The following is a 55,614-nucleotide window of genomic DNA, read 5'->3' on the forward strand; positions in this document are numbered from 1 at the left end:
GGCGGGTCAGCAGATAGATCTTTCACTGAGCCACCGTCATCGGGAGCAAGCCCCCTCCCACAAGGGATTTGTGGTGGTAGATAGGGCGTATGAACAAGGCGACCCGAAGGTCGCCTTGTTCAATGCGGCACGGATCAGAACTCGTGATCCGCGTTATCCGGGTTCAGGTCGCTGATGCCCAGCTTGCCGGCGGCGGTTTCGATCGCGCCGGTCTGCTTGACCAGCGCGGCAATCGCGTCACGCACGATCTGGTTGCCTTTGTCATTGCCGGCGGCGATCAGTTGGTCGTAGTGCTCACCGTTGTTGGCGTGATCGACCATGACTTGGATCTTCGCTTCAGTGGCAGCCAGGTCAGCCTTCAGCGCAGCGTCGGCCGCCGGGTCAACCTTGGCCACCAGCGACGACAGGCTGGCGCCGGTCATTTGGGTGCCGTCGGTGCGGGTGTACTCGCCCAGGTAGACGTTGCGGATGCCTTTGGCATCGTAGAAGTGCGAGTTGTGGGTGTTGTCGCTGAAGCAATCCTGCTCGTCTTCCGGCGAGTTGGCTTCCAGGGAGACTTTCATGCGCTCACCGGCCAGCTCACCCAGGGACAGGCTGCCCATGCCGAACAACATTTTACGCAGGCCGTCGGTGGCAGGTTCCGACTCCAGGGTGGCGCGGTAATTGTCTTCGACGTTGGGCTTCCAGTTGCCGACCATTTCTTCCAGGTCGCTGACCAGCAATTGGGTCACGGCGCGCAGGTAGGTGCGACGACGCTCGTTGTGGCCGCCGGTGGCGCCGTCGCCGGTCATGTAGTCCGACGCCGGGCGGTTGCCCGCGCCTGGGCCGGTGCCGTTGAGGTCCTGGCCCCAGAGCAGGAACTCGATCGCGTGATAGCCGGTGGCGACGTTGGCTTCGGAACCCCCCAGTTCATTGAGGCTGGCGAGTTTTTCCGGGGTGATGTCCTTCACGTCGACCTTGTCTTCGCCCACCTGGATCTGGGTGTTGGCGATGATGTTGGCGTTGGCGCCCGGGTTGCCCAGGGCGTGCTCGTAGGATTTGTCGACGTAGTCGATCAGTCCTTCATCGAGAGGCCAGGCGTTCACTTGGCCTTCCCAGTCGTCGATGATGGTGTTGCCGAAACGGAACACTTCGCTCTGCAGGTACGGCACACGGGCGGCAACCCAAGCGGCGCGGGCGGCTTTCAGGGTTTCGTCGTTCGGGTTGGCGAGGAAGGTGTCGATTGCGGTCTGCAGGGTTTTCGCGGTGGATTCGGCGTCGCTGTACACCGCGAACACCATGTCGGCGTAATGCGCGACCACGGCCTTGGCGGCTGCCTCGTCGACCTGGCCAGCCGGAGCCGCCGCAGGTGCGGTGCTGCTGGCGGCTGCGGGTGCTTGAGGCGCGGCCGCCTTGTCTTTACCTTCGCCGCAACCGGCGAGAGAAATGGCAAGGGCCAGCAGACTGGCGGTGGCCAGGGGCATACGAATCATGGCGAACATCCTGCTTCGGTTGGGGTTGGGGCACGCGAGGGCGCGCAAAACTGCGACATAATGCGAAAGATTTGCATTTTGTGTAAAGCGTTATACGCGGGAAATATTTGGTATTGCTTTGCACGGTCAAAGAATCGCCGCGTTATTGCGCTCGGATTGTTTCAAGTACACCGCCAACTCACGGGCCGGCAGGGGTTTGCTGTAGTAGTAACCCTGCCCCTCATGGCAGCCCTCGGCGATGATGTAGGCCTCTTGCTCGGCAGTTTCAACGCCCTCGGCAATCACCTGCATGCCCAGGCTTTTGCCCAACTGGATGATGGCGCGCACGATGGTGGCATCGTCGTCATCATCGAGCAGGTCCTGGACGAAGCTCTTGTCGATCTTCATTTTGTCCAGAGGCAGGCTTTTCAGGTAGCTCAGCGACGAATAGCCGGTACCGAAGTCATCGATGGCGATCAGCGCGCCGGAGCGTCGCAGGCTCAATAAGTGCTGGGCGGCGGTGCTGATGTCTTCCATCAGGCCGGTCTCGGTGACTTCCAGCTCCAGGCTACGGGGTGGCAAGCGGTAGATCTGCATCAGGTTATTGACCACCCGCGGCAACTCGGTGTGGTGCAACTGCACGGTGGACAGGTTGACCGCCATGCGCAGCTCGGTGAAACCCAGGTCGTGCCATTCGCGCAACTGTCGGCATGCCTGGTCGAGTACCCACTCGCCAATCGGAATAATCGTACCGTTCTGTTCCGCCAGGGGGATAAACAGGTCGGGTGGTACCAGGCCGTGTTCCGGATGCTGCCAGCGGATCAGCGCTTCCACGCCGACCACGCGGTGGTCGCGGTAACTGATCTGGGGTTGGTACACCAAGTGGAATTGGTCCCGGCTCAGGGCATCGCGCAGGTCTTTTTCCAGTTCGCGGCGGCGGCGCATTTCGCTGTCGACGCTGGCGATGTAGAACTGATAGCGGTTACGCGAGCGGCTCTTGGCCAGGGTCATCGTTTGTTCGGCTTTTTGCAGCAGCTTCTCAGTGCTGTCGCCGTCTTCCGGGAACAGCGTGATGCCGATGGTAGCGCGCAGGCGGATCTGATCCTGGTCGAGGGCGAATGCCTCCTCCAGGTCATCCAGGATGCTTTGTGCCAGCTCGGCGGCCTCGTAAGGCTGCTCGATATCGGCCTGAACCAGCGCGAACTGGTCGCCCCCCAGGCGGGCCAGGGCGCCGAGGCGGCCGCTGTGGGCACGCAGACGGTCGGCCAGTGCCAGCAGCAATTTGTCGCCGGCCTGGTAGGTAAACTGTTCGTTGACGCTCTTGAAGTCGTCCAGCCCGACGCACAGCACTGCCACACGGCGTTGTCGGCGGCCGGCGTCGATCAGGATCTTGTCCAACTGCTCCTGCAGCTTCTGCCGATTCGGCAGGCCGGTGAGAAAGTCGTACTGGGCCATGCGCAGCAGGCTGGATTCGGCCTCATGGCGCAGGTGGGTATTGCGCTCGATGGATTCGAGCAACTGGTTGGCCGTGTTGATCCACAACCCCAGCTCATTGCGCTCATGGCCCTTGAGTTGGGGGATTTTGTGTTCGCTGGGCCGGTCCGGGTTGATTGATGTCAGATGTTCGATAATCCGCGACAGCGGTTTGGTCAGCAGCCAGTGATACACCAGGTACAGCACCAGGCCCATTGCCAAGGCGCGCAGTACGCCGGACACAAAGATGATCACCGAGCTGACAATAAAACCTTTGCCGTAGGTGGCCGTGTCCAGGGTGATGCTCAGGTCGCCGTAATATTCGCTGTAGGGGCCTTTGCCGACCAATGCGGTGGTGAAGGTGCGTTCCTGGCCCAGAATCAGGTCGGTCAGCCAGCGGGTGGGCGATTGCTGCAAGGCGCGGCTTTTTTCCGCGAGCATGGTTTCGTTGGGATGGCCAATGGAGGCCATGCGCACGGCGTCGTCCTGAAACAGACCCTCGATGACCTGCATACCCATCTCGCGATCCAGGCTGTAGACGGCCTGGGTCGAGGGGTCGCGAAACATGTCGAGAATGCGTTGGGCATCGCCCGCCACGGCCTGGTGTGTCTTGTAGGCATCGAAAACGATCTGCGCCACGCTCAACGCCACGCCCACGATCAATGCCGACAACAGCACAACCCGTAGCAACTTCACCGACAAGCTGTTTTTGAGTTCCAGCTTCAAAGGGTCATTCCTTGTTCCATGCGGGTAGCCTCAATATGCCATGAGTATTGGCAATCTCGGGGTGTCAGTCAAAGGAACATTGGGGCAAAGCAGGTTTGAAGTCGGTCATCAGGTGGTGCAGGGCGGATTTGCATCCGCCTGCAAGGGGCGCAGTCGGTATCAGAAGGTCAACGTACGCTTTGTCGTTTCTTGAAGACTCGAAAAATCCAGGTTTTTGTTTTGAGGCTCCAGCGCGTTGCCCAGCGCCTTGGCCAGTACATCGGCGAAGGGTTGGACAAGCGGGGTGACGGCGCTGGTGATATCTCCAGCGGCTTTGGCGACGTCGCCGATGAGGGGCAGCGCGGCGAGTGCTCCAATGGACATAGTTAATTCTCCGACAGGTATGAGAGGCGAATTCCTCTGCATGCCTGGGTGGCGTTGCCGGTTCGCTCAGTTCCGTCGCCCATGAAAAAGCCCGGCATTCGCCGGGCTTTTTCTACTGCAAGTGTTGCTTAGGCAGTAAAGGTCTTGCCTTCGAACTGCTCAGCCACGAACTTCCAGTTGACCAGGTTCCAGAACGCTTCCACATACTTTGGACGCACGTTGCGGTAGTCAATGTAGTAAGCGTGTTCCCACACGTCGCAGGTCAGCAGCGGGGTGTCGCCGCTGGTCAGCGGGTTGCCGGCGCCGATGGTGCTGGCCAGGGCCAGGGAACCGTCAGCCTTTTTCACCAGCCAGCCCCAACCGGAACCGAAGGTGCCGACGGAAGTCTTGGTGAACTCTTCCTTGAACTTGTCGAACGAACCGAACGCAGCGTTGATGGCTTCAGCCAGGGCGCCGGTCGGTTGGCCGCCGGCGTTTGGCGCCAGGCAGTTCCAGTAGAAGGTGTGGTTCCAGACCTGAGCGGCGTTGTTGAAGATGCCGCCCGAAGAGGATTTGACGATCTCTTCCAGGGTCTTGCCTTCGAACTCGGTGCCAGGCACCAGGTTGTTCAGGTTCACGACATAGGTGTTGTGGTGCTTGTCGTGGTGGTATTCCAAGGTTTCCTTGGAAATGTGCGGCTGCAGGGCATCGTGTGCGTACGGCAGCGGCGGCAATTCGAAAGCCATGATGATTCTCCTAATCAGGTCAGTTGCGGTGAGCGCAAGGCCGATCACGGGCGGCCAAACAAGCGCCGGGGAGTTTGAACTCTTTGCGGCGCAGGGTCCGGATCATAGCACCGGGGGTGTGGCAAAACCACGCAACAACTGTGTGGGATAGAGGTTCCAGAGCGTTTTGGAATATTCGTCAGGCGCTGATCAATTGATAGGCCACGCTGAACATCATCACCGCGACCAAAAGATCCAGCAGGCGCCAGGTTGCCGGGCGTGCCAACCAGGGCGCCAGCCACGCCGCGCCCAGCGCCAGGGTGGCGAACCACAGGAACGAGGCGCTGGCCGCACCGGCCACATAGGCGCCCGGTTCGGTTTGCTGAGCGCCCAGGGAGCCTATCAACAGCACGGTGTCCAGATACACATGGGGGTTGAGCAGCGTCACCGCCAAGGCACTGAGCAAGACAGCGCGCAGTGAACGCGCCTTGAAGGCGTCGCCGTGTTCCAGGCTTTGCTTTGAAAACGCCCGACGTAGCGCCGAGGTGCCATACCACAACAGGAACGCCGCGCCGCCCCAGCGGGCAATCGCCAGCAGCAGCGGGTTCTGGGCCAGCACCGTGGCCAGGCCGAACACCCCGGCGGCCACCAAGATGGCATCGCACACAATGCACAGGGCCGCCACCGGCAGGTGATGCTCACGGCGCAGGCTTTGCGCCAATACAAAGGCGTTCTGCGTGCCGATCGCCATGATCAGGCCAAGCGCCACCAGCAGTCCGTTCACATAACTTTGCCACATAAGGTTTACTCCGCGTCCGATGCCAATTGCCGTAAAACCCGCAGCGCGCGCTCGGCGTCGGCGCGGCCGACAAACAGGTGGTCGTGGTAGTAGCCGGCGATCACGTTGCAACTGATGCCGGCCTTGCCCAGCGCGCCGGCGAAAGCGGCGGTCAGGCCCACGGCTTCCAGGGCCGAATGCACGTTCAAGGTGATCCAGGCCGCGACATACTCGAAAGCCAAGCCGGCTTGTTGCGCTTGTTGGCGCTCGAGGATCAGGGTCAGGCCTTCCTGCTCGCGAAAGCTGCCGATGATCTCGCAGCCTTCGGGAATACGTCGGTCGGGCAGGGTGCAGAACACGTAGTCACCCTCATGCAACTGCGGGCTCATGCTGCGCAGCAGGGTTGCCAGGGCGGTTTCGCCAGCCATGTGAAGGTTCCTTTCGAACGTGAAGAGGTGAAATACGACGAAGCAATGCTGGTCATTTTCATCGGGTAGGCTGTATAAGAAAAACCAATATTGCTGATCGCTCATTAGAGAAACTGATGTTCGACTATAAATTGCTCTCCGCCCTGGCGGCGGTGGTGGAACAGGCGGGCTTTGAGCGCGGTGCGCAGGTGTTGGGGTTGTCGCAGTCGGCGATTTCCCAGCGTATCAAGTTGCTCGAGGCGCGCATCGGCCAACCGGTGCTGGTGCGGGCTACGCCGCCGACGCCTACGGATATCGGCCGGCGGCTGCTCAACCACGTCCAACAAGTGCGGTTGCTGGAGCGTGACCTGCAAAGCCAGGTGCCCGCACTGGACGAGGAAGGTATGCCTGAGCGGCTGCGCATCGCCCTGAATGCCGACAGCCTCGCCACATGGTGGGCGCAGGCGGTCAGCGATTTTTGCGCCGAGCAGCATTTGTTGCTGGACTTGGTGGTGGAGGACCAGACCGTGGGCCTCAAGCGCATGCGGGCCGGCGAAGTGGCGGCCTGTATCTGCGCCAGCGAACGCCCTGTGGCGGGAGCGCGCAGCCTGTTGCTCGGCGCCATGCGTTATCGCGCGCTGGCCAGCCCGGCCTTTATTGCCAGGCACTTTCCCGAGGGCGTGCGGGCCGAACAACTGGCGCGTACGCCGGCTTTGGTGTTCGGTCCGGATGATTTCCTGCAACACCGATACCTGGCATCCCTCGGTGTGGACGGTGGTTTTGAGCACCATTTGTGCCCCTCGTCCGAAGGTTTTATTCGCCTGACAGAGGCCGGCCTGGGCTGGGGCCTGGTGCCCGAATTGCAGGTGCGTGATCAATTGGAGAAAGGCGTATTGGTCGAGTTGTTGCCAGATAAGCCCATCGATGTGCCGCTGTACTGGCATCATTGGCGCAGTGGCGGGCAGTTGTTGGGGCTGTTGACCGACCATCTGGCCCAGGCCTGTGGCCAATGGTTGGTGCCCTATCAGCAGTAACAAGCGTCAAGCTGCAAGCTGCAAGAAAAGCTTGCGGATCGTTTTTAACTTGTAGCTTGAGGCTTGACGCTGGCAGCTGCATCCGTAGGAGGCTTCATGAAAATTCTGGTCACCGGCGCAAGCGGCTTCATCGGCGGGCGTTTTGCGCGTTTCGCCCTGGAGCAGGGCCTGGACGTGCGGGTCAACGGGCGACGTGCCGAGGGGGTCGAGCACCTTGTCAGGCGCGGTGCCGAGTTTATCCAGGGTGATTTGAATGATGCCGACCTGGTGCGCGAGCTGTGCCGCGACGTCGAAGCCGTGGTGCACTGCGCCGGCGCTGTCGGGCTGTGGGGCAAGTACCAGGATTTTCATCAGGGTAATGTGCTGGTCACCGAAAATGTCGTTGAAGCCTGCCTCAAGCAACGGGTCGGGCGCCTGGTGCACTTGTCGTCACCGTCGATCTACTTTGACGGGCGCGATCATCTGGGGTTGACCGAAGAACAGGTGCCCAAGCGTTTCAAGCACCCCTATGCCGCCACCAAATACCTGGCGGAACAGAAAGTCTTCGGCGCCCAGGAGTTCGGCCTGGAAGTGCTGGCTTTGCGCCCTCGATTTGTGACCGGCGCCGGCGATATGAGCATCTTCCCGCGTTTGCTGAAGATGCAGCGCAAGAATCGCCTGGCCATTGTCGGCGACGGGCTGAACAAGGTCGATTTCACCAGTGTGCACAACCTCAACGAAGCCCTCCTCAGCAGCTTGCTGGCCCCAGGTTCGGCGTTGGGCCGGGCCTACAACATCAGCAACGGCACGCCGGTGCCGGTGTGGGATGTGGTGAACTACGTGATGCGCCAGATGGACCTGCCGCAGGTCACCCGTTATCGGTCTTACGGCTTGTCCTACAGCGTGGCGGCGTTGAACGAAGCGTTTTGCGCGATGTGGCCGGGTCGTCCGGAGCCGGCGCTGTCACGCCTGGGCATGCAGGTGATGAACAAAGATTTCACCCTCGACATCAGTCAGGCGAGGCATTATCTGGACTACGAGCCCAAGGTCAGCCTGTGGACCGCGCTCGACGAGTTCTGCTCTTGGTGGAAGGCCCAGGACCCCGGCCTCAAGTAGTTTCACCAGCAGCGACACATCGGGAACCGAACTCGTGGTTCCGGGTCGACCAGTGCGCGGGGAACGCGGTTTATAATCCCGGCGCTCGGCCTTCCAGCTAGCCATCTCATTGATTCAAGGTAGATTCATGCGTAACGATGCCAACGACGAATTCGACAACGTTCCCACCCTGCGGGCCGATCAAGGGGATGACGATGATTTCGTGCCGACTCCCGCCACCTCCGTGCGCTCGCGCAACACCAAGGTGGTCAATGTCAAAAGAGCCAGCACCGGCCCGTTGTGGGCCTTGGTCGGCGCGCTGCTGATCGCCTTTGCCGGCCTGGCCTGGTGGAGCTTCCAGCAGATTTCCCTGATGGGCCAGCAGTTGGTCGCCACCCAGGAGAGTTTCGCGCGCATCAGCGAGGAAGCGGCGGGGCGCCTGCAGGATATTTCCGGCAAGGTCGTGGCCAGTGAGGCCAACGTCAACAACGGCAGCGAAGCGCTGAAGTTGCAGATCAAGCAGCTGGAAACCCAATTGCTGGAGCAGGGCAAGCAACAAGTGGGCGTGGCCGGTCAGGCGAGCGAACTGGACCAGCGCCTGGCGCAAATGACCACCAATGCCACGGAGCTTGCGAATGCCAATGCCAAGCTGCAGGGCCAGGTCCAGGCGTTGACCGATGCCGTCGCCAGCCTCAAGGCGGCGCAGGGTGAGACCAAGGAGCTGGCGAACGACGTGGCGGCCTTGAAGAAACAGGGCAATCCGAGCGCGGCCATCGCCCGCCTCGAGCAGGACCTGCTGGTACTCAAGAGCGCACAGGAAAACCAGCCCGCCAACAGCGACGCACCCACCAATAAAGAGTTCGACGTGTTCCGCATCCAGACCACGCGCAACATCACCACCTTGCAGAGCCAGGTGCAGAACTTGAATCAACGTCTCAATGCGCCAGCGGCCGCTACGCCGCTCGGTCAGTAAAGCTTGTCGGTAAATGTCACCGCTTGGTGACATTTACCATCAGTTTCGTTACTTGCCCCTCTTTCGCCCTTGTTTAGACTCGGTCATCCCATAAAAAAAACAAGGGCCACCCATGACCACCCAACCACTGCCTGCCAGCAGTTGGCTGAATGCACCTGCCCATCACGCCTGGCTTGCCGGCGAAGGACAGCGCCTGTTGGCATTTGCCAAAGCCTCTCGACTGCCTGACGGCTTCGGCAATCTCGATGACAAAGGCCAACTGCCGGCCGATGCCTACGCCGAAACCATGAACACCGCGCGCATGACCCATAGTTTCGCCATGGCCCAGGTCATGGGGCTGCCGGGTTACGCCGACCTGGTCGCCCACGGCGTCGCGGCGCTCAGAGGGCCACTGCGCGACAGTGAGCACGCCGGCTGGTTCGCCACCCCCAATGCCCGCGATGGCAACCACGGTAAAGCGGCTTATTTGCATGCCTTCGTCGCCCTGGCCGCCAGCTCGGCGGTGGTGGCCGGCGCGCCAGGTGCACAGGACCTGTTGAACGACGCCATCCATGTCATCGACCAGTTCTTCTGGAGCGAGGAGGAGGGCGTGATGCTCGAATCCTTTGCCCGGGACTGGACGGGTGTCGAAGCCTATCGCGGTGCCAACAGCAACATGCACGCCACCGAAGCATTCCTGGCCCTGGCCGATGTCACCGGTGATCGACGCTGGTTGGACCGGGCGCTGCGTATCGTCGAGCGGGTTATCCACACCCACGCGGCGGCTAATCGGTTCATGGTGATCGAGCATTTCGACACTCGTTGGCAACCGCTGCCCGGTTACAACGAAGACAACCCGGCCGACGGCTTTCGCCCTTACGGTATCACCCCCGGTCACGGTTTTGAGTGGGCGCGGCTGGTGCTGCACCTGGAGGCTGCGCGTCTGCAAGCCGGGCTGGTCACGCCGGACTGGCTGGTGAGCGATGCTCAAGGCCTGTTCGCCAGCGCCTGCGAGCACGCCTGGGCCGTGGATGGCGCCCCCGGTATCGTCTACACCCTGGATTGGAACCAGCGCCCGGTGGTACGCGAACGCTTGCATTGGACCCACGCCGAAGCCAGTGCCGCTGCCCAGGCACTGCTCAAGCGTACCGCTGATGCGCATTACGAGATGTGGTACCGACGCTTCTGGGAGTTCTGCGAGACCCACTTTATCGACAGGACCCACGGCAGCTGGCACCACGAACTCGACCCGCACAACCAACCCAGCAGCAACATTTGGGGTGGCAAGCCGGACCTGTACCATGCCTGGCAAGCGGTGGTGCTGCCCGCACTCCCTTTGTCACCCAGTATGACCAGTGCTTTAGGTCGGGGCCTGTATGTCACAAGCTGGTGACATTTGTGCGTCCCTTTGTTACCTGCGCCCTGAACATCCCTGTTTAAACTCCGTGCAGCGCAAGCTCTAGACTTGCATGCATAACAACAAGAAAAGGTACTCAGATGAACGCGATTAATCGCCTCGCCGTCGCTATTTCCATTGCCTCGTTGTTTCCCCTCAGTGCATTTGCCGCCGACTCGAAAGGCACGGTTGAAGTTGTGCATTGGTGGACCTCCGGCGGTGAAAAAGCGGCCGTAGATGTCCTGAAGGCCCAAGTTGAGAAAGACGGCTTCACCTGGAAGGACGGCGCTGTTGCAGGTGGCGGTGGCGCCACTGCCATGACCGTGCTGAAAAGCCGTGCGGTCGCCGGCAACCCACCAGGCGTTGCTCAGATCAAAGGTCCGGACATCCAGGAATGGGCATCCACCGGCCTGCTCGACACTGACGTGCTCAAAGACGTCGCCAAAGAAGAAAAGTGGGATTCCCTGCTCGACAAGAAAGTCTCCGATACCGTGAAGTACGAGGGCAACTACGTTGCCGTGCCGGTCAACATCCACCGCGTGAACTGGCTGTGGATCAACCCGGAAGTCTTCAAGAAAGCCGGTATCACCAAGAACCCGACCACCCTCGAAGAATTCTACGCTGCCGGTGACAAGCTCAAGGCCGCGGGCTTCATTGCGCTCGCCCACGGTGGCCAGCCTTGGCAGGACAGCACCGTATTCGAAGCGGTGGTGTTGTCTGTGATGGGGGCTGATGGCTACAAGAAAGCCCTGGTTGACCTGGACAACGCCGCGCTGACCGGCCCGGAAATGGTCAAGGCCCTGACTGAACTGAAGAAAGTCGCGACCTACATGGACGTCGACGGTAAAGGCCAGGACTGGAACCTAGAAGCGGGCAAGGTCATCAACGGCAAGGCCGGCATGCAGATCATGGGTGACTGGGCCAAGTCCGAATGGACTGCCGCCAAGAAAGTCGCCGGCAAAGACTATGAGTGCGTAGCCTTCCCGGGCACCGACAAAGCCTTTACTTACAACATCGACTCCCTGGCGGTGTTCAAGGTCAAAGACAAGGGCACTCAGGCCAGTCAGCAGGACATCGCCAAAGTGGTGCTGGGTGAAAACTTCCAGAAAGTGTTCAGCATCAACAAGGGCTCGATCCCTGTGCGCAACGACATGCTCCATGAAATGGACAAGCTTGGCTTCGACTCCTGCGCTCAGACTGCCGCCAAGGACTTCCTGGCTGACGCCCAGACCGGCGGCCTGCAGCCAAGCATGGCGCACAACATGGCCACCACCCTGGCCGTGCAAGGTGCGTTCTTTGATGTCGTGACCAACTACATCAACGACCCGAAAGCCGACCCGGCCGACACCGCCAAGAAACTTGGCGCTGCGATCAAGTCTGCGAAGTAACGGTTAGCACGGCTGGTCCTTGTGAGGGGAAACCCCCTGACTCCTCACAAGGCATGCTCTTGTAGTCCTTTTTCCCTGTACTGGATTTTCCCATGAGTTCTGTTGCTGTGTTCAGCAAGGCCTCGCCGTTCGATGCACTGCAGCGCTGGCTCCCCAAACTGGTGCTGGCGCCCAGCATGTTCATCGTTCTGGTGGGCTTCTACGGCTACATCCTGTGGACGTTCGTGCTGTCGTTCACCACCTCCACGTTCCTGCCTAACTACACCTGGGCCGGCCTTGCGCAATACGCGCGCTTGTTCGACAACGACCGCTGGTGGGTGGCGAGCAAGAACCTGGCGGTTTTCGGCGGGATGTTTATCGGTATCACCTTGGTGATCGGCGTGACACTGGCGATTTTCCTCGACCAGAAGATCCGTCGTGAAGGCTTTATCCGCACCATTTACCTGTACCCGATGGCGCTTTCGATGATCGTCACCGGTACGGCCTGGAAATGGCTGCTCAACCCGGGCATGGGCCTGGACAAACTCCTGCGTGACTGGGGCTGGGAAGGCTTCCGTCTCGACTGGCTGATCGACCCTGATCGCGTCGTTTACTGCCTGGTGATTGCCGCCGTGTGGCAAGCCTCCGGCTTCATCATGGCGATGTTCCTGGCGGGCCTGCGTGGTGTTGATCAATCGATCATCCGTGCCGCGCAGATCGACGGCGCCAGCCTGCCGCGCATCTACTGGAGCGTGGTGCTGCCCAGCCTGCGCCCGGTGTTCTTCAGTGCAGTGATGATCCTGGCGCACATTGCGATCAAGAGCTTCGACCTGGTCGCCGCCATGACGGCCGGTGGTCCGGGCTACTCGTCCGACCTGCCCGCCATGTTCATGTACTCGTTCACCTTCAGTCGTGGCCAGATGGGCATGGGCTCGGCCAGTGCAATCCTGATGCTCGGCGCGATCCTCGCGATCATCGTGCCTTACCTGTATTCCGAGCTGAGGACCAAGCGTCATGACTAGTCTCGCTTCCAAACCTGCCATCAGCCTGAGCCGCATCGCGATCTATGCGGTGCTGATCCTCGCGGTGCTGCTGTACCTGGTGCCGCTGGTAGTGATGCTGCTGACCAGCTTCAAGACCCCGGAAGATATCAGCACCGGCAACCTGCTGAGCTGGCCGACCGTGGTCAGCGGTATCGGCTGGGTCAAGGCCTGGGCCACCGTGGACGGCTACTTCTGGAACTCGATCAAGATCACCGTTCCGGCCGTACTGATTTCCACCGCCATTGGCGCACTGAACGGCTATGTGCTGTCGTTCTGGCGCTTCAAAGGCTCGCAGCTGTTCTTCGGCTTGCTGCTGTTCGGTTGCTTCCTGCCGTTCCAGACCGTACTGCTGCCCGCGTCGTTCACCCTCGGCAAGATGGGTCTGGCCAGCACCACCACCGGCCTGGTGTTTGTGCACGTGGTCTACGGACTGGCGTTTACTACACTGTTTTTCCGTAACTACTACGTGAGCATTCCTGACGCGCTGATCAAGGCCGCACGACTGGACGGTGCAGGTTTCTTCACCATCTTCCGTCAGATCATTCTGCCGATGTCGACGCCTATCATCATGGTCTGCCTGATCTGGCAGTTCACCCAGATCTGGAACGACTTCCTGTTCGGTGTGGTGTTCTCCAGCGGCGACTCCCAGCCCATCACGGTGGCGCTGAACAACCTGGTCAACACCAGCACCGGGGCCAAGGAATATAACGTGGATATGGCGGCGGCGATGATCGCCGGGCTGCCGACCCTGCTGGTCTATGTGATCGCAGGCAAGTATTTCGTGCGCGGCCTCACGGCTGGCGCGGTCAAGGGGTAATCATGGCTACGCTTGAACTTCGCAATGTAAACAAGACCTATGGCGCCGGCTTGCCCGACACCTTGAAGAACATCGAACTGTCGATCAAGGAAGGTGAGTTCCTGATTCTGGTCGGCCCTTCGGGTTGCGGTAAATCCACGCTGATGAACTGCATCGCCGGGCTTGAGACCATCACCGGCGGCGCGATCATGATCGGCGATCAGGACGTCAGCGGCATGAGCCCCAAGGACCGTGACATCGCCATGGTGTTCCAGTCCTACGCGCTGTATCCCACCATGAGCGTGCGCGAGAACATCGAGTTCGGCTTGAAAATCCGCAAGATGCCCCAGGCCGATATCGACGCCGAAGTGGCGCGCGTGGCCAAGCTGCTGCAGATCGAACACCTGCTCAATCGCAAGCCGGGCCAGTTGTCCGGTGGCCAGCAACAGCGCGTGGCCATGGGCCGTGCCCTGGCGCGTCGTCCGAAGATCTACCTGTTCGACGAACCGCTGTCCAACCTCGACGCCAAGCTGCGGGTCGAGATGCGCACCGAAATGAAACTGATGCACCAGCGCCTGAAAACCACCACGGTCTACGTGACCCACGACCAGATCGAAGCGATGACCCTGGGCGACAAAGTGGCGGTGATGAAGGACGGCATCATCCAGCAGTTCGGTACGCCGAAAGAGATCTATAACGACCCGGCCAACCAGTTCGTCGCGAGCTTTATCGGTTCGCCGCCGATGAACTTCGTACCGCTGCGCTTGCAGCGCAAGGACGGTCGCCTGGTGGCGCAGCTCGATAGCGGCCAGGCCCGCTGCGAGTTGGCGCTCAATGTGTCGGATGCCGGCCTTGAAGACCGCGACGTGATCCTGGGCCTGCGCCCGGAGCAAATCATGTTGGCCAACGGCGAGGGCGACAGCGCGTCGAGCATTCGTGCCGAAGTCCAGGTCACCGAACCGACCGGCCCGGACACCTTGGTGTTCGTGCAACTCAACGACACCAAGGTCTGCTGCCGCCTGGCACCCGACGTGGCGCCCCAGGTCGGTGAGACCCTGACCCTGCAATTCGATCCGGCCAAGGTCCTGTTGTTCGACGCCAACACTGGCGAGCGTCTGGGCACTGCTGCCGCATCGCCTGCGCTCGGGCACACCGGCAACGTGGCCCAATTCAAAGGTCGTTGAGTCTATAACTTGTTGTTTTAGATAAAAAATGTAACCCGCGTTAGATAAAAACAGTTTAATAACAATAAAGACGAGGATGTAGGGATGAAAAAGCAACACAACAACACCCGGCTGATCTGCCAACTGTCAGCAGCAGCAGCCCTTGTACTGTCCGCCAATGCGATGGCGGCCGATGCATTCAGTGCCGATTCCAAGTGGATGACCGGTGATTGGGGCGGCGAGCGGACCAAGCTGATCGAGCAAGGTATCGACATCAAGGCTGACTACGTGGGTGAAATGGGCGCCAACCTGCATGGCGGCTACAACGACGACAAGACTGGCCGTTACTCCGACCAGTTCGGTCTGGGCGTGGCGCTGGACCTGCAGAAACTGTGGGGCTGGGACAACACCCAGGCCAAGATCCAGCTGACCAACCGTAATGGCCAGAACATCTCCAACGACCGTATCGGCGACCCGCGTGCCGGCACGCTGAGCTCGTCCATGGAAGTCTACGGCCGTGGCCACATGGTGCGTCTGACCCAGTTCTGGATCCAGCACCAAATGTTCGACAACAAGCTGGACGTGAAACTCGGTTACTTCGGCGAAGGCGAAGACTTCAATACCTTCCCATGCGACTTCCAGAACCTGTCGTTCTGCGGCTCGCAAGTGGGTAACTACGTCAACACCTGGTACAACTGGCCGGTGGCCCAGGCCGCCATCCGCTTGAAGTACAACATCACGCCAGAGCTGTATGCGCAAATCGGTGCGTACAACCAGAACCCGTCGCAGCTGGAGCACGGTAACGGCTTCAAACTCAGCGGCAGCGGTACCAAGGGTACTGTGATTCCGGTGGAATTGGTCTGGTCGCCGAAGGTGAACAACCTGCCGGGCGAATACCGTGTGGGTTACTACAAGAGCGCGGCCGACGCCAGTGATGTACGTGAAGACGTCAATGGTAACGATGCGGCCACCACCGGCGCAGCCTACCGTCTGCGCAGCAGCAAAACCGGTTACTGGTTCGTTGCGCAACAGCAACTCACCACGCATAACGGTGATGCTTCGCGCGGCTTGAACATTGCTGCCAACGCGACCTTTCACGATAAAGACACCAACCTGGTCGATAACTACCAGTCGCTGATGCTGGTGTACAAAGGGCCATTTGATGCCCGTGCCAAAGATGACGTCGGTATTGGTATTTCCCGTATCCACGCCAACAGTGATGTGAAGAAAAACTCCGAGTTGCTCAATGAGGCGGGTGGTTTCACCGACTACAGCCAAGCAGGTTACGCGCCTCTGCGTAACACTGAGTACAACGTCGAGCTTAACTACGGCATCCACGTCACCAACTGGCTGACCGTGCGTCCTAACCTGCAATTCATCAAGAACCCAGGTGGCGTCGACCAGGTCGACAACGCGTTGGTAGCGGGCCTGAAAATTCAGTCTACGTTCTAACGCTGTTGCGATAAGCTCCTTCTCTCTGTGCGCATTTTGCGGGTAGCCATGGCTACCCGCTTTTTTTGGGGCGCACTGTGATGATCTTCAGGACCGTGGCACATGCATGAGCATCCGCTGCAACGCTTTTTCAAATCCCTGCGCGAGCGTCCGGTATTCGCCTGGGAGCGCTTTCAGATGCGCGACGTATTGGTGATCGATCATCCGCTGTGCCAGGCGGTGTTCAGTCGCCAGGGGGCGCAACTGTTGCATTTCCAGCCGCACGGCCAGAAACCCTGGTTGTGGTGTGCAGCCAAGTGGCCACAGGTGGGGGCCATTCGTGGTGGTGTGCCGGTGTGCTGGCCCTGGTATGGCCGCCACCCGAGTGAAAACGCATGGCCGTCCCATGGCTGGGCGCGGCTGATCGACTGGAAGCTGCTCGACAGCAGCAGCGACGACGATGGTGTGCGTCTGCACTGGCAATTACGCCTGTGCGACTGGCAGGTCGACCTGCATGCGCACCTGGGCGAAACCCTGGAATTGCGCCTGAGCACTGAACATCAGGACGAGCTCCCTTGCCAGTTGAGCCATGCTTTGCACGCTTACTGGCGTATTGGTCACGTTGATGAGGTAGCGCTGTCTGGACTCGATGGGGCGCAAGGTTATGACCAGCTCAACCGTCAGGTCTGCCAGCAGGAAGGTGAGTTGCGAGTGGACGGTGGCTGCCAGCGGGTGTTCCAGCATGAGGGCGAATTGCATCTCAAAGACCATGCCTGGCAGCGCGAACTGTGTATCGACACCGGCGACAGCGCGGACACCGTGGTGTGGCATCCGGGGAGCCGGCCGTTGCTGGGCGTGAGTTTCAATGAGGCGTCGGGGTTTGTGTGCGTGGAGTCGGCAATGGCCGGAGCCAGCCTGGCGCCGGGGGAGAGGGCGCATCTGAGCTTGCAGGCCAGAGCCGGAGCTTAGATCGTTCCCACGCTCCGCGTGGGAATGCATCCAGTGATGCTCCGCGTCACGACTTTCAGCAGCGGACGCAGAGCGTCCAGGGCGGCGTTCCCACGCAGAGCGTGGGAACGATCAGTGGCTAGTTGAATTCGTCGCCCACCGGATACCGGCTGTCATTCAAGCTCTCTTTGATCTTGCGCAGATGCGGCTGGAAATCCACCCCGCGACGCAAGGTCATGCCGGTCGCCAGCACATCCAGTACCGTCAGTTGGATGATCCGCGACGTCATCGGCATGTAGATGTCGGTGTCTTCCGGCAGCGGAATGTTCAGGCTCACGGTGCTGGCCTTGGCCAGCGGTGAGTTTTCGGCAGTCACGCCCAGCACCGAAGCACCATTGCTGCGTGCGATACGCGCCACTTCCACCAGCTCGCGGGTACGCCCGGTGTAGGAAATGATTACGAACAGTTCGCCCGTATGGGCCACCGAAGCGATCATGCGCTGCATCAGCACGTCGGCATGCGCGGTCACCGCCAGGTTGAAGCGGAAAAACTTGTGCAGCGCGTCCATGGCCACCGGAGCCGAGGCGCCCAGGCCGAAGAAGTGGATCTGCCGCGCCTGGATCAGCAAATCCACGGCCTTGCTGATCAGGGCCGGGTCCAGGGCCTGGCAGGCGCTGTCCAGGGAGGCAATGGCGCTGCCGAAGATCTTCTGGGTATACGCCTCAGGGTTATCATCGGCCTCCACTGCGCGGCTGACATAGGCCGCGCCACTGGCCAGGCTTTGCGCCAACTGCAATTTCAGTTCAGGGTAACCGCTGACACCGAACGAACGGCAGAAACGGTTGACCGTCGGCTCACTGACCGAGGCGGCCTGGGCGAGGGCGGCGATCGAGAAGCGGGTGGCCTGCTGCGGGTTAAGCAGGATGACTTCAGCGACTTTGCGCTCGGCCTTGTTTAATTCTTCGAGGCGGTTCTGGATCTGTTCCAGAAGATTTCGCACGCGGTCCATTCAGTCTTTCCTTCGGGCGACGATGCAAATATTAAGGGCAGCAACCAATCGACGAGCGGCCCTTTGAGGTGGCCTATCCTACTGAGGGTAGCTGAACACCACCACTCGGAATGCGTATTTTGGGAAAATGTTGTGGTTATTACTACATTTTTCCTTGAGTGATGCCTTGAAAAAAGGTATTTGTAGCTTAACTTGATAAAAGAACAAACATCATGCCTTCGATAACCGTAGAACCCTGCACCTTTGCCCTGTTTGGCGCCTTGGGTGATCTGGCGCTGCGCAAGTTATTTCCTGCCCTCTATCAACTCGATGGCGCCGGGCTCTTGCACGACGACACGCGCATCCTGGCCCTGGCCCGTGAAGCCGGGTCCGAGCAACAGCACCTGGCCCACATCGAAAAAGAACTGCGCAACTACGTCGGCAAGGAAATGGACGAGACCGTGGCCCAGCGCTTCCTGGCGCGCCTGGTCTATGTCCATGTCGATTTCATGCAGGCTGACGACTACGTCGCCCTCGCTGAAAAAGTCGGAGGCGAGCAACGACTGATCGCCTACTTCGCCACACCGGCGGCAGTATATGGCGCGATCTGCGAAAACCTGGCCAAGGTCGGCCTGGCTGAAAATACCCGTGTGGTCCTGGAAAAGCCCATCGGCTCCGACCTGGAATCCTCGCGCAAGGTCAACGACGCCGTGGCGCAGTTTTTCCCGGAAAACCGCACGTATCGCATCGACCACTACCTGGGCAAGGAAACCGTCCAGAACCTGATCGCACTGCGGTTTGCCAACAGCCTGTTCGAAACCCAGTGGAACCAGAACTACATTTCCCACGTGGAAATCACCGTGGCCGAGCAGGTTGGTATCGAAGGCCGCTGGGGTTACTTCGACAAGGCCGGCCAACTGCGGGACATGATCCAGAATCACTTGCTGCAGCTGCTTTGCCTGATCGCCATGGACCCACCGGCCGACCTGTCAGCCGACAGTATTCGAGACGAGAAGGTCAAGGTGCTCAAGGCCCTGGCACCGATCAGCCCGGATGGCTTGACCACCCAAGTGGTGCGCGGCCAGTACATCGCCGGCTACAGCGCCGGCAAGCCGGTGCCGGGTTACCTGGAAGAAGAGAATTCCAACACCCAGAGCGACACCGAGACCTTCGTCGCCCTGCGGGCCGATATCCGTAACTGGCGTTGGGCCGGCGTGCCGTTCTACCTGCGTACCGGCAAGCGCATGCCGCAAAAACTGTCGCAGATCGTCATCCACTTCAAGGAGCCGTCGCACTACATCTTCGCTCCCGAGCAGCGCCTGCAGATCAGCAACAAACTGATCATCCGCCTGCAGCCGGACGAAGGTATTTCCTTGCGTGTGATGACCAAGGAGCAGGGCCTGGACAAGGGCATGCAACTGCGCAGTGGCCCGCTGCAATTGAATTTTTCCGACACCTATCGCAGCGCACGCATTCCCGATGCCTACGAGCGGTTGTTGCTGGAAGTGATGCGCGGCAATCAGAACCTGTTTGTCCGCAAAGATGAAATCGAAGCCGCGTGGAAGTGGTGTGACCAGTTGATCGCCGGGTGGAAGAAGTCCGGTGATGCGCCCAAGCCGTATGCGGCGGGGTCCTGGGGGCCGATGAGCTCGATTGCACTGATCACGCGGGATGGGAGGTCGTGGTATGGCGATATCTGAACTGAAACTGCCTCAGGGCGTGACGGCCCATGGGTACCGTACAGCCGCCTTGCTGGCGGATGGCCTGGCCAACGACGTGGCCGAACAACTGCGTGCGGCCATCAGTGCCCGTGGTGATGCGACCCTGGTCGTGTCCGGCGGCCGCAGCCCCGTGGCGTTCTTCCAGAGCCTGGCCAAGCAGGGCCTGGACTGGTCGAAGGTCACCGTCACCCTGGCCGATGAGCGCTGGGTGCCGGTGGAGCATGCCGACAGCAACGCCGGCCTGTTGAAGCAGCACTTGCTGCAAGGCCCGGCGGCCAAGGCCAGGTTCCTGAGCCTGTACAGCGCCGCGGCCAATCTTGAAGAGGCAGCCTTGCAGGCCGATCGCTTGCTGGGCGAGTTGCCAGCCATTGATGTGCTGGTGCTGGGCATGGGCGATGACGGCCACACCGCGTCGCTGTTTCCCAACAGCCCGAACCTGAGCGACGCCCTGCAACCCAACGGTACCCGCCGTTGCTGGCCGATGTTGGCGCCGACCGTGCCGCACCAGCGCCTGACCATGAGTCGCGCCTTGCTGTCCACGGCGAACTACACCGTACTGTCGATTGCCGGAAGTTCGAAATTGACCACCTTGAGCGCCGCGCTGGCCAGTGATGACATTGCTGCCATGCCGATTCGCGCGTTTTTGCAACCCACTCTAGAGATTTACTGGTGCCCATGAGCCAAGGATCAGCCGCTATGAACAGCCCTCAACCGACCGTATCCATGGCGGATAAAGTTGCCCTGATCGACAGCCTCTGCGCCAAGGCGCGGATTCTGCCGGTGATCACCATCGCCCGCGAACAGGACATCCTGCCGCTGGCCGATGCCCTGGCAGCCGGTGGTTTGACCGCATTGGAAGTGACCTTGCGCTCCGAGTTCGGCCTCAAGGCCATTCAGGTCTTGCGCGAGCAACGCCCGGAACTGTGCACCGGTGCCGGCACCGTGCTCGACCGTCATATGCTCGAAGCGGCCGAGGTGGCCGGTTCGCAATTTATCGTCACCCCCGGCATTACCCGTGACCTGCTGGAAGCCTCGGTGCACAGCCCGATCCCGCTGCTGCCAGGCATCAGCAACGCCTCCGGCATCATGGAAGGCTATGGCCTGGGCTATCGCCGCTTCAAGCTGTTCCCCGCCGAAGTCAGCGGTGGCGTTGCCGCGATCAAGGCCCTCGGTGGCCCGTTCGGCGAAGTGAAATTCTGCCCGACCGGCGGTGTTGGCCCGGCCAACATCAAAAACTATATGGCGTTGAAAAACGTGATGTGCGTGGGCGGTAGCTGGATGCTGGACCCTGAGTGGGTCAAGAACGGCGACTGGGCCCGCATCCAGGAAGTTACCGCGCAAGCGCTGGCACTGCTGGATTGATCCGCTTTTACTGAATCGTTGTTGCTGTGCTTAACGGCATTTTTGCGGTGCACTTGGTCGGTGCGCCGCTTTTTTTTGCCTGAAAAACCTGCTGCCAACCCCACATTTTTAATCTGTGCTCAGTTCGGTAATGGCGTCGACCAGGGCATCGATGTCCGCCGCCGAGGTCGCCAGGCCGGGCGTCACGCGTATGCAGGTGCCAAACGCCGCGCCGACGCGAGTCGTGGTGAACAGGCCATAGTCCTTGAGCAAGCGCTCTGCCATCACCTGCTGGTCCCGCCCTATGAACTTGAATGCCGTGATCCCGCAATACAGCCGCGGATCATCCGGCGTCAGCACTTCAATCCCCGGCAATGGCCGCACCCGGCTCACCCACAGATCCCGCAGGTAATTCACCCGCGCACCTTTGGCCGCGGCGCCACCCAGGTCGCGATGTTCTTCAAGCACCAGCGGCAGCGTCATCAGTGCCGGAAAGTTCGGCGTGCTGTAGGGCGTGCGTGCGCGTACATCCGTGCTGGGGTAGTGGAATTCGCCCATGTCCGGGTCGATATCCGCCAGGCGCTCGGGAGCGATGTAGAGAAACCCCAGCGTCAGCGGTGCGCCGATCCATTTGTGCAGGTTGAAGCCGGCGAACTGGATGCCCAGCTCGGCCAGGTTGAACTCGATCTGGCCCAGGGCGTGGGCTCCGTCGAGGATCACGTCGATGCCCTGCTCGCGTGCAGCCTTGGCGATCGCCGCAACGGGCATGACCAGGCCGGTGCGGTGGGTAACGTGGGTCAGCGCCATCAGCTTTAAACGCGGGTACCGGCTGAAGGTCTCGCGATAGGTCTGCACCAAGCTGTCGAAACTGGCCGGGTGGGTGTGGGACACCTCGATCACGTCCACGCCGCGATAACCTGCCAACCACCGCATGGCCCCCTTGACCGTGTCGTACTCCAGGTCGCTGATCAGCACCTGATCGCCCGGTTGCAGGCGATTGTAGTTGCGGATCAGCGACTGCAAGGCCTCGGTGGCGTTGCGCGTGAAGGCGATGGATTCAGGTTCGGCATCGATCAGCCCGGCCAGTTGGCGGCGTATCTCGACGTTTTCGCCTTGTTCGAACTGCTGGCGAACATGCACCGAGTTACTGCGATTGATAAAGGCGACGTGCTCCAGGTATTGCGTACGCACCGCACGGCTCATGCGCCCGAAGTAACCGTTTTCCAGATTGATCGGACCGGGTTCCAGCTCGTAGCGCTGGGCGATGGTGTTCCAGTGATGTTCGTTGTGCGCATTCCGTGGCATGGCAAGGCTCTAATGGCGAGGGGCGGGTTTACCGTGTTTCACGCGTAGCGGTTCGAGTAGGTCGGACAGACCGTTGTGGTCGATTTCCTGCATCAATGCCAGTAAGCCACCCAGCTCACCGTGGGGAAAACCTTCGCGGGCGAACCAGTTGAGGTAGGGCCCCGGCAGGTCGGCAATGATCCGTCCCTTGTATTTGCCAAAAGGCATTTCGCGGGTGATCAGCAGTTCGAGTTTTTCCGGGTTCATGAGCGTCAAGCGATTGAGGGGAGAGCTTGAAAAATACAGGTATTTTGCATGAAGGCCAAATGACAGATCATGCAAATAACGTCCATACAGATGGTTCAATATTTCGTAACTAACTGAAAATTAAAAAGAATTTTTTATTGAAAAACTTGGCACGGGCGCTGCAATACCTCATGCAAGCTTTAAACAAGCTTCTTTAAACCTGCCCAAGGAATTGAAAAATGACTGACATCAATAAAGAATCGATCTCCGTACTCAATGACCTGATCGAAACCAGCATCGACGGTCAAAAAGGTTTCAAGGAGTGCGCTGAAGACATCAAGCACCCAGAACTCAAGGCATTGTTCGCCAAGCGTTCCGTCGATTGCGGTACAGCCGCTGAAGAACTGAAAACCGCCGTGCGTGCGCTGGGCGGCGATCCGGAAAACTCCGGCAGCGTAGCCGGTGCACTGCACCGTGGTTGGGTCGACGTGAAGTCGATGGTGACCGGTAAAGATGAGGAAGCTGTGCTGAACGAAGCCGAGCGCGGTGAAGACCATGCCCTCAAGGCTTACCGGGAAGCGATCGAGAAGATCAACAAGCACAACCTGCTGGGTATTCGTGACCTGGTTGAGCGTCAGTACCACGGCGTGCAGCGCAACCACGACCAGGTAAAAGCCCTGCGTAACCAGGCTCGCGCCCAGTCGTAAGTGCTGCTGGGGGCTTGCTCCCCCAATAAAAAGAGGGTCAGTCACTTTATCGGGTGACTGACCCTTTTTTATTGGGAGCAAGCCTGTGTAGGGGCGGGCTTGTCAGCCGATGCTGATCGGCGGCAGCGCTGTCAGGGTCACGACCTGTTGCTTGCGCGGTGCAAGAATTTCCGCCTCGCCGTCCACTACCAACTCATCGTTCTGGTTGAACACGCGGGTGGCGATACGTACACGAAATTTCGGCAGTTTCTCGAGGATTTCCAGGCGCACGGTCAGGGTGTCGCCGATTTTCACCGGTTTCTGGAAGCTCATCTGCTGGCCGATATAGATGGTGCCCGGCCCAGGCAACTCACAGGCTACCGCCGCGCTGATCAGGGCGCCGCTGAACATGCCGTGGGCAATGCGCTCCTTGAACATGGTGGCCTTGGCGTACTCGGCATCCAGGTGCACCGGGTTGTGATCGCCGGACATCGCGGCGAACAACTGGATATCCCGCTCTTCGACGGTCTTGCTGTAGCTGGCGGTCTGGCCGACTTCGAGGGCTTCGTACGGGGTGTTGGTAACCTGGGTCATCTAGGGGTGCATCCTGTGGCTAATCGGTAAATTAATTGGCTGATTTTAAACGACTTATCAAGAAGTTACTCGCAGCGCGTCGGCCGGCGTAAAGTCAGCGCCTGTTCGAGCCACGTCAGCACATCCGCGGTGACTTCATCGCGGTTGGTTTCATTGAATACTTCGTGACGCGCCTGCGGGTAGATATTCAATTGCAGGTGCTGGCAGCCGGCCTCACGCAGGGCATGGGCCAGGCTTTTGAGACGCTTGCCCTCACTCACCGGATCACATTCGCCACCTATTACCAGAATCGGCAGGCCCGGATCGATCTGGGCGAGATTGGACGCTTTGCTGATTTGCTGCAAGCCGCCCAGCAGGTCGACCCACAATTGGTTGGTGCAACGGAAACCGCACAGCGGGTCGTTGACGTACTTGTCCACTTCATCCGGATCACGGCTGAGCCAGTCAAACGCCGTACGGTTGGGCTTGAATGCCTTGTTGAATGAGCCGAACGATAAAAAGTCGATCAGTGCGCTGCGCCCGCGCAAACCCTGGCGCGCGCGCTCGATGCGTGCGATCACCCTGGCGGCACGGTACAACGCCACGGGCTGGAAATTCGACCCGCTGAGAATCGCCCCATCCAGGCTGGCGCTGTGGTGCAACAGGTAGGCCTGGGCGATATAGCTGCCCATGCTGTGGCCCAGCAGAATGATCGGCAGCCCCGGCTGTTGAAGGGCGATGTGCTGGTTGAGGCTGGCCAGATCGCCGACGACTTTGTTCCAGCCGTCATGCTCGGCGTACAACCCCAGGGTGCCTTCATCCGCCGTACGGCCATGGCCGCGCTGGTCCGGCGCATACACCCCGTAACCGGCTGCGCACAGGGCCTGGGCCAGGCGTGCGTAGCGACCACTGTGCTCGGCCATGCCATGGGACAGCATGATGATGGCCCGGGCAGGGCGGTCCGGCAGCCATTGATTGACGTACAGGCGGCTGTGGTCATTCGCGGTCAGCCAGAAGGTGCAGTGGTTCATGGCGCTTCCTTTGCTCGGGGTCGATGCAATGTATAGCTCATTCGCCGAGGGCCGGACATCTGCCTACGCCTCAGAGACAAGATTCATACAATCAATGAAACGGTTTGGCGTATTTGCCTGGTTGGCCATAGCTGCTAACGTCCCCAAAGCTCCGCTTTTTATAGCAGCCTGCTTTTTCATCACTGCAGTGATCGCTACAGCGGCCGGACATACTCAGGTAAGGGGACAAGAATAATGCAACCTGATTTCTGGAATGACAAACGCGCGGCGGGCGTTTCCAATGACATCGACCTCACCAGCTACAAGTCGGTGATCGAAGTCTTCGAGCGTTCCTGCAAGGCCTTTGCCGACCGTCCGGCATTCAGCAACATGGGCATTACCCTGACCTACGCCGAGCTTGAGCGCCAGAGCGCGGCGTTCGCCGGTTACCTGCAGCAGCATACCGACCTCAAGCCGGGCGAGCGCATCGCGGTGCAGATGCCCAACGTGCTGCATTACCCCATCGCTGTGTTCGGTGCATTGCGCGCCGGGCTGATCGTGGTCAACACCAACCCGTTGTACACCCCACGCGAGATGCGCCACCAGTTCAAGGATGCCGGCGTGCGTGCGCTGGTCTACCTCAACCTGTTCGGCTCGCGCGTGCAGGAGGTGTGCAGCGACACCGAGATCGATTACCTGATTGAAGCCAGAATGGGCGACTTCATGCCCGCCGCCAAAGGCTGGCTGGTCAATACCGTGGTCGATAAGGTCAAGAAGATGGTCCCGGCCTACAACCTGCCTCGGGCCGTGTCCTTCAAGCGCGCTTTGCGCATGGGCGCGGGCCTGGGCGTGACGCGTCACCCGGTGAGCCTGGATGACATCGCGGTGCTGCAATACACCGGCGGCACCACCGGCCTGGCCAAGGGCGCGATGCTTACCCACGGCAACCTGGTGGCGAACATGCAACAGGTGCGGGCCTGCATGTCCCAGGTCACCGATGACGGGCAGCCGCTGGTGAAGGAAGGGCAGGAAGTGATGATCGCGCCGCTGCCGCTCTACCATATCTACGCCTTCACGGCGAACTGCATGTGCATGATGGTGACCGGCAACCACAACGTGTTGATCACCAACCCGCGGGATATCGGCGGCTTCATCAAGGAATTGAAGAAGTGGCGATTCTCCTGCCTGCTGGGGCTCAACACGCTGTTTGTCGCACTGATGGACCACCCGGATTTCAAGACCTTGGACTTCTCCCACCTGAAGATCACCAACTCCGGCGGCACCGCCCTGGTCAAGGCCACGGCCGAGCGCTGGAAGGCGCTCACCGGGTGCTCCATCGGCGAAGGTTACGGCCTGACCGAAACCTCACCCGTGGCGAGCACCAACCCTTACGGCAGCCTTTCGCGGCTGGGCACCGTGGGGATCCCGGTGCCGGGCACCGCCATGAAGGTCATAGACGATGACGGCCATGAGTTGCCATTGGGCGAGCGGGGCGAGTTGTGCATCAAGGGCCCGCAGGTCATGAAAGGCTACTGGCAACAGCCGGTAGCCACTGCCGAGACCCTAGACGCCGAGGGCTGGCTCAAGACCGGCGACATTGCGGTGATCGACACCGATGGTTTCGTCAGCATTGTCGACCGCAAGAAAGACCTGATTATCGTCTCGGGTTTCAACGTCTACCCCAACGAGATCGAAGACGTGGTGATGGCGCACCCTGCGGTGGCCAACTGTGCGGTGATCGGCGTGCCGGATGAGCGTACCGGGGAGGCCGTGAAACTGTTCGTGGTGGCACGTGCCCAGGGGGTTAGCCTTGAAGAGCTGAAGGCGTACTGCAAGAACAACTTCACGGGGTACAAGGTGCCCAAGCATATCGTGCTGCGCGACTCGTTGCCGATGACGCCGGTGGGCAAGATCTTGCGGCGCGAGCTTCGCGATATCGCCTGATTTGACATGAGCTCTGTGGGAGGGGGCTTGCTGTGGCGAGCAAGCTTGCTTGCGCTGGGGGGGGCGAAGCGCCCCCATACAGCCGGAGACTGCTGCGCAGTCAACGGGAGCAAGCTCCCTCGCCACAGCAAGCTCCCTCCCACATTGTTTTAATTTGCCCTGAAAAGCTTATTCCAGAGCCTTTCTCCCGGGTATTCGGTCACTATTTCAAGTGTGACCAAATATTGTAGGACAGTCGTGTTTATGACTGTAGGGCTCTCTTTTGGCTCTAGGCGGCCCTTGGCAAAGCTGCTACTCTCGGCGCGCTTTGTGACTTCTCGGCCTGCTTGAAAGCGCCAGACTCACCTAAAAAAACATACACCAATAATAATCGCATCAAATGCGATGATGAATTCGCGTCGCTGAGGAGTGGGCTTCCATGAACGAAGACTTTTGGAAGGATAAGTACCCCGCCGGGATTGCTGCACAAATCAATCCAGACGAGTATCAGAATATTCAGGCGGTACTGAAACAGTCCTGCCAGCGCTTCGCCAACAAACCGGCTTTCAGCAACCTGGGCAAGACGATCACCTACGGTGAACTGTACGAATTGTCCGGTGCCTTTGCCGCCTACCTGCAACAGCACACCGACTTGAAGCCTGGCGACCGAATCGCCGTGCAACTGCCCAACGTCCTGCAATACCCGGTCGCGGTATTCGGCGCCATCCGCGCCGGCCTGATCGTGGTCAACACCAACCCGCTGTACACCGCGCGGGAAATGGAACACCAATTCAATGATTCCGGGGCCAAGGCCCTGGTCTGCCTGGCCAACATGGCGCACCTGGCGGAAAAGGTCGTACCCAAGACCTCCGTCAAGCACGTGATCGTCACTGAAGTCGCTGACCTGTTGTCGCCGTTCAAGCGCCTGCTGATCAACAGCGTCATCAAGTACGTGAAGAAAATGGTCCCGGCCTATCACTTGCCCAAGGCGATCAAGTTCAACGATGTGCTGGCCAAGGGGCAGGGGCAACCGGTCAACGACGTCAGCCCGGCCAGTGGCGATGTGGCCGTTCTGCAGTACACCGGCGGCACCACCGGCGTGGCCAAGGGCGCGATGCTGACCCATCGTAACCTGGTCGCCAACATGCTGCAGTGCAAGGCGCTGATGGGCTCCAACCTCAACGAGGGTTGCGAGATCCTGATCACGCCGCTGCCGCTGTACCACATCTACGCGTTCACCTTTCATTGCATGGCGATGATGTTGATCGGCAACCACAACATCCTGATCAGCAACCCACGCGACCTGCCGGCGATGGTCAAGGAACTGTCGAAGTGGAAGTTCAGCGGTTTTGTCGGGCTGAATACCTTGTTCGTGGCGCTGTGCAATAACGAAGGCTTCCGCAAGCTGGACTTCTCTGCACTCAAAGTCACCCTGTCGGGCGGCATGGCCTTGCAGCTCGCCGCCGCCGAACGTTGGAAGGCCGTCACCGGCTGCAACATCTGCGAAGGCTATGGCATGACCGAAACCAGCCCGGTGGCCACGGTCAACCCGAGCCAGAGCATTCAGATCGGGACCATCGGTATTCCGGTACCGTCGACGGTATGCAAAGTCATCGCCGACGACGGCGCCGAGTTGCCGCTGGGCGAAACCGGCGAGCTGTGCATCAAAGGCCCGCAGGTGATGAAGGGGTATTGGCAGCGCGAAGACGCCACCGCCGAGATCCTCGACAGCGAAGGCTGGCTGAAGACCGGTGACATCGCGATCATCCAGCCGGACGGCTACATGCGCATTGTGGACCGCAAGAAGGACATGATTCTGGTCTCCGGTTTCAACGTCTACCCCAATGAGCTGGAAGACGTGCTGGCAGCCCTGCCGGGCGTGCTGCAATGCGCGGCCATCGGCGTGCCGGACGAGAAGTCCGGGGAACACATCAAGATCTTCATCGTGGTCAAGCCAGGGGCCACCCTGACCAAGGACCAGGTGATGGAGCATATGCGCGCCAACGTCACCGGCTACAAGGTGCCCAAGGCCGTCGAGTTCCGCGATGCGTTGCCGACCACCAACGTGGGCAAGATCCTGCGCCGTGAATTGCGCGATGAAGAGCTGAAGAAACTCGGCCTCAAAAAGTAAGCTCTCCAGCGGCTTCAACAGACCCGTACTTCGATGAAGTACGGGTTTTTTATTGGGTGCTGTTTAATGTGCTGCTTGTTTTCGTTAATTGCATATAGCCACTACTGTGGAAAAAACATAAATAAAGGGTTTTTTAGCCCTCCCAACCCAAGTGACAAAAGTTTCATGTTTTCCGATTAGCCGCCAGCCCTGCTGGACTTGCGTCCCTCCTTGAAGAAATTTACACCGATGGACCTACCAAATCTTGTAGTTGAGCGTCGTCGTCGAGTGCTCTAAAACTCTCAGGGCTGTTTTAGGGGCGACACAATGTCGCATTGGTTTATCGAATGCGTCAGCCCCCGAAAAGTGATAGCCGATAACGGCATTCTATTATTCGAGGAAATAACCATGAATAACGCAACTAACGAAACTTTCGCACTCGACGCTTCTGCTGTAGATGCCTTTGCCGACATCCTGAACGATGAAGGCCAAATGCGCGCTGGCTTCGTTATTCACGAATCCAACAACAATATCTCCGCTGATATTGAAGATACCGCTAAGTAATACACTGCGTGCTATTCGGCTGATCGAATAGCACGCAACTAGCGATCAGGAATTCAACGGGCCACTTTATGTATCGCATGACTTCAAGTTTGCGCAAGGCATCATTGTCCGACACGTTGGGCCATGCCAGGAAACTTGCCCTGGAGTTTGGTATTACGCGGGTCACCAATACCACTTGGCTGGATAAGATTGGTATTCCGGTGTTTGCCAGTATTCGTCCCGATGCCGTTGAGGGCTCGCTCTGTGTCAGTGCCGGTAAGGGCATGCGCATGGAAGAGGCGCGAGTCGGTGCCTACATGGAAGCCATCGAGTTTGCGATCGCCGAATACCGTAATCGAAACATCGAGGTTTTTGTCTCAACACCCCGCAAGGTCGCGGCTCAAGCCGGCTTTGCCTACGATTTCGTTGATTTTTGCCCGATCCTCGGGGCGCCGATCGACCCTGACGGGCCATTGGCCTGTGTCCATGCGCAGGATATTGCCACCGGGCAAACATTCGCAGTACCGGCCGAGCTGATCTTTTCGCCATTCAGCGAAAATCAGTACCAGCGTATTTTTGGCACCAGCACCAACGGCCTCAGTTCCGGCAACACCGTGGATGAGGCCAGCGTGCATGGCATCGCTGAAATCGTCGAGCGCGACGTGCAAGCCTTCAATTTCATGAAAGACACCTCGCGGCACGTCTTGCGCGATTGTCCGGTCGAAACCCTTGACCCGTTGTTCGCCAGGGTTGAGGCCGCCGGGCTGAGCGCCGTTGTGCGCTATACCCCCAGCGTGATCGGGCTGCCGTATGTGCAGGGGTTCATCATGGAGCCGTCCGACGATGCGCCCATTGCGATCTCCTGTGGTTCGGGCCTGCATTTGTGCCGTGATATTGCGGCCGTCCGGGGGCTCGCCGAAGCCGCGCAGTCGCGGCTTTCCTATATCCACGGTGGCCGGGATGACCTGATCGAGCGTTTCAAGTACTTCAGCGCCAGTGATCGCCAGGCCGAGCTCGACGCCGTTGCGCGCTTGCGCGGCCACGTCAACGACACGCGCCAGGCCATTGCCTACTCCGACATCGAGGACGCCAACGCGCAGATCCACAGCATTGATTCAGCGCTGGAATGTTTGCTCCAGCGTCTGCGCGACGCGGGGTTTAGTCAGGTTCTGCGGGTGGTGCTGAGTAAAAATGATTCACCGTTGGCGGTGGTCAAGATCGTTATTCCAGGCATGGAGTCGTTCCAGCCGGCACTCAAGCGTGCAGGTCCTCGCCTGTCGCGCTATATCGCACGCTAGGGTAGGAGCAAGCATGAAGCTGCATTTATTCGTAGGGCCAACGGCATCCGGAATGGAGCAGGCCCTGGCCGGGCAGAGTGAGGTGGTAGTGCATGCGCCCGCCAGGCGCGGCGACATACAGACACTGGTTGCGCAGTACCCGCAGCCGGGCTGTATCGCCATTGTGGATGGTACGTTCCACAGCTTCCCTTCCGTGGGGCATATCGAGATCCGCCATGCCATCCAGCGGGGCTGGAAAGTATGGGGCTTGGCATCCATGGGGGCGATCAGGGCGGGCGAAATGCGCCTTCTTGGCATGCAAGGCTACGGGGTTGTCTATGGACACTATCGCGATGATCCGGAGTTCGACGACGATGAAGTCACGCTGGTGCATGAAATTGATGCGCCGTATCGCGCGATGTCCGAACCGCTGATCCATCTGCGTGGGTTTGTCAGTGCGTTGCAAAACCAGCAGAAAATTTCTGCGCATCACGCGCAGGCCATCATCCAGGATCTGAAGGAACGCTGGTACGCCGAGCGAACCTTGTCCCGACTGAAAAAGCTGTTACTGGCCACCGATCAAATGACGCGCCAGGCAGTGGATGAGGCGTTGGCTGGTTTCAACGAATTCCGGGTCAAGAGCCAGGATCTGCAAGGCTTTCTCACGTCTCGGTGCTGGCACGCCGAATCGGCGGGTTGACGGCTGATGACCCCAAGCACTTTTTTCCAGACGATTGGCGGCCTGCCTTTTATTGATGAGGCTGTGCGACCGGCGACGCTGTTGACTGCCGTCGCCTGCAGCCGGCGTAACGCAGCTCCGCAGGCCCATGGCGCTTTGACCGATTATCTGGAGCCGGGCAATGCGCGTGCGCTGTTCAAGCGTTTGGCCACTAGCCAGGTCGAGGAGTTCGACTCGACGGAATGTTCGGCTTTGGAGCAACAGGAAATCTATACGGCCACGGCCCGAATCTGCGAAGTGAGCCCTACCTGGCGTGGTTTTTTCAACATCCCCATTCGTTACCGCAAGCTGTTGCAACGCATGAGCAGTTCCACCAGCGCATTGATTCCCCAAACCATTTACCTGGGCGAGCAAGCCTTCGATTCGGCCATTCCGCTGGAAGAGACCCTCGTGCATGAGCACGCGCATATCTGGCTCAACTTCGTGATGGAGGTCTATGACCTGCAAACGTCGCAAGCGCCCAGGGACTATGTGCTGCCCTCGGGCACGCCTGGCAAGACATTGCGGGGGGTGATGGCGGCCGCACATTTTGCCGCCGCCGCCTTGAAGTATTACCGCTGTTTGCACCCTTCGACGCCGGACACCAAACGCCAGGTGTACCTGCAACGCTATCTGGCCGGTTGCCTGGAGACTGCTGCCGAACGCCCGTATTTCACGCCGATGGGGCGATTAGTGTTCAACGCACTGACCGACTGCCATCACGATCTGATTGTGTACCCGCAAGGAAACCAGCCATGCCCCAAATCATTATTGCCAGCCAGTTCGCAGACCTGACCAATGGTCGCAAAACCTGGGCGTTACCCTGCGCCAATGCCCTGCAACTGATGGAGGGGCTGCGTGTCGACGAGCCCCTGTTGTACAGCGCCATCGTTGAGGGCGATTACCGCCTCAAGCCGTTTATCAGCCTGGTGATCGATGACATTCCTTACGCCGATGAAGAACAGTGGAGTGAGATTCCCCTGAACGCTCATTCCACAGCACTGATCATCAGCGCCGTGGCTGGAGGCTGATATGAACCAAGCACGCTTCAGTCAGGACGAACAGGCTCACTACGCGCGGCATTTCCTGGTCAAGGGCTTTGGCCCCGAAGGCCAGGCGCGGCTCAAGGCTGGCAAGGTGCTGGTGGTGGGCGCGGGTGGGCTTGGCTGCCCGGCGTTGATGTACCTGGCGGCCGCGGGTGTCGGCCATCTCGGCATCGTGGAAGATGACACCGTAGACGTCAGCAACTTGCATCGGCAGTTGTTGTTCGGCGTCGGCGATATCGGCGCGCCCAAAGGGGCCGTCGCTCGACAGAAGCTTCTCGATAACAACCCGCACATCGACATCCGCCACTACGCCGAGCGGCTCAGCCAAAGCAACGTGTTGGCCTACGTGCAAGACTACGACGTGATTGTCGATGCCACGGATAACTTCACCACCAAGTATCTGCTCAACGATGCTTGCTACCTTGCCGGCAAACCCCTGGTTTATGCCTCCATCAGCCAGTTCGAGGGGCAGGTCGGGGTGTTCAACCTGCTGGATGCCGAGGGTCGACGCTCAACCAACCTGCGCGATATTTTCCCCGAGCCACCTCCGGCCGGCCTGGCACAAAATTGCGGCGAGGCGGGTGTGTTGGGGGTTCTGCCGGGCATTCTCGGCTCAATCCAGGCACTGGAGGCAATCAAAATTCTGGCCGAGGTGGGCGAGCCTTCAGCCAACCGCTTGATGTTGTTCGATGCGTTGGGCCTGCATTTGCGCCAAGTCTCGGTGCGTCATCGGGCGAGCAACCCCTTGAGCGGCGAGCGACCACTGATCCACCAGCCCCAGGCCATCGAAGCCAGCTGCGCGGTGGCCGTCGGCGAGCGGTATGCCATTTCTGCCCTGGCACTGGAGCAACGGCTGCGCAGTGACGTTCCTTTGCAATTGATCGATGTGCGAGACGAGCACGAGCACCTGGCGCTTTCCCTGGGAGGCATCAACATTCCCTTGAGCCAGTTCTCACAGCGCCTGACTCAGGCGGAGCCGGCCATCGAAACGGTGATCTATTGCAAGAGTGGTGTGCGCAGTATGAAAGCGCTGCACGCCCTCAACGCCATCGTTGGTGACGGGCAATGCCGCAGTTTGACCGGTGGGCTGGATGCCTACATGGCTGCCGGTTGCCGGGAGCGCTTGAGCCGTGATGGGGCGGTGCAATGAGCGGTTCGTCCCTCAATGGCTTGGGGCGCGATTTCTATTTGATCCAATGGGCTGCGTTCCTCAACGCGGTGGGCACCCGTTGTGGGCAGTTTGCGATCGCCTGGTGGGTGCTGGGCAAGACCGCGAACCCGCTCACTTTTGCAGGCTTTGTCGCGGTTGCCACGCTCGCGGATGTGTTGTCGCGCGCTTTGTTTGGCTGGCTGGGCGATCAATATGATCGCCATCGCCTGCTGGTTGGCTGTTATGCCATCAGCACTGCAACCACGCTGGTACTGGCGGCTCTCGGTACGTTGGACCTGTATCTGCCGTGGTTGATCGCGGGTTGCCTGGCCATCTCCGGCGTGGCCATCGGTATCCGTGATCCGATCCAGATGAGCCTGACCCCCGCATTGGTCGCCACTCACAGGGTCAGCGATGCAGTGCGCCTGAGAAGCATCGTCGGCTCATCGTCTGCATTGATGGGGCCACTGGCCGCCGGCATTTTGCTGGGGCCGCTGGGCGTGCTGGGTACCCTCTGGCTCAATGCGATGGCGGTGCTGGTGGCGCTGGTGTTGATCGTCATGGTCAGGGCGCCTGTTGCCAGCCAAGTGCCCGGTGCGCACCAGCTTTCTTATCTGGCTGCCTGGTACTCGCGCACCCGTGAAGGCTTTACCGCCCTGTATCGGGTCAAGCCGGAGTGGAACCTGAGCCTGCTGGCTTTCGTCGTCAACTTTTCGTTGTACCCGCTCTTTGCGGTGCTGTTTCCGGTATTGATCAACCGGTATTTCCCCCAGGACCTGTGGCTTATCGCTGTGACGGAAGGGGCTTTTGCAGTGGGGTTGCTGATCGGCAGCCTGTTTCTGGTCAAGCGTGCCAACGGACGCTGGGGCCGGCCCAACGTGGTGTTTGCCGGGTTCCTGCTGGTCGGGCTGGCGATGCTGGGCTGCGGGCTTTTCAGCCAGTTCTTTCACGCCCGGCCCGGTTGGTTCGCCAGCGTTACCGTGCCCTTGCTGTTCATGGGCGGAGTCGGCCTGGTCATGGTCACGGTCAACACGTCAACGGTACGCATGCTGGCCACGCCTGATAACTACCGCAACCGGATCGGCTCGGCAACATCGTTTGTTTCCGGCCTGGTCATTCCCTTTGGTGCGCTGGTCGGCGGGGCGTTCTCGGGTGTGCTGGGTGTGAGCTACGCCATGGCGGCCCTGGGTTTGCTCATCATCCTGGCCGTTGTCCCGTGCATGTTCAGTGCAGTGCTGGTGCGTGTGCTGGGCCTGAGCGATGACCAGATCAAAAACGTCTACAAGGATTTTTACCCTGATGCTTTCCCGGATTGAAGGTGACGAATGATGACTGCCACGACTCGCGCACATTTTTGCGACGCTAAGAATACGCCGACGGTACCGGCTGCTTTCTGGGAGCACTTCGTCAGTCTCTCCCAAGACAAAACGCAACCGGTGGTGATTGAGCAGGGCGCCCTGATCGAGCCGCTCCTGAGCCTTGAAGACGTTTTTGAACTGGCCCGGAATGTTGTCGAGTCAGGCGACATGACCGTCAACGCGGACGGCCAAATGCTCAAGCAACCGTCTGTGCCCGGGTTTCCCCAGGCATTTGACGGGTTCGAGCAGTTCGTCCGGGATTTTGCCGCACTCAATGACGCCGAGGGCATTACCTTCACCCGCGACTACTGCCTGAAGCATTCCAGTACCGTGGCCAAGAAGTTACGCGCATTCACCCACGGTTACATCGAGCGATACGGTATGCCTTATCCCGGGGCTAATGCGGTATTTATCGGCGGGCGCTACCGCTCCACCTGGATCGGCCTGCATAACGATTCGTGCGATACCTTTCTGCTTCCGTTGTATGGCCGCAAACGCATGATGATCTGGCCGCCGGCGTATTTCGACGAGATGGCCCTGGAAAGAAAGTCTGCGCTCAATGGGGTGTGCTTCGGGCACATCGATGTCAGCCCCTACGCTGCCGATGCGACTATTTATGAAGTAGAGGCTGGTGAGATTTTCTTCATCCCGGCCGGTTGGTGGCACTACAACAAGCTGGAGGCGCTGGAGACAACCCTCACCGTGTCGGTGGGTATGTTCAGTCACGGTACGGCGCAGGGTTTCTGTGAAAACCCGATCAAAGCCGCGATGGCATCCAACGCCGCCAGTACGCAGACGGGCGCTATCGCCCCTGTGCCGGCGGGCGTGTTCGGGTCGTTGGCCGACGTAGAGCTGCCGGCGCCGGTAGCACAGTTTATCGACACGATCCGGGACAACAGCAAAATCCAGATGCTGCTCAAGTTGTCCGCCAACGGCATTATTCGTGACCGCGCCTTGGGGCGCTCGGCGGATGTGGATTTTTCGCAAGCGGCGATTCAGGCAAGAGCCGATAGCCCGTTGTACCTCCTGGTCCTGAATGAACAGGCAGGGTTGCTGTTTGCGGCGGGGGCGATGCTGCGAGTGCAGCAGTTAAGCACCGTGCGTGCCCTGATCAGTGCCTTGCAGCGTGGGGGGGCTGTGGTGTTGGGCGAAGTGCTGGCGGTGCCGGCTGATACTGATGAGGTGCTCGCCGTGGTGCGTTGGCTGTACGACCAGGCCGCTATCGATACGTTTGTGTGAGAGGTGCGCTGGCGTAGCTGCCGACGGCAGCTGCGCCGCCATACCTTAGATGTGGCCTTGGGCTACAGCATAGGTGACCGCTTGAACCCGATTGCAGGCACCGATCTTCTTTTGGATGTTGCGAAGGTGGAAGTTCACCGCGTCGGCGGTCACGTTTAATATGCGACCAATTTCTTCAGAGGTCTTTCCATCAGCGGTCCACCGCAATACTTCTTTCTCTTTTTGTCCGAACTCGATATCCAGCGTACTGGTCAGTGCATCTTCCAATTCGAAGATATGGTAACCCGCCGTTTCGGAGAAGGCTTTTATCAACGGCTTGAGCGTTTCCCACTCTGCCTCTTCGATAGCATTATCTTTTCTGGCCAGGGAAAGTAGTGCGATATACCCGCGGGCATTGAAAGAGGGTTGGGCAAGTCCGATGTTTAGCTCAAAGGCCCGGGCATCTTTCCACAGTTGGGGGCACTCTTCAAAAAAATCTGTGCTCCAGAGCACAGGTTCGGAAGAGACTTTGCAATGGCGTATTGTCGGATCAATGACTGCATAGTTCTGTTCTTTATATCGATCCAGCCAAGCGCGGGGGTAATTGCCGAATATATGAATCTTGGGGCGCGTGAAAGGTGTGGTTTCACACACTGCGTAGGAGAAAAAGTCAAACCCGATGGTGTGGCTGAATAAGGTGGCTGATTCAATAAAACGGGTAAGGGTTGGAGGTGTTTGGCTGTGCTGACTGAGTTGTCTTATCCATGACAAATACCGCTCCATATACGTGTACCTCCATTTTCAAAAAAAATGCAGGGCTCTATATTTACATTTTGAAATATATATAGGCAAGAAGAACTTGCGACTGCGTTAATACAGTCGCGAGATCACTTCAGATATTCATTAGTTGCGTACGATTAATGGCGCGAAGCCATTACTGGGCGAACTCGGCAAAGCTGATACCCGCACCCGCCGGGCGTACGTCCTTGAGGAACGAATCTTTGTCGGCGCTCAGCTCAAGGGTGATCTCCGGCTTGCGCTTGCCGGCGTTGCGCACCACCAGCCCTTCGAGATTTTCGCGCAGGAATACCGTCGGCACCTTCAGGTGCAGCAACTGGTCGCTCTCGGCGTTGTGCATCAGCAGGTGAATCCACTCGTACTGGCCCACGGCAATGCGGCCTACCGGCAGGTCGAACCACCAGATGTTGCGCTTGCGGTCCAGGTCGGTGAAGTGGCAGTTGTTGACGCCGAGTACGGCACCGCCCAGTTCGGTGTTTCGGCGGGCGATGGCCTGTGCTTTATTGAGTTTCATAACCTTCCTACGGGATCTGTTATTCAGCGTTATAGCCTGAATGTGCCGGGCATTCTCAGGGGTTGGCCGCAAAACATAAAGCCAAACCTGCCGCTTTCGATGAAATGCGCACCGAAAAAATAATTGAAACTCTGCCGTACCGCTTCGGGTCCATCTTCTTGCAATGCCCAAAACACCTGATTGTTCTTCGGAGAGATACCATGAGCAGTACATCGGACAAGGCAAAAGGTTTGAAAGACGAGCTCGTCGGCAACATCAAGCAAGGCGTCGGCAAGGTCACTGGCAACGATAAACTGCGCGCCGAAGGCGTCGTGCAGGAAAAGAAAGGCCAGGTCGAAAAGGCAGTCGGTGATACCAAGGATGCGGTGAAAAAAGCGACCAAGTAGTCTTGAGTCGCAGGCTGGTTTTGCGCAGCTCGACGGCCATCTACGGATGGCCGTTTTTGTGTCATGTGCTGCGGTTAAAGTTTCGAAATTGTTTCAAGGTCGCCAAATGGGCTACCTTGATGTAGAAAACGGCCCCTGAGTCGCCCACGAACTCAACCTTTTGCGGCGAAAGGAGACGCTATGATTTTTCCGGTACTGAACGGTCTCAAGCTCCATAAAGTGCTGGTGCGCACCGTCACGGAATTCGTCGATGACGAAATGCCCACCTACGCCTCGGCACTGGCCTACCAGATGCTGTTTTCGTTGTTCCCCTTCCTGCTGTTCCTGATCGCCCTGATTGGTTTCCTGCACCTGCCGGACTTTTTCAGTTGGCTGCGCCTGCAGTCGGAACTGGTGTTGCCGCCGCAGGCGCTGGAGCAAGTCAACCCGGTGATCGACCAGTTGCAGCAGTCCAAGGGTGGCTTGCTCTCGGTGGGTATCGTGATCGCCTTGTGGACCGCCTCCGCCGGTGTGCGCCTGATGATGAGCGCGATGAACGCCGCCTACGATGTCGTTGAAGGCCGGCCGATCTGGAAGCGTTTTCCCCTGTCGGTTTTCTACACCATCGGTATCGCCGGCATGCTCCTCGCCGCTGCCGCGTTGATGGTACTGGGCCCGCAAGTGATGGAATGGCTCGCCGGGCAGATCGGCATGGAAGAGTTCGTGGTCACCCTGTGGACCATCCTGCGTTGGCCGGTGATCGTGATCCTGTTGATGTTCGCCGTGGCCCTCATGTACTACGTGATGCCCGATGTGCAGCAGAAATTCCGCTTCATCACTCCGGGCTCGGTGCTGGCCGTGGTGGTGTGGATCGTCGCTTCCCTGGGCTTCGGCTATTACGTGAAAACCTTCGCCGACTACAACGCCATGTACGGCAGTATCGGTGCGATTATCGTGCTGCTTTTGTACTTCTACATTTCTGCCGCCGTGTTGTTGCTGGGGGCGGAGATGAACGCGGTGATCGAGCACATGTCGGCCGAAGGCAAGGACCCTGGCGAAAAGCAGTTCGACGAACCCGCCGGCACGGATGAAAAACGTCACGTCTCAGGCCTGGGCCGGGACCATTCCAAACCCACTACCGACGAAGTCTGATCGATGATCCGTGAAATCCTGAAAATGGGCGACGAGCGCCTGCTGCGTATCGCGCCACCGGTGCCACCGGAAATGTTCGACAGCCCCGAGCTGTGGCAACTGATCGACGACATGTTCCAGACCATGGAACACGTCGGCGGTGTCGGCCTTGCCGCGCCGCAGATTGGTGTCGACCTGCAACTGGTGATCTTTGGTTTCGAGGCCAGTGAACGCTACCCGGACGCGCCGCCGGTACCCCAGACCATCCTGATCAACCCGTTGATCACGCCGCTCAGCCCGGTGCTGGAAGAGGGTTATGAGGGCTGCCTGTCGGTGCCAGGCTTGCGGGGCGCGGTGAACCGTTACCAACAGATTCGCTACGAAGGTTTCGACCCCAAGGGCGAGCCGATTGTGCGGTTTGCCGATGGGTTCCACGCGCGGGTGGTGCAGCACGAATGCGACCACCTGATCGGCCGGTTGTACCCGTCGCGGATTACCGACTTCAGCAAATTCGGCTTTATCGAGGTGATGTTTCCCGATATGGACCCCGCCGCCGACGACTGACGGCCTGATACAAGACCGGGGACGCACCGATCACGCATCACCCACGATCCAAGCCCATCGCGATCATCGGCTTGTTGCGCTTGTAGCGCACCAGCCGTTCGCTGAGGGACTGCGGCAGCAGTGTGTCCTGGGTGAAGCCCATGCGTTGGTACAGGCCTTCCAGGTCCGGATGACACAGCAACCACACGCTGCCTTCGCACGCTGCCACCGCTTCGAGAATCAGTTTCGTGGCCAACCCCTGGCCACGATACGCCGGGTCTACGAACACGCCGGTCAGCCACTGCCCGCCGGCCATCGGCGTCAGGCATAGACCGGCAACGATTTCGCTGTCCCGCGCCACCCATAGACGCCCGCCCTTGAGCGCCTTCATCGACGAATTGTGGCTGCGATAAAACTTGTTCAGCAGCGGCCACAGGGGTTCTGCGAGCAATTGGATAAGCATGTTCAAACCAGTGAGAGGGCGAGGGCGGCGATTGTAGCGCTTGATGCGTTTGCTTCTAAGCTCAGCACCCAATGATCTGCAAGATTTTTGCGGCTCATTGCACAGAGCAGGAAACACCTGCTCCGAGCTGCCTATGGCCCATTACCTTGATCCGACCCAACGCCGGGAAATCGAAGCCCTGGCCAACACCTTCACCGTCAGAACCGAATGGCCGACCTGGCTGTTGTTGATCGGCGTGTACGCTGGATGGTTCGTTGTGATGTTCGGCAGCCACTGGCTGGGCCGGTGGTTGAGTACGCTGTTGCTGATTCCGCTCGTGACGCTGTGGCTATCGGTGCAACATGAACTGCTTCATGGCCACCCCACCCGATCGCCGCTGTTCAATAAGATTCTCGGCTACGCGCCGTTTGCCGTGTGGTATCCCTATACGCTGTATCGCGACAGCCATCTGCTGCACCACAACGATGAAGACCTGACCTTGCCCGGCATCGACCCGGAAAGCCGCTACCTCACCCAGCGGCAATGGGACAACAGTGTGCTATTGGAACGTGGCGTGCATTGGCTGACCAAGACCGTGCTCGGCCGCTTTCTGCTGGCGGCGCCCTTGACGATTGGCCGGCTGGCCCGTCACGAGTTCCAACGCCTGCCCCAGGTCTGGCCCATGTGGCTGGCCCACGGCGGCGTTACCGTGCTGATGCTGAGTTTTATCGCCCACTACAGCGCGCTGTCGGTGTGGCACTACCTGCTGCTGGTCAGTGTGCCAGCCTTGTCCCTGGCCTCGATCCGTTCCTACTATGAACACCGCCCGCATCCGCAACCGGAGCAGCGCACCGTCCTCAACGAAGCGTCCTGGCCGTGGACCTGGCTGTTCCTCAACAACAACCTGCACCAGGTGCATCACGACTTGCCGAAACTGCCCTGGTACTTGCTGCCCACGGTCTACCGTGCGCGGCGTGATCAATGGGTGGCCCGCAGCGGTGGTTTCCTGGTGCAAGGCTACGGTGAGTTGATCAGCCGCCATGGCCTCAAGGCCATCGATAGCCCCCGGCACCCTTTTGCGTGAGAGATGACGATGAGTGAGCACTATGCCGAACTGCGGATGTATGTCGCGCCCGAGGCGATCCGGCAGGCCAATGACCAGTGGCTGACGCGCATCTTCGAGCACCTGGCGCTGCGTCGTCTCAACGCCGACCACCTTGACTTGCCTGGCGTATGGCTCGCGCCCCAGTTGCTGATGGCGCAAACCTGCGGCTATCCGTTGATGACCCAACTGCGTGGCCAGGTCCGAGTGATCGGCCGCCCCCGCTATGAGCTGCCCCACAGCAGTGGCGGCGAACATTGCAGCCTGCTACTGACCCGCGATGATAACCCTCGCCACACCCTGGCGGATTTCTACAACAGCCGCGGTGTGATCAACGGCCACGACTCCAACAGCGGCATGAACCTGCTGCGTGAGCGCCTGGCACCGTTGCAACGCGATGGGCGTTTCTTCGCCGTTGTCTACATCAGTGGTGCCCACCGCGAGAGCCTGCGCTGGCTGCGGGAAGACCGCGCCGACCTTGCCGCCATCGACAGTGTCACCTACGACTACCTGGCTCGATTCTCACCGCAGGAAGTGGCAGGGCTTCGTATCGTCGCGCACAGCGCGCCGAGCCCGACCCTGCCCTATATCGGCGCGTGGGGCTTGCAGGATGCGCAGGTCACGGCAATACGCCTGGCGATGAATCAGGCGCTGGAAGATTTGCCGCAGGTCGCTGAAACCTTGGGCGTGCAGGAAGTGCTTGCGGCCAGCGAGGACGACTACAGGGTGCTGCTGGACTACCAGCGACAGGCCATTGCCAGTGGCTATGCGGATCTAAGATAAGGTTATATAAAAATACTTTTTAAGTATTATTAAAGAATAAGCAGCCTTGCTAGGATCGTTTCACCGGAACACCGGACATAACGTGCAACCTACTCAGATGGAGCCACTATGTCCGGCGCCGACACTTCTCACAGCGATTACGTGGGCGGGTTATTCCGCAGTCATTACGCCTGGCTGTGCGGCCGCTTGCACCGTCACCTCGATTCCCGCGCACATGCCGAAGACATCGCCGCCGATACTTTTGTCCAGCTCCTGAGTGCGCCGGGTGTGGTACCCATCCGCCAGCCTCGCGCCTTGCTCACCACCATTGCCCAGCGCCTGGTGTATCAGTTGTGGCGCCGCCGTGATCTGGAGCGTGCCTACCTCAGTGCACTCGATAACGACGAAGCTTCAACTGCGCCGTCTGCACAAGAGCTGGCGCAAATGCTTGAGGCGCTGCAAGCCATTGACCAGCTGCTCGACGGCTTGCCGGCCAAGGTCAAGGCGACCTTCCTGCTGTCCCAGCTCAATGGCCTGACTTACCCGGAAATCGCCGCCGAGCTGGGGATTTCCCAGCGCTCGGTCAGCGACTACATGAACCGTGCCTTCAACCGTTGCCTGCGGCTGTGCCTGGAATGAACGACGAATTGATCGACAGCGCCGCACGCTGGCACGTGCTGCTGCGTTCCGGCCAGGCTACGGCGGGCGACTGGCAGCGCTACGCACAATGGCGTGCCGCCGACCCGCGCCACGACGCGCTGTGTAAACAGTTGGAAGCACGCCTTGGCGTGTTCCAGGTGCCCCTGGCGCAGGGGGTGAGTGGCCAGGTGTTGCAGCAGGCGTTGGACGCACCGTCCAGCCGTCGCCAGGTGTTGCAGGTTGCGCTGGCAGGCGCCGGTGTCGCGCTCGGCGCTGCGTGGTTGGCCAAGCCGCTGGGTTTGCCGTTGATGGAACTCACGGCGGATATCCGCACCGGCACCGGCGAGCGCCGCACGGTGACGCTGGAGGATGGCAGCGAGTTATTGCTCAATGCGCAAAGTACGGCGGATATCCAGTTCGACCCGCAACGGCGGCTTGTGCGCCTGCGCGAAGGCGAGTTACTGGCCAAGGTCGCCAGCGACCGCATTCGGCCCTTTCTGATCTACACCGACCAGGCGCGTCTGCGCGCCCACGGCAACCGCTTCCTGGTGCGCGAGCGTGAAGGGCAGGGCCAAGTCGTCGCCCTGAACGGTGCGGTACAAATCGACGGCCAGAACGGTGAGCGCCTGCAACTCGCTGCCGGCCATGAGGTGCGCTACGACCGCGCAGGCTTCGGACCGGTGCAGGCCAGTTCCACCGGAGCCACCGCCTGGGTCGATGGCTTCCTGCAAGTGCGTGACCGCCCGCTGGCCGACGTCATCGACGCACTGCGCCCCTATCACAACGGCGTGCTGCGCCTGGATCCCGCCGTGGCGGGTCTACGTGTCAGTGGCCTATACCGTCTGGACAACCCCCAGCAAATACTCGACACCCTGGCGCAGACCTTGCCGATCCATATCACCCGCCGCACCGGTTTGTGGGTGACCGTCAGTGCTGCGTGATGGCGCTGATGTGGGAGGGGGCTTGCTCCCGATTGCGGAGTGTCAGCCAATGCACTTGGCACTGATACACCGGTATCGGGAGCAAGCCCCCTCCCACAGGGGTTGTGTCTGCGCTTCGGGATCCAGTGTGGGTTCTAAAGACATAACCAAACGATCTGCAAGGTTTCCCCACGCCGTTGCACATCACTGGCGTAAGCGCTGCGGGGAGCAGCGTTCTCGCGTTTCCTTGGGGGGAGCCAAAGTGAGTCAGTTCAACCGTGTGCCGCTTAGAACCTTTGCCCTGGTGCCATTGGCCAGTCTGTTTTTCTCGTTTACCGCCAGCGCCGAAGAGGCGCGTCAGGTCTACCACATCGCACCTGGCCCGCTGGATGAAGTGCTGCTCAACATCAGCCGCCAAAGCGGCCAGGTGATCTCGTTCACGCCGCAACTGGGCAACTATTCTTCGGCCCGCGTGGACGGTTCGCTGTCGGCGCAACAGGCGGTGGACGCCGCGCTCAAGGGCACCGGCCTGCAAGTCCAGGTCAGCCCGGACGGTGCGTTCATCATCAAGGAGGGCGCGAGCACAAACGCCACCAGCAATGCCAAGGTGCAAACCACTGCAGCGCAAGCGCCGACCCTGGACCGCGTGGTCGCCATCGGCACCCGCCGCAGTGACGCCACTGCACTCACCAGCGCGGCCCCGGTGGACGTGATCAACGCCGAAGAACTCAAGCAGACCGGCGCCATCAGCCTCAACCAGGCACTCTTTCAACTGCTGCCGTCGTTCAACTTCCCGCAGAACCAGAGCGCCACCCGTGGGCAGAACCCCAAGGGTGCGTCCCTGCGCGGCCTGGCGCCGGACCAGACGTTGGTGCTGATCAACGGCAAGCGCCGGCATGCCTCGGCGGTGGTGAACATCTCCGGTGGCGTGCCGTTCATTGGCGCGCAGCCGGTGGACTTGGACATGATCCCTATCAGCAGCATCGACCATGTCGAAGTGCTGCGTGATGGCGCCTCGGCTCAATATGGTTCGGATGCGGTGGCCGGCGTGATCAACATTGTGCTCAAGGAACGTGACAGCGGCGGCCAGGTGAACACCCAGCTGGGCAAATATGCGCAGGGCGACGGTTTCAGCAAAAGCACGGACGGCTGGTACGGCCTGGGCTTGCCGGGGGACGGTTTCCTGACCTTGAGTTTCAACACCCTTAACAACAAACCCACCGACATTGGCGATCAGTATGTAGCCAACGGCCAGGTGCAAGACCCCCGCTGGGGCGGCGCCGGGCGCGATAAATTCAACCTGGCGGCCAACGCCGAGATTGGCCTGAACGACCAGTGGCGCCTCTACAGCTTCGCCACTTTCGGCCAGGACAAGTCGGTGAACAACACGCCGCCATTGCTGGCCAATAACCCGAACAACGTGCCGGGCATCTACCCCAACGGCACCATTCCCAAGTACCGCTATCGCTACGAAGACGGCGCAGTCACCGTCGGTACCCGCTTTGAGGACGAGACCCTGGGTCGCTTCGATCTCAGTGCCACCTACGGTCGCGACAAACACGATGAGTTGGCCTTCAACACCGTCAACCCCAGCTATGGTCTGAACAGCCCGACCAAATTCGACGTGGCCACGCTGGTCAATGACCAGACCAATATCGGCCTGGATTACGCCAAGGATCTGGACGTCAATTGGTCGAGCCATCCTCTGACAGTCTCGGCAGGTATTGCCTACCGTCATGAGCAATATCGTCTGGAGGAGGGCGACTATGAGTCCTACTCGTTTGGCGGCATCAACGGCGTGCAGGTGGGGGCGGTACAAGCCTCTGGCCTGACACCGGACGACGCCGGCACCTACAAGCGTGATGTGGGCGGCGTGTATTTCGGTCTTGAGCATCAGCTCACCGACAAATTCCAGGTAGGCATCGCCGGGCGTACCGAGCACTACTCGGACTTCGGCTCGGCCACCACCGGCAAGCTTTCGGCGCGTTATGACTTCACCCCGCAAGTGGGCCTGCGCGCCACGGTGAACAACTCGTTCCGCGCACCGACCCTGGGCCAGATCGGCACCTCGTGGACCACCACCACCAACGTCGACATCAACGGCAACCCGGTCCTCACGCGCATGCTGCCCGCCGACAACCCGGCCGCCCGTGCCCTGGGCGCCGAGCCGCTCAAGCCTGAAAAGTCCACCAACTACTCCTTGGGCCTGGTGCTGCGTCCGATCGAACAAGCCTCGCTGACCATCGACGCCTATCAGATCTCGATTCGTGACCGTCTGCTCTACAGCGGGGGGATTTCCGGCCCACGGGCCGAGCAGATTCTGCAACAGGCAGGCTTTGGCCAATACACCTGGGCGCAGTTCATGACCAACGCGGCCAACACGCGCACGCGCGGAGTAGACATCGTCGGCAAGTACAACCTGGACCTGGCGCAATACGGCGCGCTGAGCCTGTCGGCCGGTTACACCCAGTCACGCACCACGATCGAGAAGGTCCACGAGAACCCCAACGGTTTCGACGTTCTCACCCGTGAAGCCCGTGGTTTCCTGGAGCACGGCTACCCGCAAGACAAGTGGGTGTTGGGCGCGACCCACCGCATCGGCGCGTGGACCATCGCCCTCAGCGAAACCCGCTACGGCGAGTACCGTAAATACGCCGCCAGCGAAGCCAACGCGCAATACGACCAGACCTTCGCCGCGCAATGGACCACCGACCTGGACGTGAACTACGCCTTCACCAAGCAACTGCGTGTGTCCGTCGGCGCCAACAACCTGTTCGACAGCAAACCCGATGACTTCAACACTCGCCTGCGCCAGACCCCTGGCCAGCAATACAGCTACCTGTCGCCGTCGGCGCCGGAAGGGGCGTTCTACTACACGCGGCTCAGTTATGACTTTTAACCGATCTCCAATCCCACATTGGGTTCTCTGTGTTCTGAAAAATGATTCACCACGAGGTTGTGCATGAAAAGACTTAAAACGCTGCTCGGTGGTTCGCTGCTGGCACTGGCCGTTTTATCGCAGCCGGCCATGGCCGCCGAGGCTGTCAAACCCATTCACTTCGGTGACATCACCTGGGAAAGCGGCAGCCTGATCACCGAGGTGCTGCGCCTGATCGTCGAGAAAGGCTACGGCTTGCCCACCGACACCTTGCCGGGCAGCACCGTCAGCCTGGAAGCCGCCCTGGCCAAGGATGATATCCAGGTGATCGGCGAAGAGTGGGCCGGACGCAGCCCGGCGTGGGTCAAGGCAGAAAGCGAAGGCAAAGTATTCGGCCTCGGCGACACCGTAAAAGGCGCCACCGAAGGCTGGTGGGTACCGGAGTTCGTGATCAAGGGCGATGCCGAGCGGGGCATCAAACCCCTGGCGCCGGACCTGAAATCGGTGGCCGACCTGCCGCGTTACAAGGACGTGTTCCGCGACCCCGAAGACCCAAGCCGTGGGCGATTCCTCAACAGCCCCACCGGCTGGACCTCGGAGATCGTCAACAGCCAGAAGCTCAAGGCCTACAAGCTCACCGACAGCTTCGTCAACTTCCGCACCGGCTCCGGTGCGGCGCTGGATGCCGAAGTCGCGTCATCGATCCGTCGTGGCAAGCCGGTGTTGTTCTATTACTGGTCGCCCACGCCGCTGCTGGGCCGTTTCAAGCTGGTCAAGCTGGAAGAGCCGCCCTTCAACGCCGAGGCCTGGAAAACCCTGTCCGACGCGAAAAACCCCAACCCCATCGGCACCCGCTCGATGCCGGCTCGCCTGGCAATCGGCGTTTCGGCACCGTTCAAGGCGCAGTACCCGCAATTGGTCAGCGTGTTTGAAAAGGTCGACCTGCCGATTGACCTGCTCAACAGTGTGCTCGGCGAAATGAGCGAGAAACGCACACCGCCACGCCAGGTGGCTGAGGCGTTCCTTAAAGACCATCCGCAGGTCTGGCAGCCATGGGTTCCGGCGGCTGTGGCGACCAAAATCAAGGAGGCACTCTAATGCTTAAAGTCTTCACGGCGGTGGTTCTTTCCCTGCTGGCCGGCCAAGTGTCGGCGGCCGATCCCGCCACCTTGCGTATCGGTTACCAGAAAAGCTCGGTGAGCATGGTGCTGGCCCGCGAACACAAACTCTTCGAAGAAGCGCTGCCCGGCACCCAGGTGCAGTGGATTGAATTCCTCGGCGGCCCTCCCTTGATCGAAGCGCTGAACGGCGGCAGCCTGGACATCGGAAACATTGGCGACATCCCGCCGATCTTCGCCCAGGCGGCCGGCATCGACTTGCAGTACTTTGCCGTAGAGCCCAACGAGGGCAAGACCGAAGCGGTGCTGGTGCCCAAAGCCAGCAGCGTGCAGAACGTGGCGCAGCTCAAGGGCAAGCGTGTAGCGCTGCTCAAGGGCTCCAGCGCCCACAACCTGTTCCTCAAAAGCCTGCTGCGTGCGGGTTTGCAATGGAAGGACGTGAATGTGGTGTACCTGTCTCCATCGGACGGGCGTGCTGCGTTCGAGCAGGGCAAGGTCGACGCGTGGGTGGTGTGGGACCCGTACTATTCCGCTGCGGTAATCGACGGCAGCGCCCGCGTGCTGGGTGACGGTCAGGGCCTCAATCCTGCGGGCAGTTTCTTCGTGGTCAGTAGCCCGTTTGCCAGGCAGTACCCGCAGTCCATCGGGGCGATCATCAAGACGCTGGCCAAGGCGCAGCGCCTGTCCCTCGACCAGCCCGAGCAAAGTATCGCGTTGATGGCCAAGACCTTGGGCCTGCAACCGGCGGTGGTCAAAAGCTACTTCGAACACCGCTCGTCCGCGCCGATTCGTCCGCTGCAAGCCGTCGACATCGGCAACCAGCAACGCACTGCCGACCTGTTCCTTGCCAACGGCCTGATCCCGAAGAAGGTCGATGTGCAGCAAGCCGTGTTCAAGGCGCCCTGATCATGCAACCGATCTACATTGATTTTCTCAACGGCCTCGATATCGACGAACTGGGCCTGACCAACGATGAAATCCTTACCGCCATTGAAGCCAGCCTGGCGATCCAGGGCCGCGGCGAAGCGGTGATTGAGCCACGTACCCACCTGATTCCCGGCGGCGAGATCAACGGCCACTTCAACGTATTGCGCGGTGTACTGGGCGGCGATATCGGCTACGCGGGCGTCAAAGTGGTGGGGGACTTTGTCGACAACTATCGCAAGGGGCTGCCCTCTGAACTGGCGATCCTCAACCTGCTGGACCCGGCTACCGGGATTCCCAAGGCCATCCTCGATGCCTCGGCGATCACCGACATGCGTACCGGCGCCATCACTGCCATCGGCGCCAAGTACCTGGCCCGGCCCGACAGCAAAGTGTTGGCGCACATCGGTGCGCGTGGCACCGCGTATTGGAATGTGCGCCTGCTCGACCACCTGTTCGACTTCGACGAAATCCGCGTGCATTCGCGGCGCAGTGAAAGCCGCGAAGCCTTTGCCGAACGCCTGCGCCAGGACCTGGGCAAACCGGTGATCGTCACCGAGAATTGGGAATCCACTGTGCGTGGCGCCGATATCGTGGTCGAGGCGTCTCGCCTGGATCAGCCCGAACCGTTGCTGCGCACCGACTGGATCAGGCCCGGCGCGTTTGTGGTGCCCTACGGCACCATGAGCGCGGTGGAACTGTCGCTCACCGACATCATGAGCAAGCTGGTGGTGGACGATTGGGGCCAGTGTAAGGGCGGCCTGTTTGGTGCACTGCGTGCCCATGTGGATGCCGGCAAACTCAGCGCCCAGACCCTGCATGCCGAACTGGGGCAGATCGTGGCCGGCTTGAAAAAAGGCCGGGAAACGCCCGAGGAAACCATCCTGTTCTGGCACCGTGGCCTGAGCCTCAGTGATATCGCGCTGGGCCATGCGCTGTTGGAAAAAGCCAGGCAGTTGGGGCTTGGCCAGCGGTTGCGTTGGGCATGATTCATCTCGGCCCCCAAGGTCTGTCACTTGCGGATTTGCTGGCGATTGCCCGCGAGGATGCAGCGGCGGATTTCACCGCGCAGGCCCGCCAACGCATCGATGAAGGCCACCGCCTGCTGGTGAAACTGGCGGCTGAAGGCACGCCGATTTATGGGGTGAACACCGGCCTTGGCGCAGCGGTGGATACGTTGGTCGCCCCCGTGCAGGCGAACATTCCGCTGGGACGCGCGGTGGGGGTAGGGCGCCTTGCCAATCGCCAGGAGTTGCGTGCAATGATGGCGGCGCGTCTGGCCGGGTTGGCCCAGGGGCGTTCAGGTATTTCGCCGGGCGCGGCGCAGGCTTTACTGGCGTTGCTCAATAGCGGTGTCGAGCCGGATGTGCCGTTGATCGGCTCGCTGGGCGAGAGCGACCTGGCGCCGCTGGCGCACCTGAGCCTGGCGCTGTCGGTGCCCCTGACCGGTAAAGATGGTTTGGCGCTGGTCTCCGCCAATGCCGCCAGTGTCGGCTTGGGCGCGTTACTGGTGGCGCAGGCGCAGCGGGCGTTAGAGGCTTTGCTGGCCGCGCTGGCGTTGTCCTGCGAAGGCTACCGGGCCAACCTCAGCCCCTTCCAGCCGTGGGCCTCGCGCCTGCGGCCGGCACCGGGGCAAACCGAGCAGTCGGCGGCCTTGTTGCAACTGCTGGCGGGCGGTGAGTTGGCGGACAGTCCGCGCCGCCTGCAAGACCCCTTGAGCTTTCGCTGTGCCACGGTGGTACAAGGGGCGGCGCAGCAGGCGTTGCACCCCTTGCATGAACTGATTGAACTGGAACTGCGCAGCGGTGCCGACAATCCGGCGTTGATCAGCGAAGAGGCGCTGGTATTGGCCACCGCGAACTTCGACAGCACCCACCTGGCGCTGGCCGCCGAAAGCCTGGGCCTGGCCCTGAATCGAGCGGCGGCGTGCAGCGCTGAGCGCATTGCCAAATTGCTGTCGCCTGCCTCCAGCGATCTGCCGCGATTCTTGATCGCTCGACCGGGGCATGTCGGTATGGCGGCGTTGCAGCGCACCAGTTCGGCATTGGTGGCGCAGATCGGGCATTTGGCCAACCCGCTGCCGGCAGTGACTGTGCCGGTGGCGGATCGCGTCGAGGACTACGCAGGGCAGGCCCTGGCCGTCGTGGACAAGACCCGCCAGTTGACGGAGCGGGTGTTGTGGCTGGCCAGTATCGAACTGATCGTTGCCGCGCAGGCGGTGGATCTGCGCGGCGAATTGCGGCTGGGGCAGGGCACTCGGCAGATCCATGACACCGTGCGCAACCAGGTGGCCCATCTGGACCAGGATCGCCCAGGCTCGGCAGATGTGCGGGTGTTGAGTGCCTTCATTTCGACTTATGGATTTTCGATTGCCAGTGCGGCAACGACCGCCGGGCGCTGACCCACGCGCTGCATGAACGCCTGCAGTACCGGATCCAGCTCGATAGTGTGAAGGGCCGCCCAACGCAGCACCACGAACAGGTAGGCATCGGCGACCGAGAATCGGGTGCCCAGCAGGTAATCCTGACGCGCCAGGGTGTGCACCAGAATCGCAAGGCGCTTGAGCAGCGTGGCCTTGAACAGCGCCTTCACGTCATCCGGGATGGCGCTGTTGAAGAACACGCCCAGCCCGCCATGAATTTCGCTGGCGGTAAAGTTCAGCCATTCCTGCAAACGCACGCGTTCCCAGCTGCCATTGGCGGGAGCCAGGCCGGCCGTGGGTTTCAGGTCGGCCAGGTATTGCAGGATCGCGCTGGCTTCGGTCAGTACCTGGCCGTTCTCCAGTTGCAGCGCAGCCACGTAGCCCTTGGGGTTGATCTGCAGGAAGTCCTCGCCGTCGGCAGTGATCTTGGCCCTGTTGTCGACCTGCACCAACTCGAACGGCAGGGCCAATTCACGCAATACGATATGCGGGGCGAGCGAACAGGCGTTGGGGGCGTAATACAGTTTCATCGGGGACAGCTCCGTGGGATTTGCGCCAGTTTCATGGGCATGGCACCGTGCGTAAAATTAAACCTTCAGAGCCCTGCCATAAGGACAGCTACTGTCATGATGAACCTGATGCACTGGCGCTTGCTGGTCGCTGTCGCCGACCATGGCAGCATCACTGCCGCTGCCCAATGCGTGGGCATGACTCAGTCCGCCGCCAGCCAGGCCATGGCCGGGATGGAGGCGACGCTGGGCGCGCAACTGTTTACCCGTGAGCCACGCAAGACGCTGCCCACCGCACTGGGGCTGAGTGTGATCGAACAGGCGAGAGTCATGATGGGCGCGCTGCAGGCGATTCGCAGCACCGTCGATGAAGCCCGGCCCATGTTGCGTGGGACACTGCGCATTGCCAGTTTCCCCATCGTGCTGCAGACCTTTCTCAGCCCGTTGTTGCAGCGTTTCAAGCAGCTGTATCCCGGCATCGAGGTCACCACCCTGGAAGTCACGGATGACGAGGTCAATACCTTGCTTGACGCCGGGCTGATCGACTTGGGCGTGGTGCTCAACCCCAAGCCCGAGCGCAAGGCCACGGTGTTGGGGCGCGACCATTGGACAGCGGTGGTGCCCGCGCAGCATGCACTGGCCCAGCGCCCGGCCGGAGCGGTGGTGACATTGGAGGAATTGCTGGAACAACCCTTTGTACTCGCCACCGGCGGCTGCACCGTCAACGCCGGCAGCCTGAGCGCCGAGGCCGGGTTGGCGTTACGCGATGCCCGCGTGGAAGTGCGCGAATGGAGCAGCGCCTTCAGCCTGGTCCGCGAAGGGATTGGTGTCACGCTGGTCCCGGAAATGACCCTGCCGGCTCAACGCCAGGGGTTGCGCGTGATGCCGCTCAAGGCCCCGGTACAGCGTGAGTTCTGCCTGGTGGGGCCGCCGAACCGGGAGCCGGGTGCTGCTGCGCAGGCTTTGTTGAACATGCTGGTTAACTGAACCGCGTCCTGCAATCCAGCAAGCCCGCGTTATCGTTGAGGTTTTTCGCGAGCAAGCTCGCTTCTACACGCAACGATGTGCGGCTTAGATCGCCGCCAGGGTTTCTTTCACCGCCTGCACCTGTGGGTCGGCGGTTTTCGCCGCTACCTGCTGATCCTGCTGTTGCTTGATGCGCTCAGCCACTTCCTTGGAAATCGCGTCCTGCTTTTCCTGCGGCAGCTTCTGCACATCCTCTTCGGTCAAACCCTGCTCCTTGAGGAGCTGTTCGCGGATGCGTTCGGCCGGCGATTTGCTCATGTAGTCGTTAAAGTCTTCACGGGCGGTCTTGCCGGTCGAGCCGGTGGCCGGCACGTCAGAGGTCGCGCTCGTCGCTGCCGTGCTGGCCTGCAGTTGTACGCGGGTCTTGGCGAAGGCTTCATCGATACGGTCATTGGCCTTGTCCAGGTCCTTCTGCGCGGCCGGCACCGTCACGCTTTGCTGCGCCGCCTGCAGGGTGCCGCTGTACAGCGTGCTGGCGGCCGCGTTGGCGGGGTCCATGTCGGGGCGCTTGATGTGTTGGATCGTCGATACGGCTTGGGCGTTGTTGTTAACCAGCATGATCGCTCACCTGTGCAAATGTTCGGTGCCACAGCTGGAGCAAATAGTGTGCCGGGGGCGACGGGCCGGGTTTTATGGGGCGTAGCCTTATCCAAGAGGCAATCTTCGTCCGTTCAGCGGTCATTCGTTGCCGCAGACTGGCAATGGCCGGGGACTGTCTGGCTGAAACGTTTCTCTGTGGGATTTCACAGTATTCAACCGCTTCGACTTGCCGTTGAATCAGCTGTGTTGTTAATCCGGGACAAGGAGAAATGAAATGACTGATAAACGAGACCCTATTGGTAGCGTCTATGTGAAGGCTCAATTTTCGGACGAATCCAAACCCTTTCATACTGAGGAGGCGACACACTTCTATTCGGGCCGCTATTACCAAATCATGGGGACTACAAAGGAGGGGCTGCCGGCTCTGACTGTATTCAGCACATTTGAGTTCGACCCCACAAAATTTTACACGCTGGTCGAGAATCCCGAAAAAGAGGGACAGGCCGGGTTAATGTTCTCGCACGAGATTCCTGGGGGAATAAAAACTACCCATTACGAAGGGCAGATGCGTTGCCTCGCCGAAGCGGGTGCTCTGCGTGCCGATTTTGAGGGCTCTTCAATCAGTCAACCCGCTCAGACGATCAAAGGTTCGTTTCGTGTGCTCTATGCTCCTAGCGTCCAACCCGCTGATCAGTGAGCAATATTCTCCAACGCCAGGTTACGCGTACGAGGCCCGAACCCACCGATGGTGAGCATCACGATCAACATGCTGCCGGCAATGAACGCAAGTACCCCCGGTGTGCCCAGGTGTTCGAGGATAAACCCGATCAGCAGGCTGCTGAACACCGTGGACAAGCGGCTGAAGGAGTAGCAGAACCCCACGGCGCGCGCACGGATGTTGGTGGGGAACAGCTCGCTTTGATACGAGTGATAGCTGAAGCTCAGCCACGCATTGCAGAAGGTGATCATCACCCCGCAGAGCACCAGCCCCACCGCCGTGGTCTGCAGGGCGAACAGGCTGCCGAAGAGCATCGCGCCCAGGGCCGAGCCGACGATCTGCCATTTGTTTTCAAACCGGTTGGCAAACTTCACGAACAGCAAAGGCCCCAGCGGGTAGGCGAGGGTGATGATGAAGGCGTACATCAGGCTGTGGGTCACGCTGACGCCCTGGCCCGAGAGCAGCGCCGGCAACCAGTTGCCGAAACCGAAAAAGCCGATGGCCTGGAACACATGGAACACGATCAGCATCAAGGCGCGGCGGCGGTAGGGCGGTTGCCAGATACCGGCAAAACGGCCGCTGCCTTGCACGCTGACCGCCTCGGGCTCGGGTGGGTCCAGTGGTTTACCGTAGTCTTTCCGGCAGCGTGCCTCCAGGCTGTCCATGATTGCATCGGCTTGTTCGAATCGACCTTTCTGGGCGAGCCAGCGGGGTGATTCCGGCAAGCGTTTACGCAACCACCAGATAAACAGTGCAAACACCGCACTCGACAGCACCACCCAGCGCCAACCGGCCACTCCGAACGGCGCCTGGGGCACCAGCCACCACGACATCAACGCCACCGCCGGCACCGACAGGAACTGGATAAAAAACGCGAAGGCAAACGCCGAGCTGCGCATGCGTTTGGGCACCAGTTCCGAGAGGTAGGCGTCGATGGTCACCAGCTCGATGCCCAGGCCAATGCCCACCAGAAAGCGCATGCAGATGATGCCCAGCGCTGAGGTTTGGATGCCCATCAACACGGTGGCGACGGTGTACCAGATCAATGCAAAGGTGAAGATCGCCCGTCGCCCGAAGCGGTCTGCGATGGGGCTGAGCAGGCTGGCACCGAGGAACAGGCCGAGGAAGGTCGCCGAGGCGAACGCGGCCTGATCGGAGAACCCGAACACACCGCCGCTGCCGGTGGCAAACAGGCCGTCCTTGATCAGGCCGGGGCTGATGTAGGCGGTCTGGAACAAATCATACAGCTCGAAAAAACCACCGATCGACAGCAACGCCACCAGGCGCCAGACGCTGGCCACGGCAGGCAGGCGGTCGATGCGCGCGCTGATGTGGGCGGCGCGGATCGGGTCGATACCGTCGGTGGCGGAAGGTGAGTGCATGGGCGTGGTTCCGGACGTCATGGCGTGATTGATCAGTTGTGACCGTCGAGTGCATAGGCCTGGAAGCCTGGGCGCTGGCTGAGCCGCTGGTAGTAGGCCGCGACCGCAGGGTAGGGCGGATGCTCCAGCGGCGCGTTCCACCAGCGATGCACCGAGAGGCCGACGAGGATATCGGCCAGGGTGAATTCATCACCGGCGACGTAGGCACCGGTTTTGGCCAGTTGCTGTTCCAGCAGCCCCATTTTGTCATTCCAGGCCTGCACGCCGGCGCTGAGGCGTTGCGGGTCTTGGTAATCCGGGTTCTTGCGCACCAGGGCATGGAACGCATAACCCCAGGAGGGGTTGAGTTCGGTGGCTTGCCAGTCCATCCATTGCTCCACCCTGGCGCGGGGGGCGGGTTCGGCGGGCAGCAAGTCATGGCGTTGGTACAGGCCGACGAGGTAGCGGCAGATGGTGTTGGATTCCCACAGCACGCCGTGGTCATCGATCAGCACCGGCACCTGGGCATTGGGGTTGAGGGCGAGGAACTCGGCGGCTTGAGTGGGCTTGAAGCCAATGCCCCAGTCCTCGCGCACATAGTCGA

The 55,614-nt window shown here is 60.2% G+C and carries 56 protein-coding genes (1 of these 56 only partly in view); 38 read left to right on the forward strand and 18 right to left on the reverse strand.

Annotated features, from left to right (window positions below; all coding sequences use genetic code 11):
- Positions 1-134: 134 nt before the first annotated feature.
- The 6 genes from ACQRBT_RS13755 to ACQRBT_RS13780 all read right to left on the reverse strand — a co-directional run bounded on the left by ACQRBT_RS13755 (position 135) and on the right by ACQRBT_RS13780 (position 5,923).
- Positions 135-1,472 carry an imelysin family protein gene (locus ACQRBT_RS13755; RefSeq protein WP_060754141.1) on the reverse strand — a complete coding sequence of 446 codons (1,338 nt, stop codon included), beginning with the start codon at positions 1,470-1,472 and terminating at the stop codon, positions 135-137.
- Between the two features lie 126 nt (positions 1,473-1,598).
- Positions 1,599-3,650, reverse strand: a complete 2,052-nt coding sequence (locus tag ACQRBT_RS13760; RefSeq protein ID WP_104994667.1) for a putative bifunctional diguanylate cyclase/phosphodiesterase — start codon at positions 3,648-3,650, stop codon at positions 1,599-1,601.
- Positions 3,651-3,809: 159 nt separating this feature from the next.
- Complete coding sequence (locus tag ACQRBT_RS13765) at positions 3,810-4,013, reverse strand: hypothetical protein (protein ID WP_104994666.1); 204 nt, start codon at positions 4,011-4,013, stop codon at positions 3,810-3,812.
- 128 nt (positions 4,014-4,141) lie between these two features.
- A complete protein-coding gene (locus tag ACQRBT_RS13770; protein ID WP_003212997.1) occupies positions 4,142-4,738 on the reverse strand; it encodes a superoxide dismutase in 597 nt (198 codons plus the stop codon).
- 178 nt (positions 4,739-4,916) lie between these two features.
- The gene (locus ACQRBT_RS13775) at positions 4,917-5,516 is read right to left on the reverse strand and encodes a LysE/ArgO family amino acid transporter (protein WP_104994665.1); all 600 of its coding nucleotides are present in this window, start codon (positions 5,514-5,516) and stop codon (positions 4,917-4,919) included.
- A gap of 5 nt (positions 5,517-5,521) precedes the next feature.
- A complete protein-coding gene (locus ACQRBT_RS13780) occupies positions 5,522-5,923 on the reverse strand; it encodes an ACT domain-containing protein (protein WP_244385179.1) in 402 nt (133 codons plus the stop codon).
- Positions 5,924-6,039: 116 nt separating this feature from the next.
- Here ACQRBT_RS13780 and ACQRBT_RS13785 point away from each other — a divergent pair, with 116 nt between their 5' ends.
- The 10 genes from ACQRBT_RS13785 (at position 6,040) to ACQRBT_RS13830 (ending at position 17,127) form a co-directional block, all read left to right on the forward strand.
- On the forward strand, positions 6,040-6,936 hold the full coding sequence (locus tag ACQRBT_RS13785) for a LysR family transcriptional regulator ArgP (RefSeq protein ID WP_060754136.1): 897 nt from the start codon (positions 6,040-6,042) through the stop codon (positions 6,934-6,936).
- Positions 6,937-7,032: 96 nt separating this feature from the next.
- Entirely contained in the window at positions 7,033-8,031 is a 999-nt protein-coding gene (locus ACQRBT_RS13790; protein WP_412047404.1) for an NAD-dependent epimerase/dehydratase family protein, read from the forward strand.
- A gap of 127 nt (positions 8,032-8,158) precedes the next feature.
- A complete protein-coding gene (locus ACQRBT_RS13795) occupies positions 8,159-8,983 on the forward strand; it encodes an ATPase (protein WP_090368934.1) in 825 nt (274 codons plus the stop codon).
- Between the two features lie 112 nt (positions 8,984-9,095).
- A complete protein-coding gene (locus tag ACQRBT_RS13800; RefSeq protein ID WP_412047403.1) occupies positions 9,096-10,355 on the forward strand; it encodes an AGE family epimerase/isomerase in 1,260 nt (419 codons plus the stop codon).
- A 104-nt stretch (positions 10,356-10,459) separates the two neighbouring features.
- On the forward strand, positions 10,460-11,746 hold the full coding sequence (locus ACQRBT_RS13805) for an ABC transporter substrate-binding protein (protein ID WP_412047402.1): 1,287 nt from the start codon (positions 10,460-10,462) through the stop codon (positions 11,744-11,746).
- A gap of 92 nt (positions 11,747-11,838) precedes the next feature.
- On the forward strand, positions 11,839-12,747 hold the full coding sequence (locus ACQRBT_RS13810; RefSeq protein WP_060754131.1) for a carbohydrate ABC transporter permease: 909 nt from the start codon (positions 11,839-11,841) through the stop codon (positions 12,745-12,747).
- The gene (locus ACQRBT_RS13815) at positions 12,740-13,585 is read left to right on the forward strand and encodes a carbohydrate ABC transporter permease (protein ID WP_060754130.1); all 846 of its coding nucleotides are present in this window, start codon (positions 12,740-12,742) and stop codon (positions 13,583-13,585) included. Before ACQRBT_RS13810 ends, ACQRBT_RS13815 begins: the two co-directional genes overlap by 8 nt.
- A gap of 2 nt (positions 13,586-13,587) precedes the next feature.
- Positions 13,588-14,748 carry an ABC transporter ATP-binding protein gene (locus ACQRBT_RS13820; protein ID WP_104994660.1) on the forward strand — a complete coding sequence of 387 codons (1,161 nt, stop codon included), beginning with the start codon at positions 13,588-13,590 and terminating at the stop codon, positions 14,746-14,748.
- Between the two features lie 84 nt (positions 14,749-14,832).
- Positions 14,833-16,179, forward strand: coding sequence for a carbohydrate porin (locus ACQRBT_RS13825; protein ID WP_104994659.1), 1,347 nt, complete (start codon positions 14,833-14,835; stop codon positions 16,177-16,179).
- Between the two features lie 102 nt (positions 16,180-16,281).
- The gene (locus ACQRBT_RS13830) at positions 16,282-17,127 is read left to right on the forward strand and encodes a D-hexose-6-phosphate mutarotase (RefSeq protein WP_060754127.1); all 846 of its coding nucleotides are present in this window, start codon (positions 16,282-16,284) and stop codon (positions 17,125-17,127) included.
- A gap of 118 nt (positions 17,128-17,245) precedes the next feature.
- On the opposite strand, the gene ACQRBT_RS13835 is transcribed toward ACQRBT_RS13830, so the two are convergent.
- Positions 17,246-18,106 carry a MurR/RpiR family transcriptional regulator gene (locus tag ACQRBT_RS13835; protein ID WP_174554056.1) on the reverse strand — a complete coding sequence of 287 codons (861 nt, stop codon included), beginning with the start codon at positions 18,104-18,106 and terminating at the stop codon, positions 17,246-17,248.
- A 221-nt stretch (positions 18,107-18,327) separates the two neighbouring features.
- Between ACQRBT_RS13835 and zwf the strand changes: the two genes are divergently transcribed.
- The 3 genes from zwf to ACQRBT_RS13850 are packed head-to-tail and all read left to right on the forward strand — an operon-like array spanning position 18,328 to position 21,177.
- Positions 18,328-19,794, forward strand: coding sequence for a glucose-6-phosphate dehydrogenase (gene zwf, locus ACQRBT_RS13840; protein ID WP_161549357.1), 1,467 nt, complete (start codon positions 18,328-18,330; stop codon positions 19,792-19,794).
- Positions 19,781-20,494 (forward strand): 6-phosphogluconolactonase, encoded by a 714-nt coding sequence (pgl, locus tag ACQRBT_RS13845; RefSeq protein ID WP_412047401.1) that lies wholly within the window; start codon positions 19,781-19,783, stop codon positions 20,492-20,494. The genes zwf and pgl overlap by 14 nt, the downstream gene beginning before the upstream one ends.
- A 17-nt stretch (positions 20,495-20,511) precedes the next feature.
- The gene (locus ACQRBT_RS13850) at positions 20,512-21,177 is read left to right on the forward strand and encodes a bifunctional 4-hydroxy-2-oxoglutarate aldolase/2-dehydro-3-deoxy-phosphogluconate aldolase (RefSeq protein WP_060754123.1); all 666 of its coding nucleotides are present in this window, start codon (positions 20,512-20,514) and stop codon (positions 21,175-21,177) included.
- Between the two features lie 108 nt (positions 21,178-21,285).
- Here ACQRBT_RS13850 and ACQRBT_RS13855 read toward each other — a convergent pair whose 3' ends face one another.
- Both ACQRBT_RS13855 and ACQRBT_RS13860 read right to left on the reverse strand, forming a co-directional pair.
- Complete coding sequence (locus ACQRBT_RS13855) at positions 21,286-22,461, reverse strand: aminotransferase class V-fold PLP-dependent enzyme (RefSeq protein WP_412047400.1); 1,176 nt, start codon at positions 22,459-22,461, stop codon at positions 21,286-21,288.
- Between the two features lie 9 nt (positions 22,462-22,470).
- Complete coding sequence (locus tag ACQRBT_RS13860; protein WP_060754121.1) at positions 22,471-22,707, reverse strand: DUF3820 family protein; 237 nt, start codon at positions 22,705-22,707, stop codon at positions 22,471-22,473.
- 218 nt (positions 22,708-22,925) lie between these two features.
- Between ACQRBT_RS13860 and ACQRBT_RS13865 the strand changes: the two genes are divergently transcribed.
- Positions 22,926-23,393: a ferritin-like domain-containing protein gene (locus ACQRBT_RS13865; protein ID WP_060754120.1), complete on the forward strand. Its 468-nt coding sequence runs from the start codon at positions 22,926-22,928 to the stop codon at positions 23,391-23,393.
- Positions 23,394-23,495: 102 nt separating this feature from the next.
- On the opposite strand, the gene ACQRBT_RS13870 is transcribed toward ACQRBT_RS13865, so the two are convergent.
- Complete coding sequence (locus ACQRBT_RS13870; RefSeq protein ID WP_060754119.1) at positions 23,496-23,966, reverse strand: MaoC family dehydratase; 471 nt, start codon at positions 23,964-23,966, stop codon at positions 23,496-23,498.
- 65 nt (positions 23,967-24,031) lie between these two features.
- A complete protein-coding gene (locus ACQRBT_RS13875; protein WP_412047399.1) occupies positions 24,032-24,976 on the reverse strand; it encodes an alpha/beta hydrolase in 945 nt (314 codons plus the stop codon).
- Positions 24,977-25,210: 234 nt separating this feature from the next.
- Here ACQRBT_RS13875 and fadD2 point away from each other — a divergent pair, with 234 nt between their 5' ends.
- From fadD2 to ACQRBT_RS13925, 10 genes are all read left to right on the forward strand, one after another.
- Positions 25,211-26,899, forward strand: a complete 1,689-nt coding sequence (gene fadD2 / locus ACQRBT_RS13880) for a long-chain-fatty-acid--CoA ligase FadD2 (protein ID WP_104994654.1) — start codon at positions 25,211-25,213, stop codon at positions 26,897-26,899.
- 418 nt (positions 26,900-27,317) lie between these two features.
- The gene (gene fadD1, locus ACQRBT_RS13885; protein ID WP_090368953.1) at positions 27,318-29,009 is read left to right on the forward strand and encodes a long-chain-fatty-acid--CoA ligase FadD1; all 1,692 of its coding nucleotides are present in this window, start codon (positions 27,318-27,320) and stop codon (positions 29,007-29,009) included.
- 387 nt (positions 29,010-29,396) lie between these two features.
- Entirely contained in the window at positions 29,397-29,552 is a 156-nt protein-coding gene (locus tag ACQRBT_RS13890) for a hypothetical protein (protein WP_158510688.1), read from the forward strand.
- A 77-nt stretch (positions 29,553-29,629) separates the two neighbouring features.
- Entirely contained in the window at positions 29,630-30,829 is a 1,200-nt protein-coding gene (locus tag ACQRBT_RS13895; RefSeq protein WP_199777928.1) for a YcaO-like family protein, read from the forward strand.
- A 13-nt stretch (positions 30,830-30,842) separates the two neighbouring features.
- Positions 30,843-31,508 (forward strand): TfuA-like protein, encoded by a 666-nt coding sequence (locus ACQRBT_RS13900; RefSeq protein WP_158510687.1) that lies wholly within the window; start codon positions 30,843-30,845, stop codon positions 31,506-31,508.
- A 6-nt stretch (positions 31,509-31,514) separates the two neighbouring features.
- A complete protein-coding gene (locus ACQRBT_RS13905) occupies positions 31,515-32,321 on the forward strand; it encodes an aKG-HExxH-type peptide beta-hydroxylase (RefSeq protein ID WP_244700334.1) in 807 nt (268 codons plus the stop codon).
- The gene (locus ACQRBT_RS13910) at positions 32,282-32,557 is read left to right on the forward strand and encodes a MoaD/ThiS family protein (RefSeq protein ID WP_060754112.1); all 276 of its coding nucleotides are present in this window, start codon (positions 32,282-32,284) and stop codon (positions 32,555-32,557) included. The genes ACQRBT_RS13905 and ACQRBT_RS13910 overlap by 40 nt, the downstream gene beginning before the upstream one ends.
- A 1-nt stretch (position 32,558) precedes the next feature.
- On the forward strand, positions 32,559-33,722 hold the full coding sequence (locus ACQRBT_RS13915) for a ThiF family adenylyltransferase (protein WP_060754111.1): 1,164 nt from the start codon (positions 32,559-32,561) through the stop codon (positions 33,720-33,722).
- Positions 33,719-35,038, forward strand: a complete 1,320-nt coding sequence (locus ACQRBT_RS13920) for an MFS transporter (protein ID WP_060754110.1) — start codon at positions 33,719-33,721, stop codon at positions 35,036-35,038. The genes ACQRBT_RS13915 and ACQRBT_RS13920 overlap by 4 nt, the downstream gene beginning before the upstream one ends.
- 12 nt (positions 35,039-35,050) lie before the next feature.
- Positions 35,051-36,319 (forward strand): cupin-like domain-containing protein, encoded by a 1,269-nt coding sequence (locus tag ACQRBT_RS13925; protein ID WP_158510686.1) that lies wholly within the window; start codon positions 35,051-35,053, stop codon positions 36,317-36,319.
- 45 nt (positions 36,320-36,364) lie between these two features.
- Here the strand turns inward: ACQRBT_RS13925 and ACQRBT_RS13930 are convergent, their stop codons facing one another.
- The gene (locus ACQRBT_RS13930) at positions 36,365-37,081 is read right to left on the reverse strand and encodes an autoinducer binding domain-containing protein (protein ID WP_081086994.1); all 717 of its coding nucleotides are present in this window, start codon (positions 37,079-37,081) and stop codon (positions 36,365-36,367) included.
- 151 nt (positions 37,082-37,232) lie between these two features.
- Positions 37,233-37,610, reverse strand: coding sequence for a hypothetical protein (locus tag ACQRBT_RS13935; protein ID WP_060754108.1), 378 nt, complete (start codon positions 37,608-37,610; stop codon positions 37,233-37,235).
- Between the two features lie 200 nt (positions 37,611-37,810).
- Here ACQRBT_RS13935 and ACQRBT_RS13940 point away from each other — a divergent pair, with 200 nt between their 5' ends.
- From ACQRBT_RS13940 to def, 3 genes are all read left to right on the forward strand, one after another.
- Positions 37,811-37,996: a CsbD family protein gene (locus ACQRBT_RS13940; protein ID WP_060754107.1), complete on the forward strand. Its 186-nt coding sequence runs from the start codon at positions 37,811-37,813 to the stop codon at positions 37,994-37,996.
- A gap of 180 nt (positions 37,997-38,176) precedes the next feature.
- On the forward strand, positions 38,177-39,127 hold the full coding sequence (locus ACQRBT_RS13945; protein WP_060754106.1) for a YihY/virulence factor BrkB family protein: 951 nt from the start codon (positions 38,177-38,179) through the stop codon (positions 39,125-39,127).
- A gap of 3 nt (positions 39,128-39,130) precedes the next feature.
- A complete protein-coding gene (def, locus tag ACQRBT_RS13950) occupies positions 39,131-39,670 on the forward strand; it encodes a peptide deformylase (RefSeq protein WP_060754105.1) in 540 nt (179 codons plus the stop codon).
- A 37-nt stretch (positions 39,671-39,707) separates the two neighbouring features.
- Here def and ACQRBT_RS13955 read toward each other — a convergent pair whose 3' ends face one another.
- A complete protein-coding gene (locus tag ACQRBT_RS13955) occupies positions 39,708-40,112 on the reverse strand; it encodes a GNAT family N-acetyltransferase (RefSeq protein WP_412047398.1) in 405 nt (134 codons plus the stop codon).
- 133 nt (positions 40,113-40,245) lie between these two features.
- Here ACQRBT_RS13955 and ACQRBT_RS13960 point away from each other — a divergent pair, with 133 nt between their 5' ends.
- The 9 genes from ACQRBT_RS13960 (at position 40,246) to ACQRBT_RS14000 (ending at position 50,835) form a co-directional block, all read left to right on the forward strand.
- Positions 40,246-41,175: a fatty acid desaturase gene (locus ACQRBT_RS13960; RefSeq protein WP_412047397.1), complete on the forward strand. Its 930-nt coding sequence runs from the start codon at positions 40,246-40,248 to the stop codon at positions 41,173-41,175.
- Positions 41,176-41,184: 9 nt separating this feature from the next.
- The gene (locus ACQRBT_RS13965) at positions 41,185-41,976 is read left to right on the forward strand and encodes a phosphate/phosphite/phosphonate ABC transporter substrate-binding protein (RefSeq protein ID WP_412047396.1); all 792 of its coding nucleotides are present in this window, start codon (positions 41,185-41,187) and stop codon (positions 41,974-41,976) included.
- A gap of 108 nt (positions 41,977-42,084) precedes the next feature.
- Positions 42,085-42,594 carry a sigma-70 family RNA polymerase sigma factor gene (locus tag ACQRBT_RS13970; protein WP_090368967.1) on the forward strand — a complete coding sequence of 170 codons (510 nt, stop codon included), beginning with the start codon at positions 42,085-42,087 and terminating at the stop codon, positions 42,592-42,594.
- On the forward strand, positions 42,591-43,535 hold the full coding sequence (locus tag ACQRBT_RS13975) for a FecR domain-containing protein (protein WP_412047395.1): 945 nt from the start codon (positions 42,591-42,593) through the stop codon (positions 43,533-43,535). Before ACQRBT_RS13970 ends, ACQRBT_RS13975 begins: the two co-directional genes overlap by 4 nt.
- A 241-nt stretch (positions 43,536-43,776) precedes the next feature.
- On the forward strand, positions 43,777-46,413 hold the full coding sequence (locus ACQRBT_RS13980; RefSeq protein WP_412047394.1) for a TonB-dependent receptor domain-containing protein: 2,637 nt from the start codon (positions 43,777-43,779) through the stop codon (positions 46,411-46,413).
- A gap of 63 nt (positions 46,414-46,476) precedes the next feature.
- Positions 46,477-47,490, forward strand: coding sequence for an ABC transporter substrate-binding protein (locus ACQRBT_RS13985; RefSeq protein ID WP_060754098.1), 1,014 nt, complete (start codon positions 46,477-46,479; stop codon positions 47,488-47,490).
- On the forward strand, positions 47,490-48,416 hold the full coding sequence (locus ACQRBT_RS13990; protein ID WP_412047393.1) for an aliphatic sulfonate ABC transporter substrate-binding protein: 927 nt from the start codon (positions 47,490-47,492) through the stop codon (positions 48,414-48,416). Before ACQRBT_RS13985 ends, ACQRBT_RS13990 begins: the two co-directional genes overlap by 1 nt.
- 2 nt (positions 48,417-48,418) lie before the next feature.
- The gene (locus ACQRBT_RS13995; protein WP_412047392.1) at positions 48,419-49,423 is read left to right on the forward strand and encodes an ornithine cyclodeaminase family protein; all 1,005 of its coding nucleotides are present in this window, start codon (positions 48,419-48,421) and stop codon (positions 49,421-49,423) included.
- Complete coding sequence (locus ACQRBT_RS14000; protein WP_412047391.1) at positions 49,420-50,835, forward strand: aromatic amino acid lyase; 1,416 nt, start codon at positions 49,420-49,422, stop codon at positions 50,833-50,835. Before ACQRBT_RS13995 ends, ACQRBT_RS14000 begins: the two co-directional genes overlap by 4 nt.
- On the opposite strand, the gene gstA is transcribed toward ACQRBT_RS14000, so the two are convergent.
- Positions 50,790-51,386: a glutathione transferase GstA gene (gene gstA / locus ACQRBT_RS14005; RefSeq protein ID WP_244700306.1), complete on the reverse strand. Its 597-nt coding sequence runs from the start codon at positions 51,384-51,386 to the stop codon at positions 50,790-50,792. The two genes, ACQRBT_RS14000 and gstA, sit on opposite strands and share 46 nt — an antisense overlap.
- Positions 51,387-51,482: 96 nt before the next feature.
- On the opposite strand from gstA, the gene ACQRBT_RS14010 reads away from it, so the two are divergent.
- On the forward strand, positions 51,483-52,352 hold the full coding sequence (locus ACQRBT_RS14010; RefSeq protein WP_090368982.1) for a LysR family transcriptional regulator: 870 nt from the start codon (positions 51,483-51,485) through the stop codon (positions 52,350-52,352).
- Between the two features lie 84 nt (positions 52,353-52,436).
- Here ACQRBT_RS14010 and ACQRBT_RS14015 read toward each other — a convergent pair whose 3' ends face one another.
- Positions 52,437-52,949: a hypothetical protein gene (locus ACQRBT_RS14015; RefSeq protein WP_244700303.1), complete on the reverse strand. Its 513-nt coding sequence runs from the start codon at positions 52,947-52,949 to the stop codon at positions 52,437-52,439.
- A gap of 256 nt (positions 52,950-53,205) precedes the next feature.
- Between ACQRBT_RS14015 and ACQRBT_RS14020 the strand changes: the two genes are divergently transcribed.
- On the forward strand, positions 53,206-53,628 hold the full coding sequence (locus ACQRBT_RS14020; protein WP_244700300.1) for a hypothetical protein: 423 nt from the start codon (positions 53,206-53,208) through the stop codon (positions 53,626-53,628).
- On the opposite strand, the gene ACQRBT_RS14025 is transcribed toward ACQRBT_RS14020, so the two are convergent.
- The gene (locus ACQRBT_RS14025) at positions 53,622-55,031 is read right to left on the reverse strand and encodes an MFS transporter (RefSeq protein ID WP_412047390.1); all 1,410 of its coding nucleotides are present in this window, start codon (positions 55,029-55,031) and stop codon (positions 53,622-53,624) included. The two genes, ACQRBT_RS14020 and ACQRBT_RS14025, sit on opposite strands and share 7 nt — an antisense overlap.
- A gap of 32 nt (positions 55,032-55,063) precedes the next feature.
- Positions 55,064-55,614: the 3' portion of a glutathione S-transferase family protein gene (locus ACQRBT_RS14030; RefSeq protein WP_104994639.1), read on the reverse strand. 82 nt of this gene lie beyond the right edge of the window; only the last 551 of its 633 coding nucleotides appear in the window; the start codon falls outside the window, past its right edge — the gene reads right to left on this strand; the stop codon is at positions 55,064-55,066.

Origin of the sequence: Pseudomonas sp. R19M (assembly GCF_050312585.1) — a bacterium.
Taxonomy (GTDB): Bacteria; Pseudomonadota; Gammaproteobacteria; order Pseudomonadales; family Pseudomonadaceae; genus Aquipseudomonas; species Aquipseudomonas palleroniana.

Coding starts and splice junctions, on each gene's coding strand:
- ACQRBT_RS13755 (WP_060754141.1), bottom strand. CDS start 1,472: ATGATTCGTATGCCCCTGGCCACCGCCAGTCTGCTGGCCCTTGCCATT.
- ACQRBT_RS13765 (WP_104994666.1), bottom strand. CDS start 4,013: ATGTCCATTGGAGCACTCGCCGCGCTGCCCCTCATCGGCGACGTCGCC.
- ACQRBT_RS13770 (WP_003212997.1), bottom strand. CDS start 4,738: ATGGCTTTCGAATTGCCGCCGCTGCCGTACGCACACGATGCCCTGCAG.
- ACQRBT_RS13775 (WP_104994665.1), bottom strand. CDS start 5,516: ATGTGGCAAAGTTATGTGAACGGACTGCTGGTGGCGCTTGGCCTGATC.
- ACQRBT_RS13780 (WP_244385179.1), bottom strand. CDS start 5,923: ATGGCTGGCGAAACCGCCCTGGCAACCCTGCTGCGCAGCATGAGCCCG.
- ACQRBT_RS13785 (WP_060754136.1), top strand. CDS start 6,040: ATGTTCGACTATAAATTGCTCTCCGCCCTGGCGGCGGTGGTGGAACAG.
- ACQRBT_RS13790 (WP_412047404.1), top strand. CDS start 7,033: ATGAAAATTCTGGTCACCGGCGCAAGCGGCTTCATCGGCGGGCGTTTT.
- ACQRBT_RS13795 (WP_090368934.1), top strand. CDS start 8,159: ATGCGTAACGATGCCAACGACGAATTCGACAACGTTCCCACCCTGCGG.
- ACQRBT_RS13800 (WP_412047403.1), top strand. CDS start 9,096: ATGACCACCCAACCACTGCCTGCCAGCAGTTGGCTGAATGCACCTGCC.
- ACQRBT_RS13805 (WP_412047402.1), top strand. CDS start 10,460: ATGAACGCGATTAATCGCCTCGCCGTCGCTATTTCCATTGCCTCGTTG.
- ACQRBT_RS13810 (WP_060754131.1), top strand. CDS start 11,839: ATGAGTTCTGTTGCTGTGTTCAGCAAGGCCTCGCCGTTCGATGCACTG.
- ACQRBT_RS13815 (WP_060754130.1), top strand. CDS start 12,740: ATGACTAGTCTCGCTTCCAAACCTGCCATCAGCCTGAGCCGCATCGCG.
- ACQRBT_RS13820 (WP_104994660.1), top strand. CDS start 13,588: ATGGCTACGCTTGAACTTCGCAATGTAAACAAGACCTATGGCGCCGGC.
- ACQRBT_RS13825 (WP_104994659.1), top strand. CDS start 14,833: ATGAAAAAGCAACACAACAACACCCGGCTGATCTGCCAACTGTCAGCA.
- ACQRBT_RS13830 (WP_060754127.1), top strand. CDS start 16,282: ATGCATGAGCATCCGCTGCAACGCTTTTTCAAATCCCTGCGCGAGCGT.
- zwf (WP_161549357.1), top strand. CDS start 18,328: ATGCCTTCGATAACCGTAGAACCCTGCACCTTTGCCCTGTTTGGCGCC.
- pgl (WP_412047401.1), top strand. CDS start 19,781: ATGGCGATATCTGAACTGAAACTGCCTCAGGGCGTGACGGCCCATGGG.
- ACQRBT_RS13850 (WP_060754123.1), top strand. CDS start 20,512: ATGAACAGCCCTCAACCGACCGTATCCATGGCGGATAAAGTTGCCCTG.
- ACQRBT_RS13855 (WP_412047400.1), bottom strand. CDS start 22,461: ATGCCACGGAATGCGCACAACGAACATCACTGGAACACCATCGCCCAG.
- ACQRBT_RS13860 (WP_060754121.1), bottom strand. CDS start 22,707: ATGAACCCGGAAAAACTCGAACTGCTGATCACCCGCGAAATGCCTTTT.
- ACQRBT_RS13865 (WP_060754120.1), top strand. CDS start 22,926: ATGACTGACATCAATAAAGAATCGATCTCCGTACTCAATGACCTGATC.
- ACQRBT_RS13870 (WP_060754119.1), bottom strand. CDS start 23,966: ATGACCCAGGTTACCAACACCCCGTACGAAGCCCTCGAAGTCGGCCAG.
- ACQRBT_RS13875 (WP_412047399.1), bottom strand. CDS start 24,976: ATGAACCACTGCACCTTCTGGCTGACCGCGAATGACCACAGCCGCCTG.
- fadD2 (WP_104994654.1), top strand. CDS start 25,211: ATGCAACCTGATTTCTGGAATGACAAACGCGCGGCGGGCGTTTCCAAT.
- fadD1 (WP_090368953.1), top strand. CDS start 27,318: ATGAACGAAGACTTTTGGAAGGATAAGTACCCCGCCGGGATTGCTGCA.
- ACQRBT_RS13890 (WP_158510688.1), top strand. CDS start 29,397: ATGAATAACGCAACTAACGAAACTTTCGCACTCGACGCTTCTGCTGTA.
- ACQRBT_RS13895 (WP_199777928.1), top strand. CDS start 29,630: ATGACTTCAAGTTTGCGCAAGGCATCATTGTCCGACACGTTGGGCCAT.
- ACQRBT_RS13900 (WP_158510687.1), top strand. CDS start 30,843: ATGAAGCTGCATTTATTCGTAGGGCCAACGGCATCCGGAATGGAGCAG.
- ACQRBT_RS13905 (WP_244700334.1), top strand. CDS start 31,515: ATGACCCCAAGCACTTTTTTCCAGACGATTGGCGGCCTGCCTTTTATT.
- ACQRBT_RS13910 (WP_060754112.1), top strand. CDS start 32,282: ATGCCCCAAATCATTATTGCCAGCCAGTTCGCAGACCTGACCAATGGT.
- ACQRBT_RS13915 (WP_060754111.1), top strand. CDS start 32,559: ATGAACCAAGCACGCTTCAGTCAGGACGAACAGGCTCACTACGCGCGG.
- ACQRBT_RS13920 (WP_060754110.1), top strand. CDS start 33,719: ATGAGCGGTTCGTCCCTCAATGGCTTGGGGCGCGATTTCTATTTGATC.
- ACQRBT_RS13925 (WP_158510686.1), top strand. CDS start 35,051: ATGACTGCCACGACTCGCGCACATTTTTGCGACGCTAAGAATACGCCG.
- ACQRBT_RS13930 (WP_081086994.1), bottom strand. CDS start 37,081: ATGGAGCGGTATTTGTCATGGATAAGACAACTCAGTCAGCACAGCCAA.
- ACQRBT_RS13935 (WP_060754108.1), bottom strand. CDS start 37,610: ATGAAACTCAATAAAGCACAGGCCATCGCCCGCCGAAACACCGAACTG.
- ACQRBT_RS13940 (WP_060754107.1), top strand. CDS start 37,811: ATGAGCAGTACATCGGACAAGGCAAAAGGTTTGAAAGACGAGCTCGTC.
- ACQRBT_RS13945 (WP_060754106.1), top strand. CDS start 38,177: ATGATTTTTCCGGTACTGAACGGTCTCAAGCTCCATAAAGTGCTGGTG.
- def (WP_060754105.1), top strand. CDS start 39,131: ATGATCCGTGAAATCCTGAAAATGGGCGACGAGCGCCTGCTGCGTATC.
- ACQRBT_RS13955 (WP_412047398.1), bottom strand. CDS start 40,112: ATGCTTATCCAATTGCTCGCAGAACCCCTGTGGCCGCTGCTGAACAAG.
- ACQRBT_RS13960 (WP_412047397.1), top strand. CDS start 40,246: ATGGCCCATTACCTTGATCCGACCCAACGCCGGGAAATCGAAGCCCTG.
- ACQRBT_RS13965 (WP_412047396.1), top strand. CDS start 41,185: ATGAGTGAGCACTATGCCGAACTGCGGATGTATGTCGCGCCCGAGGCG.
- ACQRBT_RS13970 (WP_090368967.1), top strand. CDS start 42,085: ATGTCCGGCGCCGACACTTCTCACAGCGATTACGTGGGCGGGTTATTC.
- ACQRBT_RS13975 (WP_412047395.1), top strand. CDS start 42,591: ATGAACGACGAATTGATCGACAGCGCCGCACGCTGGCACGTGCTGCTG.
- ACQRBT_RS13985 (WP_060754098.1), top strand. CDS start 46,477: ATGAAAAGACTTAAAACGCTGCTCGGTGGTTCGCTGCTGGCACTGGCC.
- ACQRBT_RS13990 (WP_412047393.1), top strand. CDS start 47,490: ATGCTTAAAGTCTTCACGGCGGTGGTTCTTTCCCTGCTGGCCGGCCAA.
- ACQRBT_RS13995 (WP_412047392.1), top strand. CDS start 48,419: ATGCAACCGATCTACATTGATTTTCTCAACGGCCTCGATATCGACGAA.
- ACQRBT_RS14000 (WP_412047391.1), top strand. CDS start 49,420: ATGATTCATCTCGGCCCCCAAGGTCTGTCACTTGCGGATTTGCTGGCG.
- gstA (WP_244700306.1), bottom strand. CDS start 51,386: ATGAAACTGTATTACGCCCCCAACGCCTGTTCGCTCGCCCCGCATATC.
- ACQRBT_RS14010 (WP_090368982.1), top strand. CDS start 51,483: ATGATGAACCTGATGCACTGGCGCTTGCTGGTCGCTGTCGCCGACCAT.
- ACQRBT_RS14015 (WP_244700303.1), bottom strand. CDS start 52,949: ATGCTGGTTAACAACAACGCCCAAGCCGTATCGACGATCCAACACATC.
- ACQRBT_RS14020 (WP_244700300.1), top strand. CDS start 53,206: ATGACTGATAAACGAGACCCTATTGGTAGCGTCTATGTGAAGGCTCAA.
- ACQRBT_RS14025 (WP_412047390.1), bottom strand. CDS start 55,031: ATGCACTCACCTTCCGCCACCGACGGTATCGACCCGATCCGCGCCGCC.